Origin of the sequence: Streptomyces antibioticus (assembly GCF_002019855.1) — a bacterium.
In the GTDB taxonomy this organism is placed as follows: domain Bacteria; phylum Actinomycetota; class Actinomycetes; order Streptomycetales; family Streptomycetaceae; genus Streptomyces; species Streptomyces antibioticus_B.
In genome coordinates this window covers 6208852-6266522 of record NZ_CM007717.1, presented here as the reverse complement: position 1 = coordinate 6266522, position 57671 = coordinate 6208852, and the positions used below count along the sequence as shown (strand labels likewise).

51 protein-coding genes (2 of these 51 only partly in view) are annotated in these 57671 nt (G+C 71.6%); 14 read left to right on the top strand and 37 right to left on the bottom strand.

Features of this window, described 5'->3' with window-relative positions; all coding sequences use genetic code 11:
- The 3 genes from AFM16_RS28505 to thyX all read right to left on the bottom strand — a co-directional run.
- Positions 1–903 carry the 5' portion of a ribonuclease J gene (locus AFM16_RS28505; protein WP_030797143.1) on the bottom strand. The gene continues 783 nt to the left of window position 1, outside the view, so only the first 903 of its 1686 coding nucleotides appear in the window; its start codon is at positions 901–903; the stop codon falls past the left edge of the window.
- 126 nt (positions 904–1029) lie between these two features.
- Positions 1030–1929: a 4-hydroxy-tetrahydrodipicolinate synthase gene (gene dapA, locus AFM16_RS28500; RefSeq protein ID WP_030797140.1), complete on the bottom strand. Its 900-nt coding sequence runs from the start codon at positions 1927–1929 to the stop codon at positions 1030–1032.
- A gap of 212 nt (positions 1930–2141) precedes the next feature.
- A complete protein-coding gene (gene thyX, locus AFM16_RS28495; RefSeq protein WP_051781077.1) occupies positions 2142–2846 on the bottom strand; it encodes an FAD-dependent thymidylate synthase in 705 nt (234 codons plus the stop codon).
- A 179-nt stretch (positions 2847–3025) separates the two neighbouring features.
- Between thyX and AFM16_RS28490 the strand changes: the two genes are divergently transcribed.
- Positions 3026–3577, top strand: a complete 552-nt coding sequence (locus tag AFM16_RS28490; RefSeq protein ID WP_030797138.1) for an SCO5741 family PH domain-containing membrane protein — start codon at positions 3026–3028, stop codon at positions 3575–3577.
- 63 nt (positions 3578–3640) lie between these two features.
- Here AFM16_RS28490 and AFM16_RS28485 read toward each other — a convergent pair whose 3' ends face one another.
- The 5 genes from AFM16_RS28485 to rpsO form a co-directional block, all read right to left on the bottom strand.
- Complete coding sequence (locus AFM16_RS28485) at positions 3641–4084, bottom strand: hypothetical protein (RefSeq protein ID WP_030797137.1); 444 nt, start codon at positions 4082–4084, stop codon at positions 3641–3643.
- Between the two features lie 9 nt (positions 4085–4093).
- A complete protein-coding gene (gene dapB, locus AFM16_RS28480) occupies positions 4094–4846 on the bottom strand; it encodes a 4-hydroxy-tetrahydrodipicolinate reductase (RefSeq protein ID WP_078635068.1) in 753 nt (250 codons plus the stop codon).
- 25 nt (positions 4847–4871) lie between these two features.
- Positions 4872–6251, bottom strand: a complete 1380-nt coding sequence (locus AFM16_RS28475) for a M16 family metallopeptidase (RefSeq protein WP_078635066.1) — start codon at positions 6249–6251, stop codon at positions 4872–4874.
- The gene (locus AFM16_RS28470) at positions 6248–8470 is read right to left on the bottom strand and encodes a polyribonucleotide nucleotidyltransferase (RefSeq protein ID WP_030797131.1); all 2223 of its coding nucleotides are present in this window, start codon (positions 8468–8470) and stop codon (positions 6248–6250) included. Before AFM16_RS28470 ends, AFM16_RS28475 begins: the two co-directional genes overlap by 4 nt.
- 383 nt (positions 8471–8853) lie before the next feature.
- Positions 8854–9141 carry a 30S ribosomal protein S15 gene (rpsO, locus tag AFM16_RS28465; protein ID WP_016432306.1) on the bottom strand — a complete coding sequence of 96 codons (288 nt, stop codon included), beginning with the start codon at positions 9139–9141 and terminating at the stop codon, positions 8854–8856.
- Between the two features lie 273 nt (positions 9142–9414).
- On the opposite strand from rpsO, the gene AFM16_RS28460 reads away from it, so the two are divergent.
- Complete coding sequence (locus AFM16_RS28460) at positions 9415–9711, top strand: DUF397 domain-containing protein (RefSeq protein ID WP_030797127.1); 297 nt, start codon at positions 9415–9417, stop codon at positions 9709–9711.
- Between the two features lie 1297 nt (positions 9712–11008).
- Here AFM16_RS28460 and eccD read toward each other — a convergent pair.
- Positions 11009–12538, bottom strand: a complete 1530-nt coding sequence (eccD, locus tag AFM16_RS28455; protein ID WP_030797125.1) for a type VII secretion integral membrane protein EccD — start codon at positions 12536–12538, stop codon at positions 11009–11011.
- Positions 12539–12864: 326 nt separating this feature from the next.
- Between eccD and eccCa the strand changes: the two genes are divergently transcribed.
- The 4 genes from eccCa to AFM16_RS28430 all read left to right on the top strand — a co-directional run bounded on the left by eccCa (position 12865) and on the right by AFM16_RS28430 (position 20454).
- Positions 12865–16845: a type VII secretion protein EccCa gene (gene eccCa / locus AFM16_RS28445; protein ID WP_030797123.1), complete on the top strand. Its 3981-nt coding sequence runs from the start codon at positions 12865–12867 to the stop codon at positions 16843–16845.
- A 190-nt stretch (positions 16846–17035) separates the two neighbouring features.
- Entirely contained in the window at positions 17036–17548 is a 513-nt protein-coding gene (locus AFM16_RS28440) for a hypothetical protein (RefSeq protein WP_078635064.1), read from the top strand.
- The gene (locus tag AFM16_RS28435) at positions 17548–19824 is read left to right on the top strand and encodes a DUF6571 family protein (RefSeq protein WP_078635062.1); all 2277 of its coding nucleotides are present in this window, start codon (positions 17548–17550) and stop codon (positions 19822–19824) included. Before AFM16_RS28440 ends, AFM16_RS28435 begins: the two co-directional genes overlap by 1 nt.
- Before the next feature lie 3 nt (positions 19825–19827).
- Positions 19828–20454 carry a hypothetical protein gene (locus AFM16_RS28430; RefSeq protein ID WP_245177820.1) on the top strand — a complete coding sequence of 209 codons (627 nt, stop codon included), beginning with the start codon at positions 19828–19830 and terminating at the stop codon, positions 20452–20454.
- Positions 20455–20547: 93 nt separating this feature from the next.
- On the opposite strand, the gene AFM16_RS28425 is transcribed toward AFM16_RS28430, so the two are convergent.
- The 15 genes from AFM16_RS28425 to eccB all read right to left on the bottom strand — a co-directional run bounded on the left by AFM16_RS28425 (position 20548) and on the right by eccB (position 33079).
- On the bottom strand, positions 20548–20850 hold the full coding sequence (locus tag AFM16_RS28425; protein WP_030797113.1) for a WXG100 family type VII secretion target: 303 nt from the start codon (positions 20848–20850) through the stop codon (positions 20548–20550).
- Positions 20851–20916: 66 nt separating this feature from the next.
- Positions 20917–21255: a WXG100 family type VII secretion target gene (locus tag AFM16_RS28420; RefSeq protein ID WP_030797111.1), complete on the bottom strand. Its 339-nt coding sequence runs from the start codon at positions 21253–21255 to the stop codon at positions 20917–20919.
- A 45-nt stretch (positions 21256–21300) separates the two neighbouring features.
- On the bottom strand, positions 21301–22395 hold the full coding sequence (locus tag AFM16_RS28415) for a S8 family serine peptidase (RefSeq protein WP_051781084.1): 1095 nt from the start codon (positions 22393–22395) through the stop codon (positions 21301–21303).
- A gap of 199 nt (positions 22396–22594) precedes the next feature.
- Positions 22595–24358 (bottom strand): mediator complex subunit 15 domain-containing protein, encoded by a 1764-nt coding sequence (locus tag AFM16_RS40500; RefSeq protein ID WP_167797270.1) that lies wholly within the window; start codon positions 24356–24358, stop codon positions 22595–22597.
- Entirely contained in the window at positions 24358–24777 is a 420-nt protein-coding gene (locus AFM16_RS28400; protein ID WP_030797105.1) for a DUF2563 family protein, read from the bottom strand. Before AFM16_RS28400 ends, AFM16_RS40500 begins: the two co-directional genes overlap by 1 nt.
- 172 nt (positions 24778–24949) lie before the next feature.
- Positions 24950–25636 (bottom strand): contact-dependent growth inhibition system immunity protein, encoded by a 687-nt coding sequence (locus AFM16_RS28395; RefSeq protein WP_078635047.1) that lies wholly within the window; start codon positions 25634–25636, stop codon positions 24950–24952.
- 16 nt (positions 25637–25652) lie between these two features.
- Positions 25653–25952, bottom strand: coding sequence for an RNase A-like domain-containing protein (locus AFM16_RS28390; RefSeq protein WP_078637117.1), 300 nt, complete (start codon positions 25950–25952; stop codon positions 25653–25655).
- Positions 25953–25992: 40 nt separating this feature from the next.
- Complete coding sequence (locus tag AFM16_RS28385; RefSeq protein WP_143648456.1) at positions 25993–26556, bottom strand: hypothetical protein; 564 nt, start codon at positions 26554–26556, stop codon at positions 25993–25995.
- Positions 26557–26564: 8 nt separating this feature from the next.
- Positions 26565–27128, bottom strand: coding sequence for a hypothetical protein (locus tag AFM16_RS28380; RefSeq protein ID WP_143648454.1), 564 nt, complete (start codon positions 27126–27128; stop codon positions 26565–26567).
- Positions 27129–27142: 14 nt separating this feature from the next.
- Positions 27143–27712: a hypothetical protein gene (locus tag AFM16_RS28375; RefSeq protein WP_078635041.1), complete on the bottom strand. Its 570-nt coding sequence runs from the start codon at positions 27710–27712 to the stop codon at positions 27143–27145.
- A gap of 17 nt (positions 27713–27729) precedes the next feature.
- Positions 27730–29475, bottom strand: a complete 1746-nt coding sequence (locus AFM16_RS28370) for an RNase A-like domain-containing protein (RefSeq protein WP_078635038.1) — start codon at positions 29473–29475, stop codon at positions 27730–27732.
- Positions 29475–29789: a WXG100 family type VII secretion target gene (locus tag AFM16_RS28365; protein WP_078635036.1), complete on the bottom strand. Its 315-nt coding sequence runs from the start codon at positions 29787–29789 to the stop codon at positions 29475–29477. Before AFM16_RS28365 ends, AFM16_RS28370 begins: the two co-directional genes overlap by 1 nt.
- 39 nt (positions 29790–29828) lie before the next feature.
- On the bottom strand, positions 29829–30233 hold the full coding sequence (locus AFM16_RS28360; protein ID WP_256861357.1) for a WXG100 family type VII secretion target: 405 nt from the start codon (positions 30231–30233) through the stop codon (positions 29829–29831).
- A gap of 33 nt (positions 30234–30266) precedes the next feature.
- Positions 30267–31538, bottom strand: coding sequence for a type VII secretion-associated serine protease mycosin (mycP, locus tag AFM16_RS28355; protein ID WP_078635028.1), 1272 nt, complete (start codon positions 31536–31538; stop codon positions 30267–30269).
- Positions 31539–31552: 14 nt separating this feature from the next.
- Positions 31553–33079 (bottom strand): type VII secretion protein EccB, encoded by a 1527-nt coding sequence (gene eccB, locus AFM16_RS28350; RefSeq protein WP_078635026.1) that lies wholly within the window; start codon positions 33077–33079, stop codon positions 31553–31555.
- Positions 33080–33273: 194 nt separating this feature from the next.
- On the opposite strand from eccB, the gene eccE reads away from it, so the two are divergent.
- The 3 genes from eccE (at position 33274) to AFM16_RS28335 (ending at position 38920) form a co-directional block, all read left to right on the top strand.
- Complete coding sequence (eccE, locus tag AFM16_RS28345) at positions 33274–34593, top strand: type VII secretion protein EccE (protein ID WP_078635024.1); 1320 nt, start codon at positions 33274–33276, stop codon at positions 34591–34593.
- The gene (locus AFM16_RS28340; protein WP_030797078.1) at positions 34590–35366 is read left to right on the top strand and encodes a hypothetical protein; all 777 of its coding nucleotides are present in this window, start codon (positions 34590–34592) and stop codon (positions 35364–35366) included. The genes eccE and AFM16_RS28340 overlap by 4 nt, the downstream gene beginning before the upstream one ends.
- Before the next feature lie 278 nt (positions 35367–35644).
- Positions 35645–38920, top strand: coding sequence for an SCO5717 family growth-regulating ATPase (locus AFM16_RS28335; protein WP_431523099.1), 3276 nt, complete (start codon positions 35645–35647; stop codon positions 38918–38920).
- Between the two features lie 85 nt (positions 38921–39005).
- On the opposite strand, the gene AFM16_RS28330 is transcribed toward AFM16_RS28335, so the two are convergent.
- The 9 genes from AFM16_RS28330 to rimP all read right to left on the bottom strand — a co-directional run bounded on the left by AFM16_RS28330 (position 39006) and on the right by rimP (position 50827).
- On the bottom strand, positions 39006–39956 hold the full coding sequence (locus AFM16_RS28330; protein WP_078635020.1) for a bifunctional riboflavin kinase/FAD synthetase: 951 nt from the start codon (positions 39954–39956) through the stop codon (positions 39006–39008).
- Between the two features lie 137 nt (positions 39957–40093).
- Positions 40094–43597 (bottom strand): trypsin-like peptidase domain-containing protein, encoded by a 3504-nt coding sequence (locus AFM16_RS28325; RefSeq protein WP_078635018.1) that lies wholly within the window; start codon positions 43595–43597, stop codon positions 40094–40096.
- 261 nt (positions 43598–43858) lie between these two features.
- Positions 43859–44764 (bottom strand): tRNA pseudouridine(55) synthase TruB, encoded by a 906-nt coding sequence (gene truB, locus AFM16_RS28320; protein WP_030797067.1) that lies wholly within the window; start codon positions 44762–44764, stop codon positions 43859–43861.
- Positions 44761–45210, bottom strand: coding sequence for a 30S ribosome-binding factor RbfA (gene rbfA, locus AFM16_RS28315; protein WP_030797065.1), 450 nt, complete (start codon positions 45208–45210; stop codon positions 44761–44763). Before rbfA ends, truB begins: the two co-directional genes overlap by 4 nt.
- Before the next feature lie 32 nt (positions 45211–45242).
- Positions 45243–45536, bottom strand: a complete 294-nt coding sequence (locus tag AFM16_RS28310; protein WP_030797063.1) for a DUF503 domain-containing protein — start codon at positions 45534–45536, stop codon at positions 45243–45245.
- 145 nt (positions 45537–45681) lie between these two features.
- Positions 45682–48747: a translation initiation factor IF-2 gene (gene infB / locus AFM16_RS28305; RefSeq protein WP_078635016.1), complete on the bottom strand. Its 3066-nt coding sequence runs from the start codon at positions 48745–48747 to the stop codon at positions 45682–45684.
- 147 nt (positions 48748–48894) lie between these two features.
- Positions 48895–49209 carry a YlxR family protein gene (locus AFM16_RS28300; protein WP_078635013.1) on the bottom strand — a complete coding sequence of 105 codons (315 nt, stop codon included), beginning with the start codon at positions 49207–49209 and terminating at the stop codon, positions 48895–48897.
- A 125-nt stretch (positions 49210–49334) separates the two neighbouring features.
- A complete protein-coding gene (gene nusA, locus AFM16_RS28295; protein ID WP_030797057.1) occupies positions 49335–50321 on the bottom strand; it encodes a transcription termination factor NusA in 987 nt (328 codons plus the stop codon).
- 2 nt (positions 50322–50323) lie between these two features.
- On the bottom strand, positions 50324–50827 hold the full coding sequence (gene rimP / locus AFM16_RS28290) for a ribosome maturation factor RimP (protein WP_078635011.1): 504 nt from the start codon (positions 50825–50827) through the stop codon (positions 50324–50326).
- Between the two features lie 225 nt (positions 50828–51052).
- Between rimP and AFM16_RS28280 the strand changes: the two genes are divergently transcribed.
- The 3 genes from AFM16_RS28280 to AFM16_RS28270 are packed head-to-tail and all read left to right on the top strand — an operon-like array spanning position 51053 to position 53026.
- Positions 51053–51622, top strand: coding sequence for a hypothetical protein (locus AFM16_RS28280; RefSeq protein ID WP_078635009.1), 570 nt, complete (start codon positions 51053–51055; stop codon positions 51620–51622).
- Positions 51619–52095 (top strand): ferritin-like domain-containing protein, encoded by a 477-nt coding sequence (locus AFM16_RS28275; RefSeq protein ID WP_030797051.1) that lies wholly within the window; start codon positions 51619–51621, stop codon positions 52093–52095. Before AFM16_RS28280 ends, AFM16_RS28275 begins: the two co-directional genes overlap by 4 nt.
- Before the next feature lie 28 nt (positions 52096–52123).
- Positions 52124–53026 (top strand): aminoglycoside phosphotransferase family protein, encoded by a 903-nt coding sequence (locus AFM16_RS28270; RefSeq protein ID WP_078635007.1) that lies wholly within the window; start codon positions 52124–52126, stop codon positions 53024–53026.
- Positions 53027–53143: 117 nt separating this feature from the next.
- Here AFM16_RS28270 and AFM16_RS28265 read toward each other — a convergent pair whose 3' ends face one another.
- The 4 genes from AFM16_RS28265 to AFM16_RS28250 all read right to left on the bottom strand — a co-directional run bounded on the left by AFM16_RS28265 (position 53144) and on the right by AFM16_RS28250 (position 56743).
- On the bottom strand, positions 53144–53683 hold the full coding sequence (locus tag AFM16_RS28265) for a hypothetical protein (RefSeq protein ID WP_051781056.1): 540 nt from the start codon (positions 53681–53683) through the stop codon (positions 53144–53146).
- Positions 53683–54237 (bottom strand): WhiB family transcriptional regulator, encoded by a 555-nt coding sequence (locus AFM16_RS40655; protein ID WP_167797269.1) that lies wholly within the window; start codon positions 54235–54237, stop codon positions 53683–53685. Before AFM16_RS40655 ends, AFM16_RS28265 begins: the two co-directional genes overlap by 1 nt.
- A gap of 323 nt (positions 54238–54560) precedes the next feature.
- Positions 54561–56156, bottom strand: a complete 1596-nt coding sequence (locus AFM16_RS40210) for a BN159_2729 family protein (protein ID WP_256861356.1) — start codon at positions 56154–56156, stop codon at positions 54561–54563.
- Positions 56153–56743, bottom strand: coding sequence for a sigma-70 family RNA polymerase sigma factor (locus AFM16_RS28250; protein ID WP_030797040.1), 591 nt, complete (start codon positions 56741–56743; stop codon positions 56153–56155). Before AFM16_RS28250 ends, AFM16_RS40210 begins: the two co-directional genes overlap by 4 nt.
- Positions 56744–57048: 305 nt before the next feature.
- On the opposite strand from AFM16_RS28250, the gene AFM16_RS28245 reads away from it, so the two are divergent.
- A complete protein-coding gene (locus tag AFM16_RS28245; protein WP_030797037.1) occupies positions 57049–57471 on the top strand; it encodes a helix-turn-helix domain-containing protein in 423 nt (140 codons plus the stop codon).
- Between the two features lie 167 nt (positions 57472–57638).
- A protein-coding gene (locus AFM16_RS28240; protein WP_245177819.1) for a hypothetical protein crosses the window boundary here: on the top strand, positions 57639–57671 show its 5' end (the start). It continues 195 nt past the right edge of the window; the window shows 33 of its 228 coding nt (coding positions 1–33); the start codon lies at positions 57639–57641; the stop codon falls past the right edge of the window.

Below are 57671 nucleotides of genomic sequence, written 5' to 3'. Positions count from 1 at the left end.
GTGGTCCGGGAGGTCGTCGAGGGTCTTGACGTCCACGACCAGGCCCGGCGGGACCCGCAGATAGCCCAGGTCGCGTGCGATGCCCATGTTGCGGACCATCGAGCGGCCCACGAAGGCGACCCGGCGGCCGTACTCGTGCGCGGTGTCCAGGATCTGCTGGATGCGGTGGACGTGGCTGGCGAAGCTGGCCACGATGATCCGCTTGCGGGCGTTGGCGAAGACCGTGCGCAGGACGTTGGAGATGTCCCGCTCGGGCGGTACGAAGCCGGGGACCTCGGCGTTGGTCGAGTCGGAGAGGAGGAGGTCGATGCCTTCTTCACTCAGACGGGCGAACGCGTGCAGGTCGGTGAGCCGTCCGTCCAGCGGGAGCTGGTCCATCTTGAAGTCGCCGGTGTGGACGGCCATGCCGGCGGGGGTGCGGATCGCCACGGCGAGCGCGTCCGGGATGGAGTGGTTGACCGCGATGAACTCGCAGTCGAAGGGGCCGATGCGCTCGCGGTTCCCCTCCACCACCTCGAGGGTGTACGGGCGGATGCGGTGCTCCTGGAGCTTCGCCTCGATGAGGGCGAGGGTCAGCTTGGAGCCGATCAGCGGGATGTCCGGCTTCTCGCGCAGCAGGTACGGGACGGCACCGATGTGGTCCTCGTGGCCGTGCGTGAGGACGATGCCCTCGATCTTGTCGAGGCGGTCCCTGATGGACGAGAAGTCCGGCAGGATCAGGTCGATGCCGGGCTGCTCCTCCTCGGGGAACAGCACGCCGCAGTCGACGATGAGCAGACGGCCGTCGTACTCGAAGACCGTCATGTTGCGGCCGATCTCGCCGAGACCGCCGAGCGGGGTGACCCGCAGGCCGCCCTTCGGCAGCGGCGGGGGCGGGCCCAGTTCGGGATGCGGATGACTCAAAAGACTCTCCTCAAACACGCGCGCCACGTACCGGTGGGCACGTGGCGCGCGTGACGTTCGTGCAGAAGCAGTTGTCGTTGTGGTGCAGGCACCGGTGGCCTGCTTATTCAGTTGTGAAGTCCGTTGTCAGAGCTGTACCCCGCCCGCGGCAAGATCGATCTTGAGCTGCTCGATCTCTTCGGCCGAGCACTCGACCATGGGAAGGCGCAGCGGTCCGGCGGGCAGGCCCTGGAGGGCGAGCGCGGCCTTGGTGGTCATGACGCCCTGGGTGCGGAAGACACCCGTGTAGACCGGGAGCAGCTTCTGGTGGATCTCGGTGGCCTTCTGGACGTCCCCGGCGACGAACGCGTCCACGAGGGCGCGCAGGTCGGGGGTGACGAGGTGGCCGACGACGGAGACGAACCCGACCGCGCCCACGGAGAGCAGCGGGAGGTTCAGCATGTCGTCGCCGGAGTACCAGGCGAGTCCGGAGCGGGCGATGGCCCAGCTCGCCCGGCCGAGGTCGCCCTTGGCGTCCTTGTTCGCGACGATCCTCGGGTGCTCGGCGAGGCGGACGAGGGTCTCGGTGCTGATCGGGACGCCGCTGCGGCCGGGGATGTCGTAGAGCATGGCCGGCAGTTCGGTGGCGTCGGCGACGGCCGTGAAGTGGCGGTACAGGCCGTCCTGCGGGGGCTTGTTGTAGTACGGGGTGACGACCAGGAGGCCGTGCGCGCCGGTCTTCTCGGCGGCCTTGGCCAGCTCGATGCTGTGGTGGGTGTCGTTGGTGCCGACGCCGGCCACGATGTGGGCCCGGTCTCCGACGGCCTCCAGGACGGCTCGTACCAGGTCCGTTTTCTCCGCGTCGCTGGTGGTCGGGGACTCACCGGTGGTGCCGTTGATGATCAGGCCGTCGTTGCCTGCGTCCACCAGATGGGTGGCGAGCCGCTGCGCGCCGTCGAGGTCGAGCGCGCCGTCCGCCGTGAAGGGCGTGACCATGGCGGTGAGGACCCGCCCGAAGGGGGTCTGCGGAGTGGAGGTCGGAGCCATGGGTAACACGCTACTCGTTGCTCACCCCGCGGTCTGCCCTCGGGGGGTTGCGGAAAGTCAGGACAAATGTGGAGCCCGGTACTGCCTGCTCGGGGGTTCAAGCAGTACCGGGTCCGTTTGATCAGGCTAGATGAACTTCTCTAAATGCCGCAATACGGACACTTCGCTCGGATGACCCGCACATGTGTACCGGGCGGGAGAACAAGCCTTCGCTACGGGGCGACACGGCCGTTGGCATTGAAGGCGGCGTGCGTCAGGGGCATGAGCTTCATCCACTCGGCCTCCATCTTCTCGCCCACCATCTCGATCTCCCGCTGCGGGAACGACGGCACCTTGGCCAGCTCGTGCTGGGTGCGCAGCCCGAGGAAGTGCATCAGCGAGCGCGCGTTGCAGGTGGCGTACATCGAGGAGAACAGCCCGACCGGAAGCACCGCCCGCGCGACCTCACGGGCGACGCCCGCGGCAAGCATTTCCTGATACGCCTCGTACGCCTGGACGTAGGACTCCTCCATGGTCCGGCCCACCAGCTTCTGCTGGTCCTCGGTGCCCTCCACGAAGACGTACTTTCCGGGGCGTCCCTCCTGGACCAGCTTGCGGGAGTCGTCCGGGACGTAGAAGACCGGCTCCAGCTCCCGGTAGCGGCCGGACTCCTCGTTGTAGGACCAGCCCACCCGGTGCCGCATGAACTCGCGGAAGACGAAGATCGGGGCGCTGATGAAGAAGGTCATCGAGTTGTGCTCGAAGGGGCTGCCGTGGCGGTCGCGCATCAGGTAGTTGATGAGGCCCTTGGAGCGCTCGGGGTCCTTCTGGAGTTCCTCCAGCGACTGCTCGCCGAGAGTGGAGACACGGGCGGCAAACAGGACGTCCGCGTCCGAGGCGCTGGATTTGACCAGCTCAACGGTGACGTCACTGCGCATGGAAATGTTGGGGTCGCCGGCGGGCACGGAAGGTCCTTCCCATCACATCTGTGGTCGGCGCCCACTTTACGGCCCGCCGAACGCGGTCCCGCTCCACCCGGGCCCGATGCTGGTGGGCGGGGACCCGGGCGGATAGCCTCACCGGGCACAGCCCACGCATGGACGAGTGAGGACCAGCCGTGCCCCTGCCCTTCATGACGGCCGACCGCGCCTACGAGACCGCCGACGACGCCCCGTTGCCCTTCGAGGACCGGGAGCGCTGGCGGCGCCCCTACCGGCCCGGGCCCTGGCGGGTGGCGACGGCCGCGCTGGCGCTGCTGCTCGCCTCGTACGTGCTGTTCGCGGCGGTCGTGATCGCGCTGACCGGCTCGGTGACCGAGGCCGGGGTCATCTTCGGGGTGTCGCTGCTGGTGATCGCCGCGGCGCTGCGGCTGCTGCGGATGGGGGTGTGGGTGAGCGCGCGCGGGCTGCGCCATGTGCGCTTCCTCGTCACCCGTACGGTGTCGTGGAACCGCGTCGCGGCCGTACGGACCGTGCAGCAGCCGGTGCGCTATCTGGGGCTGCCGCGGACCGTGCAGGGCCAGGCGCTGATCCTCGTACGGCGGGACCGGGCGGCGGAGCCGGCGACGCTGCTGACGACGCACGGGGCGGACTTCGTGGGGCGGGCCGAGGCGTTCGACCGGGCGGCGGACGCCGTCGAGGCGTGGACCGCGGAGAACCGGCCCGGCTGAGCCCTGGAGCGCAGAGAGGAAGGGGCCCGGTCCGCGTGGGTGCGGGCCGGGCCCCTTCTCGCGTCAGCGGGACGTCTGGTGCAGGCCGATGGCTCGCTGCATCGCCTTGCGGGCGCGCGGGGTGTCCCGGGCGTCGTGGTAGGCGACGGCCAGCCGGAACCAGGTGCGCCAGTCGTCGGGGGCCGCCTCGGTCTCGGCCTTGCGGCGGGCGAAGACCTCGTCGGCCGCGTCGCGGTCGATCCGGCCGGCCGGGGTGCGCTTCAGCTCGTCGACCGGCAGTCCGCCCTCGGCGTCCAGTTCGGCGGCGAGCGCGTTGGCCCGGCGGACGAACTGGGTGTTCTTCCACAGGAACCAGACGCCGATGACCGGCAGGATCAGCACCGCGACACCGAAGGTGACGGTGACGACCGTGCCGGACTCGATGAGCATCACGCCGCGGCTGCCGACCAGGACGAAGTAGAAGACCAGGACGGCTGCCGTGACGGCGTAGGAGAGCTTGGCGCGCATGGGGAATCCTCAGCCCAGGTCCAGGAAGTGCTCCAGGCCGAAGGTGAGGCCCGGAGTCGTCACCACCCGTCGGGCGCCGAGCAGGATGCCCGGCATGAAGCTGCTGTGGTGGAGCGAGTCGTGGCGGACGGTCAGGGTCTCGCCCTCGCCGCCCAGCAGGACCTCCTGGTGGGCCAGCAGGCCCCGCAGGCGGACCGCGTGCACCGGGACGCCGTCCACGTCGGCGCCGCGCGCGCCGTCGAGGGCGGTCGCCGTGGCGTCCGGGGCGGGCGGGCTGCCGGCCGCGCGGCGGGCCTCGGCGATGAGCTGGGCGGTGCGGGTGGCGGTGCCGGACGGGGCGTCCACCTTGTTCGGGTGGTGCAGCTCGATGACCTCGACGGACTCGAAGTACGGGGCCGCGATCTGGGCGAACTTCATGGTGAGGACCGCCCCGATGGAGAAGTTCGGCGCGATGAGCACACCAGTCTCCGGGGAGGCGGCCAGCCAGCCCTTGAGCCGGGTGAGGCGCTCGTCGGTCCAGCCCGTCGTACCGACGACGGCGTGGATGCCGTGCCCGACGCAGTACTCGAGGTTCTCCATCACGGAGTCCGGCGTGGTGAGTTCGACGGCGACCTGGGCGCCGGTCTCGGCCAGCGTCTCCAGTTTGTCGCCGCGGCCCAGGGCCGCCACCAGCTCCAGGTCCTCCGCGGCCTCGACCGCACGGACCGCCTCGGAGCCGATCCGGCCCCGGGCGCCGAGGACCGCCACACGCAGCTTGCTCATCTGTTGTGCTTCCTTACGTCGGGGGTCAGGCGACCGCGTCGTGCAGCCGGGCGGCCTGCTTGTCCTTGAGGGGGCCGATGACCGACAGCGACGGGCGCCGTCCCAGGATGTCGCGGGCGACCGCGCGGACCTCGTCGGGGGTCACGGCCGCTATCCGGCCCAGCATGTCGTCGACGGACATCTGCTCGCCCCAGCACAGTTCGCTCTTGCCGATGCGGTTCATGAGCGCGCCGGTGTCCTCCAGGCCGAGGACCGTGGAGCCCCGGAGCTGGCCGATGGCGCGCTCTATCTCGTCGTCGGACAGGCCGTGTTCGGCGACCTGGTCCAGTTCGTCGCGGCAGATCTTCAGGACGTCGTGGACCTGCGAGGGCCGGCAGCCCGCGTACACGCCGAACAGGCCGCAGTCGGCGAAGCCGGAGGTGTACGAGTACACGCTGTAGGCCAGGCCGCGCTTCTCGCGGACCTCCTGGAAGAGCCGGGAGGACATGCCGCCGCCGAGGGCGGTGTTCAGCACGCCGAGCGCCCAGCGGCGGTCGTCGGTGCGGGCCATCCCGGGCATGCCGAGGACGATGTGCGCCTGTTCGGTCTTGCGGCCGAGGAGTTCGACGCGGCCCGCGGTGCGCAGAATGCGGCGGCCGTCGCGCGGGGCGATCGGGACGGCGTCCGGGTTCTTGAGGGCGCCGGCCTTCTCGAAGGCCGCGCGGACCTGGCGTACGACCTTGTGGTGGTCGATGTTGCCGGCCGCGGCGACCACCAGGTGGGTGGGGTCGTAGTGCTTCTTGTAGAAGCGGCGGATCCGGTCGGCGGTGAGGGCGTTGACGGTGTCCACGGTGCCGAGGACCGGGCGGCCGAGGGCGTTGTCGCCGAACATGGTGTGCGCGAACAGGTCGTGCACGCAGTCGCCGGGGTCGTCCTCGGTCATGGCGATCTCTTCGAGGATCGCGCCGCGTTCGACGTTCACGTCCTCTTCGAGGATCAGGGAGCCGGTCAGCATGTCGCAGACGACGTCGATGGCGAGCGGCAGGTCGGTGTCGAGCACGCGCGCGTAGTAGCACGTGTACTCCTTGGCGGTGAACGCGTTCATCTCGCCGCCGACCGCGTCGAGGGCGGAGGAGATGTCCAGCGCGGACCTGCGGCCGGTGCCCTTGAAGAGCAGGTGCTCCAGGTAGTGCGTGGCGCCGTTCAGCGAGGGCGTCTCGTCGCGGGAGCCGACGTGGGCCCAGATGCCGAAGGTCGCGGAGCGCACCGACGGCAGGGTCTCGGTGACGATGCGCAGACCGCCCGGGAGGGTGGTCTTGCGGACCGTGCCGATGCCGTTCTCGCCCTTGATCAGGGTTTGGGTACGGGCGACGGCCCGCGCCTCCGAGGAGGTGCGGGCCGTCGCCTGGGAGCTACGGGACGTCACTGCTCGGCGTCGTCCTTCTTCTCGTCCGAGGCGGCTTCCTCGCCCTCGATCACGGGGATGAGGGAGAGCTTGCCGCGGGAGTCGATCTCGGCGATCTCGACCTGGACCTTCTGGCCCACACCGAGGACGTCCTCGACGTTCTCCACGCGCTTGCCGCCGGCGAGCTTGCGGATCTGCGAGATGTGCAGCAGACCGTCCTTGCCCGGGAGCAGCGAGACGAACGCGCCGAAGGTGGTGGTCTTGACGACCGTACCCAGGTAGCGCTCGCCGACCTCCGGCATGGTCGGGTTGGCGATGCCGTTGATCGTGGCGCGGGCGGCCTCGGCGGCCGGGCCGTCGGCGGCACCGATGTAGATGGTGCCGTCGTCCTCGATCGTGATCTCGGCGCCGGTGTCCTCCTGGATCTGGTTGATCATCTTGCCCTTCGGGCCGATGACCTCGCCGATCTTGTCCACGGGGATCTTGACGGTGATGATCCGCGGGGCGTTGGGGGACATCTCGTCCGGCGTGTCGATCGCTTCCATCATCACGTCGAGGATGTGGAGGCGGGCGTCACGGGCCTGCTTGAGGGCGGCGGCCAGGACGGAGGCGGGGATGCCGTCCAGCTTGGTGTCGAGCTGGAGGGCGGTGACGAACTCCTTGGTGCCGGCGACCTTGAAGTCCATGTCGCCGAAGGCGTCCTCCGCACCGAGGATGTCGGTGAGGGCGACGTAGTGCGTCTCGCCGTTGATCTCCTGGGAGATCAGGCCCATGGCGATACCGGCGACGGGGGCCTTGAGCGGCACACCGGCGTTCAGCAGCGACATGGTGGAGGCGCAGACCGAGCCCATGGACGTCGAGCCGTTGGAGCCGAGGGCCTCGGACACCTGGCGGATCGCGTAGGGGAACTCCTCGCGGGTCGGCAGGACCGGCACGATGGCGCGCTCGGCGAGGGCGCCGTGGCCGATCTCGCGGCGCTTGGGGGAGCCCACGCGGCCGGTCTCGCCGACGGAGTACGGCGGGAAGTTGTAGTTGTGCATGTAGCGCTTGCGCGTCACCGGGGAGAGGGTGTCGAGCTGCTGCTCCATGCGGAGCATGTTGAGGGTGGTGACGCCCAGGATCTGGGTCTCGCCACGCTCGAACAGCGCCGAGCCGTGCACGCGCGGGATGGCCTCGACCTCGGCGGCGAGCGTACGGATGTCCGTGACACCGCGGCCGTCGATGCGCTTCTTCTCCTTGATCACGCGCTCGCGGACGAGCTGCTTGGTCAGGGAGCGGTACGCGGCGGAGATCTCCTTCTCGCGGCCCTCGAACTCCGGCAGGAGCTTCTCGGCGGCGAGCGCCTTGACGCGGTCCAGCTCGGCCTCGCGGTCCTGCTTGCCGGCGATGGTCAGCGCGGCGGACAGCTCCGGGCGGACGGCGGCGGACAGCGCCTCCAGGACGTCGTCCTGGTAGTCGAGGAAGACGGGGAACTCACCGGTCGGCTTGGCGGCCTTGGCGGCGAGGTCGGCCTGCGCCTTGCAGAGCACCTTGATGAAGGGCTTCGCGGCGTCCAGACCGGCGGCGACGACCTCTTCGGTCGGGGCCTCGGCGCCGTCCTTGACGAGCTGGATGGTCTTCTCGGTGGCCTCGGCCTCGACCATCATGATCGCGACGTCGCCGTCCTCCAGGACGCGGCCCGCGACGACCATGTCGAAGACGGCGTCCTCGAGCTCGGTGTGCGTCGGGAAGGCCACCCACTGGCCGCGGATCAGCGCGACGCGGACGCCGCCGATCGGGCCGGAGAAGGGCAGACCGGCGAGCTGCGTGGACGCGGAGGCGGCGTTGATCGCCACGACGTCGTACAGGTGGTCGGGGTTGAGCGCCATGATCGTGGCGACGACCTGGATCTCGTTGCGCAGGCCCTTCTTGAAGGACGGGCGCAGCGGGCGGTCGATCAGGCGGCAGGTGAGGATGGCGTCCTCGGAGGGACGGCCCTCACGGCGGAAGAAGCTGCCGGGGATCTTGCCGGCGGCGTACATCCGCTCCTCGACGTCCACCGTGAGGGGGAAGAAGTCGAGCTGGTCCTTGGGGTTCTTGGAGGCGGTGGTGGCCGACAGCACCATGGTGTCGTCGTCCAGGTACGCCACGGCGGAGCCGGCGGCCTGCTTGGCCAGGCGGCCCGTCTCGAAGCGGATGGTGCGGGTGCCGAAGGCGCCGTTGTCGATGACGGCCTCGGCGTAGTGGGTCTCGTTCTCCACTAGCGTTTTCTCCTCGTCTTCGTCCCTGATCCGCCCGTGTGGCGGGGGGACGGTGGCGGAGAGGCGCTCCGTGCCGTGCGGGCCGGTCTTCGATCGAAGCACCCGGGGCTCTTTCGCCCGGGGGCCACTACCGAGGACCGGCGGCGGTGGGGTGCGCTTCTCCTCGTTCGGTGTGCGTGTGGTGCGCGTGGTGCGTGTCGTGCGGGGTGCGTGCTGGCGGGGCACTCGGTGCGAGTGCGTGTCATCACGCTGTGTCGTGCGTATTGCGTTGTGCTACCACACTACAAAGGGGTGGTGACAGTCCGCACGTTTCGGTACGTACGCAGGGTGCGTACAGCAAAGGGAGCGGCTCCCAGAACGGGAACCGCTCCCTGTACGGCGTCTTACTTGGCGCCGGCCGCACCGCGGCGGATGCCGAGGCGGTCGACCAGCGTACGGAAGCGCTGGATGTCCTTCTTGGCCAGGTACTGAAGCAGGCGGCGACGCTGGCCGACCAGGATCAGCAGACCACGGCGGGAGTGGTGGTCGTGCTTGTGGGTCTTGAGGTGCTCGGTCAGGTCGGAGATCCGACGCGAGAGCATGGCGACCTGGACCTCGGGAGAGCCGGTGTCGCCCTCCTTCTGGCCGAACTCGGCGATGATCTGCTTCTTCGTAGCGGCGTCGAGCGACACGCGTACTCCTCGTAGTCTGTGAGTGGCCACCGAGTGCCCCCGGTCTCTGTCTCGGGGGAGCTTCCACAACTCGGAAGGCGGGGATCCGCTGGGCGCGGCCTCCAGGGCTTCCCTCTCGGGGCTCCGGGGGTGCGTACACAAACGGCCGACAGCCAGGGTACCAGCAGGTGGGTACCGCTCTCGCCCGGGTTTCCGAAGGCCGTGGCCGGCGGGGGCTCTGCCACTAGGGTGAACGGTCGGATCATCCGTACGTCGGGAAGGGGTCGCTTCGCCATGGCGGAGGAAGTGAACGAGGACGTCAAGGCACGCAAGGAGCGGGAGCGGGACGAGCTGTACGCGCTCGACATCTCCGGCGTGACCTGGGAGTGCGCGCCGGGTACGGAGCAGCACGAGGAGCGCGTGGAGATCGCCCACCTGCCCGGCGGCGCGGTGGCGATGCGGTCGTCCCTCGACCCGGCCACGGTCCTGCGCTATACGGAGGCGGAGTGGCGGGCCTTTGTGCTGGGCGCGCGGGACGGGGAGTTCGATCTGGAGCCTACGGTGCGTAACGGAGGGGTTTCGGGGGCGTAGAGGGTCGCCGGGGCGGTTTGGCTGGTGCCGGGCTGCGTGTCGGGGGGCGATACGTCGTCGCCCCCGATGCGCAGCCCGATGACGAGGAGCCGGTGCCTCCGCCGCGGCGGCGGCCGTGTCACCCGGCCCGGCCGGGCCGGGCCGGGCCGGGCCGGGCCGGGTGACACGATCGTGCGGCGGGTGAGGTTGACGCCCGGGTGTCCTGGAGCAGAACCGGAGCCCCGAGCCACTGGCGCCGCGTGGGGCCGCCGGGGCGCGCGTCGGCCGCCCAGCGGGTCGTACCGGGTCTCCGCACAGGCCGTCCCCGCGACTGCGGAAGGGACCACAAGGCGAAGCCACACCCCCTGTGCGGGGGGGGGGGCCGCCGCCTGTCAGGCCACGCCGCCGGATCACACCCGGTTGCCGTACGGCTCTTCCCGCGGCCGTGAGGGCACCTCGCGCCACTGCTCCCCGGCCACAACCTGAGCCTCATGGGGCCGCCACCGAGCTTCCGCCAGTCCTCAGGCCGCGGTCGCGCGCCCGCCGCCGAGTCCCCGCGGCTGGGGAGAGGACTTCACACCGAAGCTGTGGGAATCGCCCGGGCACCCTGCGCGCGCCCGCCGACCGGTTCGCACGCGGCCGCCGCACAGGCCTTCCCCACGGCCACCGTGCTCCCGTCGGGTCGCCGGTCGCCCACCTCGCGCGGGGCGCTGTCGGCCACCTACCACGCCAAGGGCCGGCCACCGACGGGATCGCACCCTGGTTGCCGCGCAGGCCGTCCACTCAGCCCCGCGTGCCGCCTCGGATCGCGGCACCCCCTGGCCCGCAACACCCGCGAGCCCTCACCGCGACGGCACCTCGCACGCCAGCCACTGCGCGGGCCCTCCCCGCCACTGCACCTCACACCACTGCACCCGGGCACTTGCAGAGGTCACACCACCTGAACCCCACCAGACCGCCACCTGCCAGGCCACACCCCGATCACCGCACAAGCGGCCCCCGCGACGGCACCTCGACGGCCACGCCACCCGTGCCCACGGGCCGCCGTCGGCCACAGACCCGATCACACGCCGACCATTGCACCGGCCCTCCCCGCGCCCCACAGCGCAGTTCCCCCGGCACCCGAGCCCCACCGGGCTGCGGCCGGCCACCGAGCCGATCACGCCCCAGCCACCGCCCAGATCGCCCCCGCAGCCACGGGCGCCGCCCCGCATCACGGCGCCCCGGGCTCACGCCGGTCGAACCCCAACGCGCCGCCGTCGGCCACACGCCGGGGCACCGCACAAGTCCTCCCCGCCGACGGGAGGGTGCCCCGCACTCAGCTGGTCATCGCCCGGGCCGCCGCGTACACGTCGAAGACCGCCAGGGACAGGGGGACCAGGGTCAGCAGGACGAAGCCCTCGGCGATTTCCATGAAGCGGCCCCAGAACGGGGTGACGCCGCCGCGGGAGGCGATGAGGCCGATCGCGGTGACGATCGCCGACGTGGCCGCGATCGCGGCGGTCAGCCAGATGGTGCGGAGGTCGAGGTCGGCGCGGTCGCCGGTGAGGGCGTCGCGGATCGCCGGCAGGGGCGGGTTGAGGGCGAGGCCGAGGCCGAGCAGGACGAGGGAGGCCAGGCCCGCGGCCAGGACGGGCGCGACCTGGGCGGTGTAGCGGAAGAGCTGGGCGCGCATCAGCAGGGCGACGCCCACCGCGAGGGCGAGGAGCTGGGCCCAGAGGCCGTCGGCGAAGCCGAGGACCGCGCAGGAGCCGACGGCGATCAGCGCGCAGCCGCCGACCAGGCCGACGAGGAGTTCGTGGCCGCGGCGCGCCTGGGCGGTGATGCGGTCGACGTCGACCGGTTCCTGGGGCGCGGGGTCGGCGCCGTAGCGGCTGCGCGGGGTGGTGTCGGGGGCGTCGAAGCCGATCGGGAGCCGGGCGAAGCGCATGGACAGGCCGGGCAGGAACGCCAGGGCGCCGATGGCGACCGGGGCGCACAGGGCGGCGATCTCGGACGGCGTCCAGTGCGCGAGGATCCCGGAGAACACGGCGACGAGCGCCAGCCCGGAGGCGACCGTGAAGGCGACGAACGGGCCGTCGCCGCCGGGCGAGCACAGGGTGAGCAGCACCGCGGCGAGCAGGACGGCCGCGCAGGCCAGCAGGAACTGGAGCTTGCCGATGCCCTGGCCGTCGGCGAGCGGGAGAAGTCCGGAGCCCGCGACGCCGACGTTCGGCAGGGCGCCGAGGCCCAGGGCGACGGCGGAGGCGCGGTCGTCGTAGACCCGGGCCCGGACGCAGGCGAGGGTGACGAGCAGGACGCCGGCGACCGCGGCGAGGACGCCGGGCAGCGAGTGCATGTCGTGGCGGGGGTCGCCGGTCCACGCGACGAAGGCGAGCAGGGCGGGCAGGACGGCGCCGCCGACGAGGCCCGCCGCACGGGTGAGGTCGCCGCCCCACAGGGTGTGTTCGCGGGTCACGGCCGAGGCGACGGCCTCGGACACGTCGTCGTAGACGGCCGGCGGCAGCGACTCGGAGAACGGGCGCAGGGTGAGGAGTTCGCCGTCGAGGATGTGCTGGGCGGCGAAGGAGCGCGAGCCGTCGAGGACGCGGCCGTCGCGGCGGACCAGGTGGTAGCCCACCGGGGCGCCCTCGGCGGGGCTCTGCCGGGAGAGCCGCAGGATCTCGGGGTAGATGTCGACGACGGGGACGTCGTCGGGCAGGGCCACGTCGATCCTGCTGTCGGGCGCGACGATGGTGACCCGGCAGAAGCCGAGCCCGGTCCCGGAGACGGTTCCCGACCCGGAGCCGGTCGCGGAGCCGGCTCCGTGCCCTCCTCCGGTGGCTGCCGCGGACGCCGTGATGCTCACCTGACTGCTCCCCCTCAGTGATGGTTCCGCGTGGGCGGTGTGAAAGTCCTGCGCCGGTTCGCGCCCCGGAGGACCGAGAGGTCCGGCCGGGCGGCACGGCACCTGCCGTCGGGCGTCCGCCGGGCGCCGATCCATCCCGAATCCCGCGGAATGTCCGGGCCTTCGTGGCCCCCGTCGCATGTGCTCACGCGAACATCCGGCACCCTACCGCCCCCTCGTCGCACAAGAAGTCAGTAGGATCACGCGGCGGCCTGCGTCCGCCTGACACGGGGTGGCGGACGGTTTTACCCGGAACTGCCCGGGGCCGCTGAGGGAATTGGTGAGCAGTGAGCCACATCGTCGTGAAGCGGCCGCCGCGGTCGCTGCCGTCCGAAGTGCCCACGGGCGAGATCGCCGTACAGCCTCCGCCCGAACTGCCGCGGGGGCACCAGGAGAGCGTGCTGATGCAACTCCTGCCGACGCTCGGCATGGGTGGCTCGGTGGTCTTCTTCTTCACGAGCGGTCAGCCGTTCATGAGGATCATGGGCATGATCATGATCGCCTCGACGATCGCCATGTCGGTGGCGATGGTGGTGCGCTTCCGGCGCGGCTCCCAGGGGCAGTTGGCGGATCTCCGCCGCGACTACCTGAGTTATCTGCGGCAGACCCGCCGCGGCACGCTGGACACCGCGCGGGCGCAGCGCGACGCCCAGTACTTCCTGCACCCGTCCCCCGAACAGCTCTGGGCGCTGGTCGCCGAGGGCAGCCGGGTGTGGGAACGGCGGCCGGGCGACGAGGACTTCGCGCAGGTCCGGATCGGGCTCGGCGCGCAGGCGCTGGCCACCCCGCTCGTCGCCCCCGAGACCGGCCCCGTCGAGCAGTTGGAGCCGCTGACGGCGGGCGCGCTCCAGCGGTTCCTGGCCGTCCACGGCACCCTGGAGGACCTGCCGATGGCGGTCTCCCTGCGGGCCTTCTACCACGTGACGATCAGCGGCGAGCCGCAGTCCGTTCGGTCCTCCGCGCGCGCGATGGCGGGTTCGCTGGCCGCGCTGCACTCCCCCGAGGACCTGGTCCTGGTGGTCGCGGCGGGCCGGGAGGAGCTGGCGCACTGGGAGTGGGCCAAGTGGCTGCCGCACGTGCAGACGTCGGACGCGGTGGACGGGGCGGGCAGCCGCCGGCTGATCGGCGCCGACGCCCGCGCGCTGGAGGACCTGCTCGCGTCCCGGCTCACCGGCCGGCCCCGGTTCCACCCCAACGCGACCCCGCTGCCGGACGAGCCGCACATCGTCGTCGTCCTCGACGGCCTGTCGCTGGCGGCCGACTCACTGCTCGCCAACCCCGAGGGCCTTCAGGGCGTGACGCTCCTGGAGGTCGCCCCCGGCGAGCAGAGCTCGGCCGGCGGCGACCTGAACATCGTCGTCGAACCGGGCGCGCTGCACCTGGAGTCGGGGCACGGGGTCGTGTACGAGGGGACGCCCGACGTCCTGTCGTACGAGTCCGCCGAGGTGCTCGCACGCCAACTGGCGCCGCTGCGCATGGCGTCCGGCGGTGACGACGACGAACCGCTGCTGGCCAACCTGGAGTTCACCGATCTGCTGAGCCTCGGCGACGCGGCGTCCGTCGATCCCCGGCGCACCTGGCGGCCGCGGTCGCTGGCGGAGCGGCTGCGGGTGCCGATCGGTGTCGGCGAGGACGGCCGGCCCGTGATGCTGGACCTCAAGGAGGCGGCGCAGGAGGGCATGGGCCCGCACGGTCTGTGCGTGGGCGCGACCGGTTCCGGCAAGTCGGAGCTGCTGCGCACGCTGGTGCTCGGCCTCGCGGTCACGCACTCCTCGGAGACCCTGAACTTCGTCCTCGCCGACTTCAAGGGCGGCGCCACCTTCGCCGGTATGGCGCAGATGCCCCACGTGGCGGCCGTCATCACCAACCTGGCGGACGATCTGACCCTCGTCGACCGCATGGGCGACTCCATCCGCGGCGAGCTCAACCGCCGTCAGGAGATGCTGCGGGACGCGGGCAACTACGCCAACATCCACGACTACGAGAAGGCGCGCGCGGCGGGCGCCCCGCTCCAGCCGATCCCCTCGCTCGTCCTGGTCATCGACGAGTTCAGCGAACTCCTCACCGCCAAGCCGGACTTCATCGAGATGTTCGTGCAGATCGGCCGGATCGGCCGTTCGCTCGGCGTGCATCTGCTGCTGGCCTCACAGCGACTGGAGGAGGGCCGGCTGCGCGGTCTGGAGACCTATCTGTCGTACCGGATCGGTCTGCGGACCTTCTCGGCGGCGGAGTCCCGTGCGGCGCTGGGTGTGCCGGACGCCTATGAGCTGCCGAACGTGCCGGGTTCGGGCTTCCTGAAGTTCGGCACGGACGAAATGGTGCGGTTCAAGGCGGCGTACGTCTCCGGCGTCTACCGTTCGGGCGCCCAGCGCGCCTCCCTGGGCGGCGGTCCGCTGCCGGTGGACCGGCGGCCGGTGCTGTTCACGGCGGCCGAGGTGCCGGTGCGGTACGTGCCGCTGCCCGAGCCGCGGTCCGGCGCGTCCGGCGCGGACGAGCCGGAGGTCGACGAGGCGCTCGCCGACACCGTGCTCGACGTGATCGTGCGCCGGCTGGAGGCGCAGGGCCCGGCGGCGCACCAGGTGTGGCTGCCGCCGCTGGACAGCCCGCCCTCGCTCGACGCCCTGCTGCCCGGCCTCGCCGCCGTGCAGGACCGCGGCCTCACCCAGCCCGGGTACGAGGGCGCGGGCCGGCTGGTGGTGCCGGTCGGCCTGGTGGACAAGCCGTACGAGCAGCGCCGCGACGCGCTGTGGGTGGACTTCTCCGGCGCGGCCGGCCATATGCAGATCCTCGGCGGGCCGCAGTCCGGCAAGTCGACCCTGCTGCGCTCCCTGATCTGTGCCTTCGCACTCACCCACACCGCGCACGAAGTGCAGTTCTACGGCCTCGACTTCGGCGGTGGCGCGATGGCGTCCGTGGCCGGGCTCCCGCACGTCGGCGGGGTGGCCTCGCGGCTCGACCCCGAGCGGGTGCGGCGCACGGTGGCCGAGGTGTACGGCGTGATGACCCGCCGTGAGGAGTACTTCCGTTCGGCGGGCATCTCCTCCATCGCCGACTTCCGTGCCAAGCGGGCCCGCGGTGAGATCTCGGTGACGGACCAGCCCTGGGGCGATGTCTTCCTGGTCATCGACGGCTGGGGCAACTTCCGTGCGGACTACGAGACGTTGGACCCGATCGTCCACGAGATCGCGGCGCGCGGTCTCGGCTACGGCATCCACCTGGTGCTGACGGCGTCCCGCTCGATGGAGGTCCGGGCGGCCCTCAAGGACCACCTGATGAACCGGCTGGAGCTGCGGCTCGGCGACACGATGGACTCCGAACTGGACCGCAAGGTCGCCGCGAACGTCCCCGCGGGCGTCCCCGGCCGGGGCCAGGCACCGCAGAAACTGCACTTCATGGCGGCGGTCCCGCGTATCGACGGGCTCGCCTCGGACACGGAACTCTCCGACGCCACGCAGGCGTTGGCCACCGAGGTCGCCCGCCACTGGCAGGGCGCGTCCGCTCCCGAAGTCCGGCTGCTTCCCCGGGAGTTCCCGGCGACGGACCTCCCCGCGGGCAACCGCCACCCCCGCCAGGGCGTCGCCTTCGCGCTCGACGAGAACAACCTCGAACCGGTCTACGTCGACTTCGAACAGGACCCGTTCTTCCTGGTGTTCGGCGAGAGCGAGTCCGGCAAGTCGAACCTGCTGCGCCTGCTGATCAGGCAGCTCGGCGAGCGGTACTCCGGCGACGAGTGCAAGCTGTTCGTGGTCGACAACCGGCGCTCCCTGCTGGACGTCACGCCGTCCACGCACCTGGCCGAGTACATCCCGATGTCCAACGCCATGGAGCACCACATGTCGGCGCTGGCCAACCTGATGCAGCGCCGCACGCCGACGGCGGACGTCACGGCACAGCAGCTCCGCGACCGCAGTTGGTGGCAGGGCCCGACGGTCTTCGTCGTCATCGACGACTACGACCTCGTGGCCACGTCCAGCGGAAACCCGCTCGCGGGACTGACCGAACTCCTGCCGTTCGCCCGGGACGTGGGCGTGCGGTTCATCATCGCCCGGTCCACGGCCGGTGCGGGGCGGGCTGGTTACGAGGCGTTCATGCAGCGCATCAAGGAACTCGGCGCCCAGGGCGTGGTCCTGGCCGGCGACCCCGGCGAGGGCGACCTCCTCGGCGGCGTCCGCCCCCGCCCGATGCCCCCGGGCCGAGGCATCTTCGTCTCCCGCCGCCGGGGTAAGCCGCTGGTGCAGGTGGGGTGGGCGCCGGAGGGGGCGTTCTGAGGGTCGGAGCGCCACCCGGTGGGGTGGTCCTCGCCGTCACGTCAAGACACACCCCGGCGAACGGGTGAAATACGGCGAGATCCGTGAACGCGCTTGAATCGCGCTCACGGATCTGGCCAGTTGGTACCCCAGGGACCGGCCCGCCCGAGGAGCGGGCGTCACGGAATCCCTGGGAAGGGGTTCGTGGCGCATGGCGTGGGACGAGTGGGAGCGGTTGAAGGCGGAAGCCGCCTCCGGTGATGGCCCCCATCTACGGCTGAACCAACTGGATCCCGGCAGCGGTCCGGTACGGCCCGCGCCGGATCCCGGTCGGTACGGCGAGCTGAAGGTGGGCCAGCAGGATCTGGCGCGGATCGGCACGAACGCGTTCGAGCTGTACAACGACCTCTGGGACAAGGGCCGCAGGGCAGTACCGACAAGCGAGAGCGCCGCCGGCAGACTCACCGCCTCCGGTTTCGCCCTGGGCGGCGCCCTCCAGCATGTGGCGCTGCGCTGGGACGAGCAGTTGGGCTCCCTGCGGGACGCGTGCGCGCACATCTTGAACCACATGACCGTCACGAAGAAGCTGCACGCCGGTGACGACCACTACATCCGCCGTCAGATGAGCAGCATCGACCTGCTGGACGCGGGCTTCGACGAGCGCGTCGGAGAACCGGGCCGGCCGAACCCGGTGTACGGCGGGAGCAAGGGCGGTCGGAGCTGATGGACCTCGACGCTCTGCGCACCGCCGACTTCAGCCTGCTGGACGACGCCGTCGAGGACTGGTCGGCCATGGTCGGAGACCTGGAGACGCTGATGGACGCCGCCGAGAAGGGGCTGCGCGACGCGGCCAACGCGGCCAACTGGGCGGGCTACAACGCCACCGTCTCGAAGGAGTTCATCGGCAAGACCTCCGGGGAGTTCACCGACGCGCACAACCAGGCCGCGTCGATCCACAAGATCCTCAGGGACACGAGGGACGAGCTGAAGAGGTACAAGGGGCAGCTCGGCGATGCCATCGAACGGGGCCGTCAGCAGCACCTGACGGTGACCGGCCACGAGGGCGGCTTCACGGTTCGGGCGGAGCGGGAGCAGGAAAGGCAGGCCGAGATCACGGCCCTGCGCGACGAGTTGCAGAAGATCCTCGACCAGGCCACGGAGAGCGACTCGTCGGCCGACACGGTCCTCAGAGCGATCGCGAACCAGAGCAAGCTGGGGTTCTCGGATGTGGACTATGCGGACCGGGACGAAGCCGCCAAGGCCCTGAAGCAGGCCGAGGAACTGGCAGCTCTGGCGCGGCAGAAACCCGAGGATCTGTCGGTGGCGGAGTTCGACCGGCTCAACCGGGGCCTGAAGGAGTACTCCGACGACCCGCTCTTCGCGGAGCGCTTCGCCACGCGCCTGGGCCCTCAGGGCACCCTGGACTTCTGGACCGGCCTCAACGACCCGTACAACGCGTCGAGGATCGGCCGTGAGCGGCTGGACCAGTTCGACGACCTCCAGAAACACCTCTCCCTCACCCTGGCCACGGCGTCGCAGAGCGACAACGCCGACATGACCCGGTGGAAGTCGACGATGATCGACCTGGTCGACCAGCCGACCGGCCCTCACGGCCGCTTCCCGCTGGGTGGGCAGGTCATGTCCAACCTGATGCGCTGGGGCGACTACGACGACCGTTTCCTGGTCGGCTACGGCAGGAAGCTGATCGATACGGAGAAGAACCTCACGGACAACGGCAGGTTCGGCGCCTGGCAGCGCACCGGAACGAACCCGCAGCTCAACCGCACCGGCAGTGACTCGGGCCGGGACCCCATGACCGGCTACCTCAAGGCCCTCTCCAACAGCCCGGACGCGGCGACGGACTTCTTCAACGACACCTTCGTCACCAAGGACGAGGACCACGGCTTCACCCACGACACGGACGGGGACGGCAAACAGGGCAAGCGGACCCTCAGCAACTTCGACTATCTCTTCGAAGAACGCGACTGGCCCAGGGACTACAACGACAAGGGCGAGGACAGCATCGCCGGGCGCAACAACCTGGCCCTGGCCCTGGAGGCGGCCACGACGGGACATCCGGCGGGAGAACTGCCTACGGCGGACACACCGCCGCACAACGCCGAGCAGGCCAGGCTCACGCAGAGACTCGTCGAGTCGATCTCGGAGAAGCCGTCGCGTCTCACCGGTCACAGTTACATGTCCGACAGCATGGGCCAGATCGCGGCCGAGTACATGCCGGACATCCACCGGGGACTGCACCCCGGAACCACGGGCGAGAGCGAACTGTTCCCCATCGCGGGCTCGGCAGCGGCCCTCTCCGAACGGGACACCACGCGCTTCCTCTACACCCTCGGCCGCAACCCGGAGAGCTACACGGCCGTGAACCTGGGGCAGACCAGCTACACCACCCAGCTCATGCAGCACCACTTCCAGCACCCCGGCCTGTACGCGCCCGACCCCGCCTTCGGGCAGGAAGAGAGCCTCAAGCAGGGCATCGGCGACATCGCCCGGACCGCGGGCCAGATCGAGGGCATGATCGGAGCGGGTCGCGCCTACGAGAGCGAACTCGAGGGCGGTGCCAAGGACGCCGACTACAACGCCACGATCGAGAGCGTGGGCACCTGGGGCGGAACGGCCGTCGGTATCGGCGTCGGCATGGCCACGACGCCGCTCACCGGCCCGGGCGGTGTCGTCATCGGCGGGCTGGCGGGCACGGCGGCGGACGAGATCATCGGCGCTGTCACCGAGGGTTCCCTGAAAGACAGTTCGGATGACGTCGTCTACCGCAACGGCGAGGAGATCGAAGGCACCAGGTCCTCGACCTACGCGGCGGTCGAGGCGGCCGCCCAGAAGGCGGGAAGGAACTCCGGCCGCAGCCATCCGCTCATCGAGGCTTCCGTGGGCAGTTCGGCGGAGAGTGGGTTCGACAGTGCCCGCACGAAGATCCACGACTACCTCGACGGCGAGGGAGTCCCCAGGCAACTCGACACGGAGGAATGAGCGTTGAAAATCGCTCACCGTACGATCCTTCTCGCCTCCGGGGCCCTGGGCGCGCTGGCGCTCCTGGGCGGAGCCGCGTTTCTCCTCAGGGTGCCGCCCTTCGGGCAGAAGGGCGGGATCGAGGCGTCCGAGGTCTGCGCGTCCCTGGGCACGTCCTCCAGTGCCGCCGAGGCTCTGCGCGAGGTGCTGCCGGCGGAGTCCTCGTACTCCTTCGACGACGATGTGACGTCCCGCGTCGACGCCACGGACACCGGATACGAGTCCGCCTGCTTCGTCTCAGGCGGAGGCGAGCAACTCCTGGTGGCGGACGTACGTTTGATGGCGGACGAGGAGGAGGGAAGCTGGACGGAGTGGGTCCGGGGAACCGCCGCGAGCGACGCGTCGGTCACGGCGCTCACGCCCTTCCCCGCCGGGAAGAAGGCCGTCGCCTCAGGCAGGTTCGCCGCCGTGTTCGTACCCTGCACTTCTGCGGGTCATATCCCTGGCGGCCAGTACAACCTCAGCGTCTCCGTCGAACTCAAGAAGCCGGGAGGAGCGGGCGCGGCCGCGAACCGGGCCGAGCTGATCAAGCTGGCGACGAACGCCGCTTCCTTCGCGCACACCGAGGCGAAGTGCGATCTGGCGCGCTGATGAACGCCCTGGGCCGCACCGTCGCAGGAACGGCGAAGGGTGGGCACCTCCCGTGCGTGCCCACCCTGGTTCCGCTGGTCTTGCCTACCGGCTCTACTGGAAGTAGCTGGCGCCCTTCAGGTCGCCGCCGCGGTAGTCACCGCCGGCCGTGTGGACCTTCTGGGAGATCTGGACCAGCGCCGCGTGGATGGCGCGGGCGTGCCGGTCCCACTCCGCGGACTTGCCCTGGAACGCCGAGTACGCCTCGCCGCCCCAGCCCTGGGACACGTTGAGGACGGCCTGCTTCAGCGCCTCGAGGTCCTCCTCGAGCTTCTTGGCCTGGTCGCCCAGCTCGGTCGCGAGCGCGTCCATCGTGCCGTACGTGACGGCCAGCTCGTCGTAGTGGACTCCGGACATGGTTCCCTCGTTTCGTCGAAGATGTCAGCCGGGCCGCGCGGCCCGGAGAAGCGTCGGTGACCGTCGTCAGTAGCTGTTGAGCGCCGAGGTCTTGCCGCCGAGGTCCTCGACCGAGATCTTGGTGAGGTCGGCCTCGATCTGGTCCTCGAGGTTGCGCTTGTCGGTCTTGTTGAGGTTGATGCCCTCGAGGAAGTCGTCGAGCATCTTCCCGATCGACACCATGTGGGTGTTGATCTCCGTCTGCTTCGTGTTGAACGCGTTGGCGCCCTGGCCCGTCCACGCCTTCTCGATCATGTCGATCGTGCCCTGGAGCTTCGCCAGCGAGCCGCGGATGTTGTCGTACCGGTCGATGACCTCGGTCTGAAGCTTCTGTACGTCGCCGTCATTGAGCTTGCGGTCGACCATGTCGGCACTCCTTTTCGTGAGAGCTGTGGGTACTTGTGTAAGGACTCAGGTCCGGCGCCGGGAACGGATCACCGCGAAGGCGCCGCCCCCGACCACCAGTACGGCGGCCGCGGCCCCGAGTGTCACCCACATCGTGGTGTCGTCGGACGACTCCGAGCTTGATCCTGCCGCCGAAGTTGCCCCGCCTGAAGTGTCCTTGGGGGCTTGTGACGAGGTTGATGCGGAGGGGGAAGCCGCCGAGGGGTCCTCCTCGACGCCCTCGGCGTTCTCCGTGGCCAGCGGGTCGGTGTCGGCGGCCACGGGCTTGTATCCGCTGTCCTCCAGCACCTTGCGGGGCCGGATCAGTCCGTATCCGAGGTACGTGCTGGGGTCGTCCCTCGCCCAGTCCCGTCCCGCGGTGTCAATCAGGCTGGCCAGGACCTGGTTCGCCGTCCAGTCCGGGTGCGCGGACCAGACGAGGGCGGCGGAGGCGGAGGCGATGGCTGTGGCTTGGCTGGTGCCCTGGCTGAGGCAATACGCCTTGAGCTTTTCGTCGCACCAAACGGGGACGCTGAGCCCCGGGGAGGCGAGGTCCACGTAGTTTCCGTGTTCGGAGAACTTGCCGACCGAGCCGTCCTCGTCGGAAGCCGCGATGCCGACCACGTACGGGTAGGCGGCGGGGTAGCCGATGAGGTTCTTCTTCTGAGCTTCATTTCCGGCGGCGGCAAACATCAACTTGCCCTTGGAGTGCGCGTACTTGAAAGCTGCCAGGTCTTCGGAGTTTTCCGCGTCCGCACCGAAGGACATGCTGATGATCTTGACGTCGCTATCGGCAATCGCTCGAATCACGTCTGCCAGTTTGGGGGCGTTCTCCTGGTCAACCTTGTCCTTGAGCGAATCTGCGTTGATCCTGTAGGGAACAATCTTCGCCTCTGGCGCCAAGCCCTTCAGACCACCGCCAGCTCCTGTGCCGGCGATCAGTTCGGCCATGGTCGTCCCGTGGCCGGTGTAGTCCTTGGTCGCCTTGTAGCCGACAGCATGGGGTGTCTCATCGAGTACCTGCCCCTTGAGGGATGGGGTATCGGGGCTGACCCCGGAGTCGACGACCGCGACCTTCACGCCCTTGCCGGTACTGACCTTCCACATCTCGTCAGCCTTCATCGCCGACAAGTACCACTGGTCGGACTGCCCAGTGGCTGCCGCGTTCGGCGCCAGGCCAACTGACAGGACGGCCAAGGCACCAAGCGCTGAGCAGACGGCTGAGACACGTCTCCCGTTTCGTCCCGCGAAAGGCGCGCTCCACCCGCCGCGTCGGCTGATCCCTGACACCATTGCTCTGTCTGTCCTCGCTCTTGTCCGGTCAGTCGTTCGCCGACGTCCCGTCACGCCGCTCCTCGCGACGCTGACGGGTCTCACCGGAACGCTGCTTGCCTCCACGCCCACGGGGCGCACCGGCACCGCCCTTCGGCGCTCCGACCACGCCGTCGGAGTTGCCAGCCGTACGACGGGACGTCTGTGCCGGGTTCGTCTTCGGGGTGTTCGCCCCGATGACTCCACGCTGGCCGGGCCGCTCGCCCGTGTTACGCGAGGGCTGTGCCCCCTCACGGCCGATGACCGTGCCGCGCGGCACCCTGGGTCCGTTGGCGCCCGGGGTGGTACCGCCGGTCACCGGCTTCCCGCCGACGACACCGGGGCGTCCGGCGCCGTTGCGGCCGGGGTTCATGGCGTTCATGCCGTTGACGGGTCCGCGCGGGACACCGCCCGCCTGCTTGCCCGTCGATCCTGCGGGCTTCGGTGTTCCGCCTACGACGCCTCGCCCCATAGGACCACTGGTACGGCCCGCCGCCTGGCCTGGCATCGCGCCACGGCCCATCGGACCACCGGTACGACCGGCAGCCTGGCCGGGCATGGCACCACGCCCCATGGGCGTTTGCCCCGGCATGGCGCCACGGCCCATCGGACCGCCCGTGCGGCCGGTGGCCTGACCGGGCATGCCGCCGCGGCCCATGGGGCCGGTGCCTGTACGTCCTGCCGTGGGGCCGCCTTGCGTGCCGCCGACTCGTCCCTGCGTCGAGATGGGGCCCTTGGCGCCGCCGAAGCCGGTCGTACGACCGGACTGGCCTCGTGCCACGGGTGGCGTCACCACCGGTCCAATCGGGGGGTTCGGACCCACAGGCGGCCCGCCGGTGGTCGTAGTCGGCGGTGCTACTGGTGCCGGCTTGACAGTGTCCTGCGGCGGCAGGGTGCCGACGCTGTCGATCTCCGTGCCTACCTGCTCCTTGGGGGGCAAGGTAGTGCTGTCCTCGCTCGTGTGGGACGAAGACAAGTCCTGAGTGTGCGGTCGCAGCACCGCCGAGCCCGTCGTGTCGTGGCTCGTGGTTGCTGAAGCATGTGTCGAGGAGAGCGAGGTTTGCCCCCGTGCGGGATCCTCTGGCTCCTTGAAACCCGGCGGAGGCGGCGGCACCCCCACATCCGGCATCTTCGGAAACACCGGCTCCTCGGCGTTCTGCATCATGCCGCCGGAGACCGTGTAGAAGGACGCCAGACGGTACATCTGGTTAATGGCCTCTTGGCGGTGACTCTCCGCCTTGACCGCCGCCGCGTACTCGTCGTTGGTGTCGACGCGCTTCGGTGTCGGGATCTCGTCGACCGTCTTGGGGTCGGTGCGGTTGTCGCGGGGTGGCATGGAATTGCGGACGGAGGCGAGGCCGGCGCCGGCGGCGATGACCTGGGTGCCCACGGTGTCGGCGTACGTGGCGAGCGAGTAGGCCGTGCTGACGAGGTCCGTGCCCCACGTGGTGAACGCGGTGTGCGCCTCGCCCTTCCAGTCGATGTCGCCCAGGTTGGTGCTGAGTTCCTCGGCGGCCTTCGTGATGGCGTCGCGGGCGGCGACGAGGGCGTTGCCCGCGTCCTCCAGGAGTTCCGGGTTCGCGGACTCCACGATGTCGATCATCGCGTTGAGGTCGTAGCCCTCGAAGCTGGTCGAGCCGAAGTGGAAGCCGCGCCCACCCATGCCGAACGGGAGGATCTTGGTCACGTTCATGACCGCGTCCAGGGTGCCGTTCTGCTGGGCGGCGTCCTGGTGTTCCGCCGCGTACTCGGGCTGCTTGTCGTCGCCGCTCATCAGTACCCCGCGTCCGTGTGGTCGGCCTTGTTGTCGCGCTTCTTCTCCTCGTTGAGCATCTCTTCGCGATCCCGGTTGACCTCGGTCCGGATCTCGTGGAACCGGTAGCGGAGGTCGTCCTCGAGGTTGTTGAAGTTGACGTCCACGCCGTGCACGGCGATCTGCATGGCCTCGAGCTGGAGGCCGAGCGACTTGGACAGTGACGTGATGCGCTCGTGGACGCGCTCATACTCCAGGTGGAGCGACTTCGCTTCCGGGAAGTTCCCCATCCCGAAAGCGTCCGCGGTCAGGCTGTGCGCACCGACCTTCGACGAGCCGCCCGCCGAGTCCTCGAAGGCGGTGAGCAGGTCGTCCACACGCTTCTTGAACGCTGAAAGGGCCATCAGGCCACGCCGTACGTCGGCGGCTCCTCCACCCATGTCTGCAGGAAGCACGAAGCTTTCCCTCCCCGTTGTCCGTTGCCTGTCCTGAGCAGCCCACGCCCCTCAAGTGTTCATGACCGCAACATGACCACTCTAATGACTTCCACCGACAGTCCCAACTGCCATATGCAACAGGTGTGCTACCACTGCTCGAAACTTCACTGATCCTTCACGGCGTGCGGTCTGGGCCGTAGTCCGCTCTCGGAGCTGCGAGCCGTGCCGCCGTCAGGGTGAGCCAGCCGCTCGGAGTGAGGGGTGCGGGCGGGTCGACCTCCATGCCGAGGTCGGCGACGGCCAACGCGTAGTCCACCTCCTCCAGTTGGAGGGCGAGCAGCTCGTGCATCTCGCCGACCAGGCGGGCCACCAGGTGCGGGTCGGTGGTCGCGCGGTAGTCGTCCACGGCCGCGTCATGGTGTTCGAACTCGTCCGGCATGTCCTGCGAGAACCATCCGCCGAGGAACTGGCCCAGTTCCGGGAAGCGGGCGTTCCACTCCCAGTGGGTGGCGGGGGTGGCCGGGGGCGGGACGAGGCCCTCGTCCACGCTGCGCCGGATGTGGTCGGCGAGGAGCGTCAGCCAGTCAAGGATCTCGCCGTCGGGGAGGCCGACGTCCGGCAGTGCGTAGAACTCGCCGAGCCGGACCTTCAGCCGTCCCGGCGGGTTGCGGGCGTACTCGCGTAGCTGGGTCTCGGCGGTGGCGAGCGCCCAGGGGCGGGTGTGCCAGGTGTGCCGCAGGTAAGCGGTGAGGGCCGCGCTCGGCGCGTCCTCGGTGTCGTCGGCCGGCTGACCGGCGTACGCACGGAGGACCTGGTCCAACTCGCCGTAGCGGCGGTCGTGTTCAAGAGGTGTCAGCGCCACGGTGACTGCACTGCCTTCACAGGTAGACGGGGAAACTGGCGTGCACGGCGAACCCGTGCGCTGCGGACGGCTCGCGGCGCAGGACGACCCGGGCGGCACGGACGTCGACCGCGCCCCGGCCGGCCAGCGCCATCGCCTGGAGCAGCACCCTGCCGACAGGGTCCTCCCGGGACGGCCACGCCGCCTCGATCGTGAGCCGTCGCCGGGTGGACTCCGCCAGCCAGCGGTGGACGACCTGTTCGTTGCGGGTGACCACGTGCTGCGTCGCCCACTGCGCGGTCGCGCGGTCGGGGTAGGTGGCGGTGCGGGTGCGCAAGGGATTCTCCAGAGTGGGCGGTGCGGCGGACAGCATCACATCAGCGGAACGACCAGACCATCCCGACCTCCGTCTCCGACACGAGCACCAAGCCGAAGTCGAAGGTGCGTGTGGAAAAGGAGTGCCAACTGGAAACCGGCTGGTAGTAGTCCTTGGTGGCGCTGCGCCCCCCAGTGTTCGCATAGAAGTGCGAAGCCTCGGGGAAACGCGACAGGATGACACCGGCGTCAGCTTCGAGGACCTCCCTACGCTCCTCGAAATCCGGTTCCTTTGTCACATCGATCCACGGCGTGGCAAGGGCCACGAGGAACCGCAGAGCCTGAGAACGAGAAATCTCATAGAGATACGGCTTCCAGCCATCCGGCGCAGCAAGGGCCCCCGGAGGGATGACGAACGGGTAGGACGGCTCGTCGATCCTGTCGAGTTCCCCCTCCCACATGTCCACGGTGCGCCAACCCCGGACGTCGCGCGTCTCACCGTGCATCAGGGTGACCACGTCGAGCAGCCAGTTCTCGTGCTCCCTGCCCGTCACCTTGGCGATGGTCACCCGCTGCTCGTACATCTCCATCGCCTCGGCCCACGAACGCTCGTCGAGTTCCGTCATCGTTCTCATCAGCGGAACGACCAGACCATTCCGACCTCCGCCTGCGACACGAGCACCAAGCCGAAGTCGTAGGTGCGCGTGGAGAAGGGGAACCAGCCCGAAACCCGCTGGTAGTAGTCACGGGTAGCGCTGTCTTGCCCGGTGTTCGCATAGAAGTGCGAACCCTCCGGGAAGCGCGACAGGATGACGCGGGCGTCAGCTTCGAGGGCCATCCTGCGCTCCTCGAAATCAGGTTCCATGGTGACGTCGATCCAAGGGGTGGAAAGGGCCACGAGGAACCGCAGGGCCTGGGAACGCGGGATCTCGTGCAGGTACGGCTTCCAGGCGTCCGGCGTCGCGAGGGCCTCCGGAGGGATGGCGAAGGGGTAGGACGGCTCGTCAATCCTGTCGAGTTCCCCCTCCCACTTGTCCACGGTGCGCCAACCTCGGACGTCGCGCGTCTCACCGTGCATCAGGGTGACCACATCGAGCAGCCAGTTCTCGTGCTCCCTGCCCGTCACCTTGGCGACGGTCGCCCGCATCTCGTACATCCCGATCGCCTTGGCCCACGAACGCTCGTCGAGTTCCGTCATCGTCTTTTCCCCTCTCACCACGCGATGAACGACCAGACCATTCCGACCTCCGTATCGGAGACGAGGAACAGGCCGAGGTCCCAGACGTGTGTGGAAATCGTGCTACATCCAGAGATGTGTTGGTAGTAGTCCTTCTCCGCGCTATCGCGTCCCGTGTTGGCATAAAAGTGGGACCCCTCGGGGAAACGGGACAGGACGGTGTCGGCCTTCGCTTCCAGCCCTGCTCTGCGCTCCTCGAAGTCCTCCGTTCTCGCGACACTGAGCCAGGTCGTCGACAGTGCTGCGAGAAACTTCTTGGCGGACGAACGGGGAATCTCATGCACCCGAGATCTGAGGATCTCCGCCTTCTCGGGGTCCGTCGGTAGATCGATGAAGGGGTAGTACGGGTCGTCGAGTCTTTCGAACTCACCCACGAGAGGGTCGTTCACACGCCAGCCACGGGCGTCCAGGGTGTCGCCATGCATCAGGGTGTGCACGTCGTACACCCATTCCTCGTGCTCCCTGCGCGTCACCTTTGCGATGGTGTACCTACGCTCGTACATGCCGATCGCCTCGGCCCACGCGCGTTCGTCGGGATCGATCATCTTCGACTCCTGACTCGTCACTTGGGCATGGACGTGTAGACGACGAAAGGCGGGTCCAGGTTCGGTTCATATTTGAGTACGGTGGAGACTCCGTAAGCGGCCTGTGGTGGCGTCGGGTGACCGTTCACTACTCGTGCCGTGCTCCCGGTGATGACGGGAGCCGTCAAATTACCCCCGGCAACGGCAGGAACCGAGAATTCTTCCATCTTCCCGACCGGCGGAGGACCTTGTAGCCATTTGTCGATTTCCGCCGTATTGCTCCGCAGATTGTACTGCGTATATTCCTGCGCCGATTCAAGATCAGTGAAAGTCGAGGCCGCCGGGATGTCCGGCCCGGTCGACCCACTTGCCTGGTCCCGCAACCGCTGCGTCAACTGCTCATCCGTCAGCCCGACATGCTTGTCGATGCTGTGTCCGCCGTACAGCTCCTCCTCGGTCGCGAGGTCGAGGCTGTATTTGTAGGGGACCTGGCTTTCCGGGCGCTGCCAGCTGTGTTCCTTCTTGAAGTCGTTCAGGGTGCGCGCGCCGTAGCCCGCGGCGCGGGCCGCCTCCGCTCGGAAGGTGGGGACGCTGAGGATCGCCTCGTCCAGTTCCGGGACGAGTCCCTTCACCTTGGTGGCGGCCTCGCTGAACGCCTGGTGGTACGCCTCGACGGCCCTGTCGGCGGCGCCCTTGTCCATGTGTGTGCGGAACGTGAGGACGATCTCGCCGAACGCCATGGTCGCCCCGAGCCGGGTCAGTTCGAAGAGGTCGAGGCCGGTCGTCAAGTCCTTGACCGTCGCCTTCGTGGCGTCGATGGCGAGCTGGGTCGTCGTGTCCGCCGTCTTGTTGCGCACGTCGGCCAGGTGGTTGAGCGTGTCCTTGAGGGTGGTGGCCGTGTTGCGGAGGATCTCGATGATGGGGCGCTGTTTCGCGGGGACGACATTGCGGTTCGTCTTCCAACTGCGGCCCATGGAGACCCGGTTGCCCTGCGGGTCGTAGGTCCGGCCCCATTCCGTGGTGCCCCAGATGGTCTGGCAGAACGCCTTCATCGCGCCCTGCCACTCGTCGTTGCCCTTGTTGTTGGTGATGAACTTGATGGCGCCGTTGAAGTTGTCCGAGGCGGCCTTCGCCGCCTTCTCGGCCGCTTCCCAGCCGGTGGCCATGGTCTTCAGTTCTTCGTCCCTGGCACCGGGCGTGATCTCGTGCATCTTGCCGAGCCTGAGGCCGTGTTCGATCGCCGGGCGGATGACGTCGGCGAGGAAGTCGGGGATCTCGCCGAGGACTCCCGAGATGGCCCAGGAGTCCGCGTCCTCACCCGTGCCGACCCACTTGACGTCGTTGACCGGACCGTACTTGGGCACGTTCTCGATGACGGCGGGCGGCTGCCTGTCGACAGGCGGCGGGCCGTACATACGGCGGGCCTGCCAGTCCGCCTGGACGTACTTGTTCGTCGTGTCCGTCAGACCGACCGCGACACCGCCCACGCTGACGACGCTCTTCGCCCACAGTTCCAGGAACTTCTCGTTGACCGTCCGGTACGCCTCGGAGAACTGGTCCGCGCCCCAGCCGGCCCCCGCCGACTGGCTGTACTCGTTCAGGACGCCGACCAGGGACCGGGCGCCCTTGTCGTAGTCGAACTGCCCGTCCCGTACGACGAGCGCGGTGTAGTACACGTGCTGGGGCTGTACGTCGAAGCCGCCGCCGCTCGTCTTGGGCGAGCGGGTGCGGGCGGCCGCGGCCTCCTTGGCGCGCTCCTCGTCCGAGGGCAGCTTCTCCCCCATCAGGCACCGCCCCAGCCGCGCAGCACCGCCAGGTGCGCGGCGGCGTAGTTGGTGTGGCCCGTGGTCACGTACTCGTGGAGCCACTTCTGGGCCGCCTGGAGGTCCTGCGCGGAGCGGTCCCACTCGTCGAGCTTGTCCACGAACACGTCGCGGGTCTCGCCCTGCCAGGACAGCACGACGGGCACGACCCGGTCGTAGAGGCCGTCGAGCTTGGTGTTGAGCTGCTTGAGGATGTCCTCCAGGTCTGCGGCCAGTTCGTGCAGCGTCGTGAAGGACACGGATATGTATTCGTCGGGTTCGTTGCCGGTCGACATGTTTCCCCCTGTTCGTCGGCGACTCCGGTGCTGGACGGGCTACAGGTCGTCGAGGCTGCTCCGCGGCGCCGTCGGGACCTCGGTGTTCGGGGTCGACAACCGGTCGACCTCGCTGTCGACGTCCACCTCGATCCGGCGCATCTGCGCCAGCACGTCCAGGTCGTCCTGGGAGAAGCCGTCGCGGCTGAGCCGTACCGCCTCCTCCAGGAGTTTCATCACCTCGCGGATGCGTACGGCGTCCTCGGCGGCGGCGCGGTGGAAGTCCCGGTACGCGGACGCGGCCGGGCCGCTCCAGCCGGCCTCGATCCGGTCGACCAGCGCGTCCATGCGGCGGACCTGCTTGTCCAGGTGGCTCTGCATGCCGTCGAGGTCGTCGGCGAGTTTGGTGAGGTTCTCGCTCGACACCTTCAGGTTCGGCCGGGTGCCTGCTCCTGGGTGTGTCAATGTGCTGTCCTTTCCCCCGTTGTGTTCTTCGGTCTAGTCGACCCCCGCCACCCTCCGAGCCCGACGCCGCGCGTCCCTGATGGCCACCGCCGTGCCGCTCGTGCCGGCGACGAGGACGGCCGCTGCCACCGCTACGTACGTGGCGAGGCGGGTGTTGCGTTCGTCGGGGGTTTCGCCGGTCTGGAACTTGGCCGCGGTGGGGGCCTCGGCGCGGGAGAGGCCGTTCTGGGGGTCGGGGGACTCGATGGGGCGGTCGTCCTCCGTCAGGGCGCGGACCGGGTCGACCACGCCCCAGCCGACCAGGCGGTCGTGGCCGGCGATGGTGCGCTCGGCGGTCTGTTCGATCTGGGCGACGATCTGGCGGGCGGTCCAGTCCGGGTGCCGCGCCTTGAGGAGTGCGGCGACGCCCGCGACGTACGGCGCGGAGAAGCTCGTGCCGTTGTCGGAGCAGTGGCCGCCCGAGGGGACCGTGGAGATCATGTCGACGCCGGGTGCGGCGACGCCGACGAAGTCGCCGGACTGGGAGAAGGCGGCGCGTTCGTTGTTGCGGTCGGAGGCGGCGACGGCGAGGACGCCGTCGTAGGAGGCGGGGTAGGTCTCCTTCACGTTGCCGTCCAGACCGTCGTTGCCGGCCGACGCCACGACGACGATCTTCTGGGCCAGGGCCTCGTCGATCGCCTTCTCCAGGTCGTCGGAGGGCTTCATGGCGTTCGAGGTGTCCTGGGAGATGTTGATGACGCCGGCCTTGGCCTGGACGGCGTAGCGGATCGCCGCGGCCAGGGTGTCGGTGGTGCCGTGGCCCTCCGCGTCGTTCTGCTGGATCGGGATGATCGTCGCCTCGGGGGCGAGGCCCACGAATCCGGTGCCGGCGGCCGGGCGGGCGGCGATGATGCCGGCGACCTTGGTGCCGTGGCCGACGGTGTCCGTGGTGCCGTTCTCCTTGCCCCGCTCGATCGGGTCGCCGTCCTCGTCCTTGAGGCCCTTCGGCAGCAGATTGCGGCCGCTCTTGGCGTCGACGGCCGCGGTGAGCTGCGGGTTCTTCACGTCCACGCCGGTGTCGATGACGGCCACCCGGACGCCGGCCCCCTTGGAGCGGCTCCACAGTTCGTCCAGCAGCACCCGCTGAAGGGACCAGGGGCGGCCCGGGTAGAGGCCGTTGGGGAACTGGCACTGGTCCGAGTACGGCAGCTTGTCCGCGGCGGCCGCGGGCGGTGCGAGGAGCGGGGCCGTGGCCAGGAGCGCCGCGGCCGCGGCCGTCAGCGTCGGGCGCAGGAGAGAGGCACGCAGGAGAGAAGCACGCGGCATCGTCGTCCTCCCCCTCACGAGCCCTGCGGCTGGCGCGCCGCCGCGGTCGACAGGCGGGGGCCCGTGGGCAGGAACTCCGACCAGGCGGCCGGGACCGGTGCCGGGTCGACGTCCTTGTAGCCGAGCAGGGTCTGTGCCTGCTGGGCCTCCCGCTGCTGCTGCGCGCGCTGTTCGGCGGTCATGCCGATGCCCGCGTCGTCGGTCGCGCTGTCGCCGTTGGACTGGAGGACGTACCGCAGGCCGGTGTCGGTGACCAGGAAGACCGGGCCCGCCTTGGTCGCCTTGCCCTGGAACTGGCGGTAGAGCTGGCCGGATCCGGGCGTGACGTAGGCGCTGGAGGAGCCGGCGGGAAGCTTCTCGGGGAAGTCGGTGCCCGCCCAGGTGCTCAGGGTGGTCGCGCCCGAGTCGCCGTCGACGCCGCGCAGGACGTTGCAGACGGTGCTGCGGCTCCCGGCGGCGGGCGACGGGTCGTTGACGGGCGTGGGGTCGCCGGTCGGCCAGCGGTGGTCGGTGCCGAAGGGCTTGCCCGGCACGATCGCGCCGGGGCTGACCTCGGCGGCGTGGCCCGCCTGGCCGAGCGGCGCCAACTCCTCGCTGAAGAGGAGGAGTTGGGCGATGAAGGCGGAGACGGGGGCGACCCGGCCGGGCAGCACGACGTAGTACTGCTCCGCGTTGTTGTCGAACGCCTTGAGGACGGTGCCGACCTTGTCGGTCGCGTCGTCCAACTGGCCCGGCGTGTTCGCCGGTTCACCGGGGCGACCCTCGATCTGCGGGAACGTGACCGCGTCGCCCTGGTGCAGGGTCGCCAGCCACTCCGCGGAGACCCGCTGCGGCTGCCGGTTGGAGCCGACGACGGCCCGCAGCAGCAGTTCGTCGCTCTTGTCGATCGGGTACGCCCGGCCCGTCGCGTCCACGACGAACTGGTCGCCGTCCGGGTCGGCGACGTACAGCAACTCGCCGTCGCCCAGGCGCCCCTTGCCGTCGGTCGCCTTCATCTCGTCACCGGAGAGCACGAGCGCGGCCTTCTGGACGGAGTCGCCGCCGCCCGCGCTCGGACGCTCGCAGACCGCCCAGCGCTTGGCCTTGCCGGCCTCGTCCGCGGAGGGCAGCCGGTCGGGGGCGTACGGGATGCCGATGGTGACGCCGTGCGGGATCTTGCCGTTGTCGAGAACGGACTCGGCGACCGTGACGACGTCACCGCCGCCCGCCTCCAACAGGAGTTTCGCGGACGCCATGTTGAGGACCGGGTGGAGCTGGACCTCGCCGTCGGTCTTCAGGATCACGTACCGGGTGGTCGACTTGCTGGCGATGATCACCTTGGCGTTGGGCTGGTCCCAGCCCTTCGGCGCGGTCGGCTTGAACATGCCCCACGCCCCGAAGACGGCCATGACGACGACGCCGATGATGACGCCGGGCAGAATCGCGCGCAGCGGCCGCGGCGCCCCCTCCTCCGAGCCGTCGGGCGACGACTGGAGGAAGGCCGCGAGCATACGGCGCTTCGCGAAGGTGTAGGCATTGAGCTGATCGCGCCGGGATGCCATCTGTCTGTGTCTCTCCCCGTTGTCCGTCCTGGCCCCATCCGCGGGGTCACGGTCCCGCGCCCCCGATGTCAGAGCGGCCCCCTACTATGCCTGGTATCCGCCGTGGCTCGGCGAGCGGGTAGGGTTCCCGGGCCGTCAAGTGCCCTGTGCGGTGCTGAAATGCGGGCGAGTCGTGAGCGATACGGGGGGATGGAGTGAGGGCTTCGGGAACGCGCGAACGCTCCGGCGGCCGGGCGCGGACACAGGGCTCCTCGGCCCCGCGGCCGCCCGCGGCGCGGCGCGCACCGGGATCGGGGGCGCTTCAGCTCAAGGCGCGTTCGGGGCAGGGTGGGGCATTCCGGCTGCAACGCCTCGTCCTGTGGGAGATCGCGGCCGCGGTCCTGCTGGTCGGCTGGGCGATCGGCCCGGTCGGGATGGCGGTGGCGGCCGCCGTCGCCGTCGTGCTGGTCGTGGTGTCGGTGGCCCGCCGCCGGGGCCGCTCGCTGCCCGAATGGCTGGCCACCGCGCGCGGGTTGAAGGCCCGGCGGCGGCTCGCGGAGAAGCTGGAGATACCGGCCGGCACCGAACCGGGCTTCGGACCGGCCCTGGAGTGCGACCCCAGCCTGCGCACCTACACCTACAACGGCCGTGACCGGCGCCCCGTCGGCATCGTCGGGGACGGCACGTTCGTGACGGCCGTCCTCCAGATCGAGGCCGACGCGACCGCGCTGCGTGCCGAGCGGGACCGCCAGCCGCTGCCGCTCGCCCTGGTGCACGACGCGCTCGACGTGGACGGCATCCGCCTGGAGTCCGCCCAGATCGTGCTGCACACCCAGCCCGCGCCCGCGCTGCACCTGCCCCCGCAGTCCGTCGCCGTCTCCAACTACGCGCCGCTCCAGGAGCAGACCGGCGCCCCGGCCGTGCGCATCACCTGGATCGCGCTGAAGCTCGACCCGGAGCTGTGCCCGGAGGCCGTGGCGGTGCGCGGCGGCGGTCTCCTCGGCGCGCAGAAGTGCGTGGTGCGGGCCGCCGACCATCTCGCGAGCCGGCTCACCGGCGCCGGGTTCCGGGCGACCGTCCTCGACGAGGAGCAGCTCACGGCCGCCGTCGCCACCTCGGCCTGTGCCAACCCGCTGGTGACGGCGGAGGCCGGGCGCACCGGCACGCTGGAGCGGCGGACCGAGGAGTCCGGCCGGAGCTGGCGCTGCGACAACCGCCGGCACACCACGTACTGGCTGCGCCGCTGGCCGGCCCTGGGCGGCGGCAACGGCCCTTCGCTCCCCCAGTTCATCGCCCTGGTCACCGCGGTGCCCGCGCTCGCCACCACCTTCAGCGTCACCCTCGCGCGCGGTGAGCGCCAGGAGGTCTCCCTGAGCGGGCACGTGCGCGTGACGGGCCGCAGCGACGACGAACTCGTGGCGGCCCGGCGGGCGGTGCAGGGCGCGGCCCGGCACACCGGCGCGGGTCTCGCCCGGCTCGACCGGGAACAGGTGCCCGGCATCCTGGCCACTCTGCCCCTCGGAGGTGTTCGGTGACGGCTACGACGAGACGGGCGGCCACCGCTCCCGGCGGTCCCGAGCCCACCACGGGCCGGCGCGGGGAGCGCTCGCTGCGCAGCGGCTTCGGCCTCCTGGGCCCCCGGCACGGCCGCCACTCGGTGACCGTCGAGCAACTCGCCTCGCTGGCCCTGCCCATCGGGGACGACGGCGTCGTCATCGGCGTGGACGCCGAGAACCGGCCCGCCGTCCTGGGCCTCAACCGGCCCACGCCGTACGACGTCGTCCTCATCGGCGGTCTGTGGACGGCCCAGGTCCTCGCGCTCAGAGCGGCGGCGACCGGCGCCCGGGTCGCCGTGGAGACCGGACGTCCGCAGGCCTGGGTGCAGATGGTGCACGCCATGGGCGGCGGGCAGAACGGCCTCGCGGTGTACGAGGTCGGACGCGTCCCCCCGCAGGGCGCCTCGGCGGGCACGCCGGTGCTCGTGGTGCGGGACTGCGGCATGCGGCCCCCGCGCGGGCGCGTCGCCTCGGGACCGTGGCAGGCGGTGCTGACGCTGCTGCCGTATCTCAGCCCGGTCGCCCCCCGGCTGCTGCGGCAGGCACGGCTGGTCGGCGTCCAGCGGATCTCGCCGGACGAGGCCACGGAGCTGGGCCGCGCGCTGACCCTGCCGGCGGCCGACGTGACGGCGCTGCCCACCCTCGCCGACGGTCTGACCCTGTGGTGCGCCGACCGCGACCGGCAGTATGTGATGACCCAGCCGACGGACGCGGAGATCGGGCTGCTGGGCACGCCCCGGCGGATGGACTGACCCGGTTTCCCTCAGTCGTCGTGCGGTACGCGGTACTTCGGTGGCTATGACCGTTTCCCGGAGCGGCGGGTTCACGTGACGGACCTGTGCCGAGGGGTGGGCGGGCCTGCCGGGGCGGGGCATCTGATGATTAGGCTGGTGCGGGGCGCGGCACCGGAAACCCGTGGGGCGGGTGCCGGCGTCCTCGGGGAGGGCCGGCACCTCGGACGACCTCCGACGAACGACCCCGAAGCCCCTTCGCACGACGAGAAGACGAGAACTGGTCGACCCGGCACGGCATGAGGTGCTCGACCACACCAGGAGGAACTGTGAGCAGCGATCGGGACGGGATGCGCGGGGGCTGGGCCACGCCCGGCGATGACCAGCCCGACGCGGAGTCCGCCATCGAGACGACGGGCGAGTTCACCATCGACTACGCGCCGCCGGCCTGGTACACGCAGAACGCGGGCGGGAGTTCGGGCGCGGGTGCGGGTACCGGTGGTGGTGCGCCCGCGCCTGTTCCGGCGCCTGCGCCTGCGCCTGCGCCTGCGCCGCAGGGTGTGACGGGGACGCCTCCGGGGGGTTTTCCGGCGCCGGTCGGTGAGCCGGTGCCGGGGCTGACGCCGCCCGCGCCTGTTCCGGCCCCTGCCCCTGCGCCGACTCCGGTTCCGGCTCCCGCTCCCGCTCCCGCTCCGGCGGCGGACGTGGCGCCCGCAGCGCCGTACGCTCCGCCCGTGGCCCAGGTTCCCGCGCAGCCCGCGCCGGGGATTCCGGCGGGCGCCGGATTCGAACCCCAGCAGCAGCCGCAGCCCGTCGCCGAGGAGGACGGCACCGGGAACGGCGACCTGGAGAGCGGCGCGACCATGCGTATCTCCGCGGTGGCCCTGAAGCGGCAGATCGCGGAGCGGGCGGAATCCGAGGCCCCGGACACGGACTCGGCGACCTCGGCGGACTCGGCCGAGGAGCCGGGTGACACCGGCGAGGCCGCGGCCGACGACAACGCCGTTCCCGCGCAGGCGGAGGACGACTCGGAGGCCGAGGCGGCGGACGTCTCCGAGGACACCGAGGACACCGACGCCGTCGAGGGCGCGGAGACGCAGGGCGAACCGTCCGCCGAAGCGTCGTCGGAGGAGCAGGCGGAGGAGCCGGCCGAGGCATCGGCGGAGGAGGACTCGCCCGCCCCGGCGGACGACGCCCCGCAGGCCGACGCGGCCGAGGACCCCGCGCCGCCCGCCTGGACTCCCCCGCCGCCCGCGCAGGGCGAACTGCCGCCGCTGCCGCCGTCGTACCAGCCCGCGGCGCCCGCCCCGGCAGCCGAATGGCCCGCGCAGCCGCAGCCCGAGCCCCAGCAGGCGGACGCCCCCGCGCCGCCGACACCGGCACCGCCCGCCCCGCAGCAGCCCGGCTACGGCTTCCCGCAGCCCCCGGCGCCCGACGCCCAGCCCGGTTACGGCTTCCCGCACACGGCCCCGGCCGCCGCCCAGTCCAACCCGCAGGCACCGCACACCCCCCAGCCGCCCGCGCCCAACGCCCAGGCGGGCTACGGCTTCCCGCAACCCGGCGGCTACGGCTTCCCACAGCCCGACCCGGCGAACCCGCACGCCCCGCAGGCGGACGCCCCCGCGCCGTCGGCACCGGCACCGCCCGCCCCGCAGCAGCAGCAGCCGGGTTACGGCTTCCCGCAGCCCCCGGCTCCCGACGCCCAGCCCGGTTACGGTTTTCCGCGGCCCGTCGGCGTCCCCGAACCCACGCCCCCGGCGACTCCCGGCGGCTACGGCTTCCCGCAGACCGACCCGGCCGCCCAGCCCAACCCGCAGGCGCAGCAGGCCCCGCAGCAGCCGCAGGCGGCCCAGCCGTCCCAGGCGCCTCAAGCCCCCCAGCCGTACCCCCAGTTCCCCCAGCAGGCCGACGGTCCGCGCCCGGCCCCCGCCGGGCCGCAGCCTCCGCATGCTGCACCGGCACCTCAGCAGGACGCACCCCAAGCCCCTCAGGCCCCCCAGGCCCCTCAGCCCCACCCCGTCGACCCCCGCATCGGTGCCGCCTGGCCGCAGCCGATCCAGCACGACCAGCGGCAGCCGGTCAACCCCGGTGCCGCGCCGCTGGGTTACACCGCGGCCGTGGAGCTGTCCTCGGACCGTCTGCTCAACGACAAGCGCCAGAAGGCGAAGAGCAGCCGTCCGACCGGAGGCTCCTCCCGCTTCAAGATCGGCGGAAAGAAGGAAGAGGCCGAGCGGCAGCGCAAGTTGGAGCTGATCCGCACGCCGGTGCTGTCCTGCTACCGCATCGCGGTCATCAGCCTCAAGGGCGGTGTGGGCAAGACGACCACGACCACCGCGCTCGGCTCCACCCTCGCCACCGAACGCCAGGACAAGATCCTCGCGATCGACGCCAACCCGGACGCCGGCACCCTCGGCCGACGCGTGCGGCGCGAGACCGGGGCAACCATCCGGGACCTCGTCCAGGCGATCCCGTACCTCAACTCCTACATGGACATCCGCCGGTTCACCTCGCAGGCGTCCTCCGGGCTCGAGATCATCGCCAACGACGTCGACCCGGCCGTGTCCACGACGTTCAACGACGAGGACTACCGGCGCGCGATAGACGTGCTCGGCAAGCAGTACCCGATCATCCTCACCGACTCCGGCACGGGTCTGCTCTACAGCGCCATGCGCGGGGTGCTCGACCTGGCCGACCAGCTCATCATCATCTCGACCCCGTCGGTGGACGGCGCGAGCAGCGCCAGTACGACGCTGGACTGGCTGTCCGCGCACGGGTACGCGGAGCTGGTCTCCCGTTCCCTCACCGTCATCTCGGGAGTGCGCGAGACCGGCAAGATGATCAAGGTGGACGACATCGTCAGCCACTTCGAGACGCGCTGCCGGGGTGTCGTCGTCGTGCCGTTCGACGAGCATCTGGCCGCCGGTGCCGAGGTCGACCTCGACATGATGCGGCCGAAGGTGCGGGAGGCGTACTTCCACCTCGCGGCGCTGGTCGCCGAGGACTTCGTCCGCCACCAGCAGATGCACGGCCTGTGGACGAACGACGGCAACCCGCCCCCGGTGGCCGCCCCGCCGATGCCGGGCCAGCAGTACCCGGGCCAGCCGTATCCGGGACAGCCGTTCCCTGGGCAGCAGGCCCCCGGCCAGCAGATCCCGGCCCAGCCGTACGGCGGCGGCCCGACGCCGGGTCAGCCGCCCGTCCCCGGCCAGCCGTACCCGCCCCAGGCCCAGCCCCCGGCGGCCCAACCTCAGCCCCACGCCCAGCCCCAGCCCCACGCCCCCGCGGCCCACCCGGGACAGCCGTACCCGCCCCAGCCCTACGCCCAGCAGCCGCCCGCGCCACAGCCCCCGCACGGGCAGCCGCAGCCGGGTCAGCCGTACGCCCCGCAGGCCCAGCAGCCGTACCCGCCGCAGCCCGGCCCCGGCCAGCCCTACCCCCAGCCGCCCCAGCCCCCGCCGGGCTACGGCTACCCCCAAGCGCCCCAGGCCCCGGCTCCGCAGCAGCCGCAGCAACCGCAGCAACCGCAGGAAGGGCAGGCCCAGACACCTCCCCCGCCTCCGCCGCCCCAGCAGTAACAGCACGCGAACCCAGCAAGACAAAAAAAGGGGGGCGGCCGGTGTCCGAAGACACCGGCCGCCCCCCTTCGCTGAACGCCGCCGGTTACGCCGACGCCTCCGCCACCAGCTCCCGGCAGCGCTGCACATCCACCGCCATCTGCTCCAGCAGCCCGTCGAGGGAGTCGAACTTCGCCTGGCCGCGCACGAAGGCGAGGAAGTCCACGGCGACATGGAGCCCGTACAGGTCGAGGCCGACGCGGTCGATGGCGTACGCCTCGACCGTGCGCTCGGTGCCGTCGAACTGCGGGTTCGTGCCGACCGAGATCGCGGCCGGCATCGCCTCGCCGCCCGCGTGCAGCCAGCCGGCGTACACGCCGTCGGCGGGGATCGCGGTGTGCGGGAGGGTCTCGACGTTGGCGGTGGGGAAGCCCAGCTCCCGGCCGCGCTGGGCGCCGCGCACGACGACGCCCTCGACGCGGTGCGGCCGGCCCAGGATCTCCGCCGCGCCCGTGAGATCGCCCTCGGCGACCAGGCGACGGGTCAGCGTCGAGGAGAACGGCTCGCCGCCACCCGCCTCACCGCGCACGAACAGGTCGACGACCTCGACCTCGAAGTCGTACACCTTGCCCTGCTCGGTGAGGAACTCGACGTTCCCGGCGGCCTTGTGGCCGAAGCGGAAGTTCGGTCCCTCGACGACGGCCCGGGCGTGCAGCTTGTCCACGAGGACCTTCACCACGAAGTCGGCGGGCGACAGCTTCGAGAACTCCGTGGTGAACGGAAGGATGAGCACGGCGTCGACGCCCAGCTCCGCCATCAGCTCGGCGCGCCGGTGGTGCGGGGCGAGCAGCGGCGGGTGGCTGCCGGGGCGGACGACCTCGCTGGGGTGCGGGTCGAAGGTGACGACGACAGCCGGGACGCCCAGGTCACGGGCGCGGTCGACCGCGTGCCGGATGATGAGCTGGTGTCCGCGGTGGACTCCGTCGTAGGACCCGATGGTGACGACGCTGCGTCCCCAGTCCTCGGGGATGTCCTCCAAGCCACGCCAGCGCTGCACTGTGACCGCTCCTCGAACCCGTGTCCGTATCCATCGTTTGCCGGTAACGCAGGTCTAAGGGTGCCATGCCGGGTGCCCCCGGCCCGCATCGGCATGGTGGCTGTGACCCGGCGCACGCGCCGGAGGCCCCACCCCGCTCACACGGGCACCCGCGCCCCCGCCAGGTTCTCCAGCATCCGCCGTGCGCTGGGCCCGACCACGGCCGCCCAGTCCGCCGGTTGCCCGGTGAGCCAGCCCGTGACCCGGGCGGCGAAACCGGGGACGTGCCGCCCCAGGTCGACAAGGCCCCGGTCGAAGCGCGCGGCGCCCTCCGGGGTGCGGACGAGGAGCAGCCCGGTGCGGTGGACCAGGGCGCGCAACTCCTCCCCGTGCCACTGGGCGGCGGCGTGCAGGACCGCGTCCAGGACGGCCGGGGCCCGCTCGCGGCCGAGCAGGAAGTCCAGCAGTTCACGGCGCGGCGGCCGGGAGGCGGGTGCCCCGGGCGAGGCCAGCACGGCGGCCAGGGCGGCGCGCAGCGGTTCGGGGGCCCGCTCGTCCAGCAGGCTCGTGACCAGCGGGAACAGCACGGCGTCGGCGGCCGGTCCGGCGTCCAGGCGCCGGTCGACATGGGCGGCCACGTCCCCGGCGGCCTCCGGATGCCGTTCCACGCCCTCCGCGACGAGTGCGGCGACCCGGCCGGCCAGCGCGGGCGTGGCGGCCTCCACGAGCGCCCGCAGCACGCGCCCCGCACCGGCGTCGGGGCGGCGCAGCCGGGTTCTGACGGCGGTCAGGACGGGCTCGGGATCGGGGTCGGTGGCGAGCGCGGCCAGCAGCGCGTACGCGGGCAGCCCGGGGTCGCCGTCCGCGAACCGCCGCAGTGCCTGCGGCAGATACCCGGCCCGGGTCTCCAGGTCCCGGACGAGGAGGCCGAGGGCGCCGGTGTGCAGGGTGCGGTCCGCGGGGCGGGCGAGCAGGGCGAGGGCGGCGTGGCGCAGCAGCCGGCGGTCGGTGTCCGTCGTCACGTGGGGTGCGGCGCGCAGTCCGTGGGCGACAGCGGCGGCCCGGCGGGCGGGGCGGTCGTCGTGGGCCCAGCGTTCGACGGCCCGGCACAGCGCGGAGGGCTCCTCCTCGGCGAGGACGGCGAGCAGTTCGTCGGCCCGCCGGTGCGCACGGCCGGCCAGGGCCTCGGTGAGGTCGTCCAGGGCGCGGTGCCGGTGGGTGTGCAGCAGCGCCTGCGCGGCGGTCGCCACGGTCGCGTGCGGGGCGGCGGGCAGCGGACGCTCGTCGTCGAACCAGCGGGTCAGACAGAGCTGTACGTCGGTGGGGCGGGCGGCGAGGAGCCGGGCCACGGTGTCGAGGTAGCGGGGGCCGCGGAGCGCGTCCGCGTCGGGCGGGGCGGCCGGGTCGGCGAGCACCAGCCGGCGCAGGAGATCGAGACGGAGGTCGAGCGGCACCCGGATCGCCGTCCAGAAGCCGGGCCCGAACTCCGGCAACGGCAGCCCCGCTCCCCCGCGCCCCTCCCCCGCGACCACGCCGCCGCCCCCGCTCGCCGCGATCCCGTCCGCGATCCGGCCCAGGACCGTGGCGTACGGCGTCGCGTCCGGGACGCGCAGCAGGGTCTCGGCGAGCAGCCGGGCGGCCCACCAGGAGGCCGGGTCGGCGTCCAGGGCGTCGGCCAGCTCGTCCAGCCGCCGGGCGAGCCGTGGGGCGCCCTGGTGGCGGCCGAGGAGCAGCAGGGCCTGGACGACGGGGCCGATGCGGTGGTGCGGGACGGGGAGCGGACGCCCGCCGGGCTCCTCGCCCTCCTCGCCCTCCCCGCCCTCCTCGCCGTGGCGGTGGACCAGGGCCCGCAACGCCTCGTCCAGGTCGAGGTGGAGGCCCTGGATCCAGTCGGCCAGTTCCTCGTGGGCGAAGCGATAGCCGCCCCCCGCGGGCACCAGCAGCCCTTCGGCGAGCACGGCGGAGGCCCAGCCGGTGCCGCCGCCGAGCCGGGCGGGGGCCTGGCCCCACGGGAACACCGCCTCGAACGACGCCCGGTCCAGCTCCCCCTGCCCGGGACCGAGGCTGCGGCGGGCGGCCTCGTGCACCTGTCCGGCCACCTTCGCCGCGAGCCGCCGTACGGCGGTGCCGCGCAGTCCGTTCCCGGCGGCGAGGCGGACGGCGATCCGCAGACACATCAGGTCGAGATGGGCGCCGAGGACGTCATGGCGGTCGACGGGTCCGGCGGGCGCGTCGGCCGGGAGGGCGGCGCGGATCTCGCCGAGGAGCCGCAGGGTGAGCGGGTGGCGGGCGTCTGGCGTGGTGAGCGCGGTCTCGGGGACGTCGTACCGGGCCCGTGCCTCGCACGCCTCCTCGGGGGTGAGGTCCCCGAGCCGCACACACGCGGGAAGCTCCCCGGCGCTCCCCGCCGCGCCGTGCAGCGCCTCGGCCGGGAAGTGCGCGCCCGCGCGCTCCCAGTACTCGGGGCGGCAGGCCACCAGCAGCCGTGCCCCGGTCTCCCGCAGCCAGCGGTCCGTGCCCCGCGTCCACTCGGCGAGCCGGTGGACGAGGGCGGGCGGCATCTCCTCCGGGCCGTCGAGAAGCAGTAGCAGGGGGCGCCCGGCCGTGTGGGCGAGCCGGGCGAGCCGGCCGGGGCAGAGGTCTTCGAAGGCGGTGTCGGACAGCCCTGCCGACGCGCCGACGATCCGGGCCGCGCGGTGCAGCGCCCGGTGCGCGGCGTCGGCGATCGAGTCGTCCTCGGCCCGCAGATCGGCGCCGCGCAGCCACAGCGTGGGCGCGGGCGCCCCACCCCGGCCGCGGCGGGCCGCGAGCGCCGCGAGTTCCGTCGTACGGCCGCTGCCGGGGGCGCCGACGAGGCCGAGGACGGTGGCGGGGCTCGCCTCGAAGGCGGCGAACTCCCGTGCGGGCGCCGGGCGTTCGACCGGGGGCGGCACGGTGGGGGAACCGGGGTCCGGGGGGCCGTCCGAGCCCACCGAGGTGGCGGCGAGTTCGAGGATGCCGGCGAGGTTGAGGTCGGCGCCGTAGGCCGGGACCGTCGCCGCGTTGCGGGCGAGCAGGTCGGCGAGGGGGCCGGTGGCGGGGCGCAGCGGGACGGCGAAGCCCGCGTCGCGGCCGCCGCACTGGAGGGCCGTGCCCACGACGGCGACGACGGCGCCGGTCGTGGCGTCGAGCACCGGTCCGCCGGCCGCGCCGCCGCCGAGCCGCAGCGCGTCGCGGCCCGCCGTGCCGATCGCCAGTTCCAGCGCGCCGTCGAGCAGGCGGGGGCGGTCCGTGGCGGTGTAGGTCACCGGGGTCTCGCCCAGGACGCGTGCCTCACGCCAGCAGCCGGCGGGGAGCCGGACGTATCGGCCCGCCTCCACCGTGTCCCGGACGGTCAGCGGCAGCGGTCGCGCGTCCAGGCCCTCGGTGCGTACGAGGGCGAGGTCCAGCTCGGGGAATGCCGTGACGGCGTCTGCGGTCACCGCGCGGTCGCGGTCGTCGGCCGTGTGCAGGACGAGGCGGAGCAGGCCGTCGACGGCCTCGTGGCTGGTGATCACCGTGCCGTGGTGGTCGGCGACGAAGCCGGTGCCGCGCGGGCGCCCTGCGAGGTCGCGGATGCGGACCAGGGAGGCTTCCGCGGGGTGCGCGAGGCCGGATGCCGCCTCGTGGCCCCCTGCCGCCATCGCCGTACCTCCCCGCCGCCCGTCTGCCCTGGGGTCGACGGTAGGCGCGCGATGATCAGCGGAACAGATCCCCTGGCGAACGCGCCCCCTCGCGCTCCCTCGGTTCACTCCGAGCGCCTGCCCGGACGGGTGAATGAACGGGGGACGCTGGATACACCCTAGGGGTGGGGGAACCGAGGGGGGACCGTGGAGCGGCGGCATTGAACACCCCGTGTTCGCCGCTCCACGGACACCTGGCCCGGCACGGAACCGGCCCTCGGATCAGCTCAGCACGGCAAGGCTCTTGGCCTTGCCCTTCTGCTCCTCCACCAGCGCCAGGAACCGGCCCTCGGGGTCGAAGACCGCGACGGCACCGACACCCGTGTACTCCTCGGGCATCTCCAGGCGGACGCCGTTGGTGAGCAGCCGGGCCCGCTTGGCGTCGACGTCCCAGCGCGGGAAGGCCGCCGAGGCCGCCTCCGCGATCGGCATCACGCTCAGCTCCTGCTGGAGCTGGTCGAGCGTCTTCGCGGAGTCCAGCTTGTACGGCCCGACGCGGGTCCGGCGCAGGGCGGTGAGATGGCCCCCGACGCCGAGGTCCGCGCCCAGATCGCGGGCGAGGGCGCGGATGTAGGTGCCGGAGGAGCAGACCACCGACACGACCAGGTCCAGGACGGGCGTGCCGTCCTCGGCGACGGCGTCCCGGACGTCGTACACCGCGAAGGAGGAGATGGTCACCGGGCGGGCCGGGATCTCGAAGTCCTCGCCGTCCCTGGCCCGCTTGTAGGAGCGGACGCCGTCGATCTTGATGGCGCTGACCTTGGACGGCACCTGCATGATGTCGCCGGTGAGCTTGGCGATACCGGCGTCGACGGCCTCCCGGGTCACCTTCGAGGCGTCCACGGAGGCGGTGATCTCGCCCTCGGCGTCGTCCGTCAGGGTCGTCTGGCCGAGGCGGATGGTGCCGAGGTACTCCTTCTCGGTGAGGGCGAGGTGACCGAGGAGCTTGGTCGCCTTCTCCACACCGAGGACGAGCACGCCGGTCGCCATGGGGTCGAGCGTGCCGGCGTGGCCGACGCGGCGGGTCCTGGCGATCCCCCGCATCTTGGCCACGACGTCGTGGGAGGTGAAACCCGACGGCTTGTCGACGATGACCAGGCCGTCGGGCGGGGTGTGCTTCTGCTTCATTCGGCGGTGTCGTCCGTCTCGTCGTCACCGGGCTTGCGGTACGGGTCGGCCCCGCCGGCGTACCCGGCGCCCGCGGACGCCTCGCGGACCTTCTCGTCGGCGGCACGCGCCTTGTCGAGCAGGTCGTCGATGGTGCGGGCGTTGTCCGGGAGGGCGTCGGCGACGAAGGCCAGCGTCGGGGTGAACTTCACCCCGGCGGCGCGGCCGACCTCGGAGCGCAGGATGCCCTTGGCGCTCTCCAGGCCCGCGGCCGCGGCCGCGCGCTCCTCCTCGTCCCCGTACACGGTGTAGAAGACGGTCGCCTCCCTGAGGTCTCCCGTGACCCTGGTGTCCGTGATGGTGACGTGGGAGCCGAGCCGCGGGTCCTTGATCCCGCGCTGGAGCTTCTGGGCCACCACCTCTCGGATGAGGTCCGCCAGCCTCTTGGCGCGCGCGTTGTCGGCCACTGGTCCGTCTCCTTAAGTGCTTACTTCTTGCTTCAGTCTTCGTCGCTGTGGAGCCTGCGTCGAACCGAGAGCAGTTCCACCTCGGGCCGTCCGGCGACCAGCCGCTCGCAGCGGTCCAGTACGTCGGTGAGGTGTCCCATGTCCCCGGAGACCATCGCGAGCCCGATCCCGGCCCTGCGGTGGAGGTCCTGATGGTCCGTCTCCGCCGCGCTCACCGCGTACTTGCGCTGGAGCTCGGCCACGATCGGACGGACGAGGGAGCGTTTCTCCTTGAGCGAGTGGACGTCGCCGAGGAGCAGGTCGAAGGACAGAGTCCCCACATACATATGTGTATCCGGATGTCCCGCCGGTTCGGGGTACGGGCGCCACGCTTCGACGCCGATACGGGAACCGTACACGCAACGGCCGGGGCCGATCGACGGAGTTTCCCTTCCGGGAATCCCCGCCGACCGGCCCCGATCGCGTGCTGGATCAGACGCGCGGCTTCTCGCGCATCTCGTACGTCGCGATGACGTCGTCGATCTTGATGTCGTTGAAGTTGCCGAGGTTGATACCGCCCTCGAACCCTTCGCGGATCTCGGTGACGTCGTCCTTGAAGCGACGCAGGCCCTCGATGTTGAGGTTCTCCGCGATGACCTTGCCGTCGCGGATGAGCCGGGCCTTGGTGTTGCGCTTGACCTCGCCCGAGCGGATGAGGACACCGGCGATGTTGCCCAGCTTGGACGACTTGAAGATCTCGCGGATCTCCGCCGTACCGAGCTCGACCTCTTCGTACTCCGGCTTGAGGAGACCCTTCAGGGCCGCCTCGATCTCCTCGATCGCCTGGTAGATGACCGAGTAGTACCGGACGTCGACGCCTTCGCGCTCCGCCATCTGCTGGGCACGGCCCGCGGCGCGGACGTTGAAGCCGATGACGATGGCGTCCGAGCCCATGGCCAGGTCGATGTCCGACTCCGTGACCGCACCGACGCCGCGGTGCAGGACGCGGATGTCGACCTCTTCGCCGACGTCGAGCTGGAGCAGCGAGGACTCGAGGGCCTCGACGGATCCGGAAGCGTCACCCTTGATGATCAGGTTGAGCTGCTGGACCTCGCCGGCCTTCAGCGCCGCGTCCAGGTTCTCCAGGGAGAACCTGCGGGTGCGCTTGGCGAAGGCCGCGTTGCGCTCGCGGGCCGCACGCTTCTCGGCGATCTGGCGGGCCGTACGGTCCTCCTCGACCACGAGGAAGTTGTCGCCGGCGCCCGGGACGTTGGTCAGGCCGAGGACCTGGACCGGCGTCGACGGACCGGCCTCGGCCACGTTGTTGCCGTTGTCGTCGAGCATGGCGCGCACTCGGCCGTAGGCGTCGCCCACGACCATCGTGTCGCCGACCCGCAGCGTGCCTCGCTGGACGAGGACCGTCGCCACGGCACCGCGGCCGCGGTCGAGACGGGACTCGATCGAGATGCCCTGCGCGTCCTGGTTCGGGTTGGCCCGCAGGTCGAGCGAGGCGTCGGCCGTGAGGATCACGGCCTCCAGCAGCGAGTCGATGTGCAGACCCTGCTTGGCGGAGATGTCGACGAACATGGTGTCGCCGCCGTACTCCTCGGCCACCAGCCCGTACTCGGTGAGCTGGCCGCGCACCTTGGTCGGGTCGGCGCCCTCGACGTCGATCTTGTTGACCGCGACGACGATCGGGACGTCGGCCGCCTTGGCGTGGTTGAGCGCCTCGACCGTCTGCGGCATGACGCCGTCGTTGGCCGCGACGACCAGGATCGCGATGTCCGTCGACCGGGCACCACGGGCACGCATGGCGGTGAACGCCTCGTGACCCGGGGTGTCGATGAAGGTGATCGCGCGGTCCTCGTCGTTGACCTGGGTCGAGACCTGGTAGGCACCGATGTGCTGGGTGATGCCGCCGGCCTCGCCCGCGATGACGTTCGTCTTGCGGATGGCGTCGAGCAGTCGGGTCTTGCCGTGGTCGACGTGACCCATGACGGTGACGACCGGGGGACGGACCACCAGGTCGTCCTCGTCGCCCTCGTCCTCGCCGAACTCGATGTCGAAGGACTCGAGCAGCTCGCGGTCCTCCTCCTCCGGGCTGACGATCTGAACTTCGTAGTTCATCTCGCCCGCGAGGAGCTGGAGGGTCTCGTCGGAGACGGACTGGGTCGCGGTGACCATCTCGCCGAGGTTCATCATGACCGCGACGAGCGACGCCGGGTTGGCGTTGATCTTCTCCGCGAAGTCGGTGAGGGACGCACCGCGCGACAGGCGAATGGTCTCGCCGTTGCCGCGAGGCAGCATCACGCCGCCGACCGACGGGGCCTGCATGGCCTCGTACTCCTGGCGCCTCTGACGCTTGGACTTGCGACCGCGACGCGCGGGACCGCCGGGACGGCCGAAGGCGCCCTGCGTGCCACCACGGCCACCGGGACCGCCGGGACGGCCGCCGAAGCCGGGACGGCCACCGCCGCCACCGCCGAAGCCGCCACCGCCGCCGGGGCCACCGCCACCGGGACGGCCGGCGAAGCCGCCGCCACCCGGACGGGCACCGCCGCCGGGACCGGCCGGACGACCGGCGAAGCCGCCGCCGGGACGACCGCCGCCGCCACCCGGACGACCGCCGCCACCCGGACCGCGGCCGCCGGGGCCACCGCCGGGACGCGGGCCGGCAGCCGGACGCTGCGGCATCATGCCGGGGTTCGGACGCGGGCCGCCGGGACGCGGACCACCGGGTCCGGCACCCTGCGGACGGGGCATGCCCGACGGCGAGGGACGCGAACCGCCCGGAGCCTGCGGACGGGGACCGCCGCCCTGGCCACCGGGGGCCTGCGGACGGGGACCGGCGCCGGGGGCACCGGGACCGCCGGGACGCGGAGCGCCCTGCGGACGGGGGGCCTGCGGACGGGCCATGCCGGCGTTGCCACCGGACGTGAAGGGGTTGTTGCCCGGACGCGGACCGGCCGGACGGGCGCCCGGACGGGGCGCACCGGCGCCACCGGGACGCTGGCCCTGCGCGGCGGCGGGACGCTGTCCCTGACCGCGGTCCTGCTGACCCTGGCCGGGACCACCGGGACGGGCACCCGGACGGGGCGCGCCGGGGCGCGGTCCCTGGGCGGCCGGACGGGGCGCGGACGGGGCGGCCGGGGGCGCCGGCGGAGCGGTGAACTCCGGGGCGGCCGGGGCCGGACGCGGCGCGGGCTTGGGACCCGGGACCGGACGCGGACCCGAGGCCGGCGCGGCGGGCGACGCCGGGGCGGCCGGAGCCGTCGGCGGCTGGGCCGCTGCGGGCTTCGGGGCCGGCGGACGCGGGGCGGCCGGACGGGCCGACTGCGCCGGTGAGGGCGCTCCGGGCTTGGGGGCGGCCTTGCGCGGGGCGGGCTTGGCGGACTTGCCGCCGCCCTGGAAGGCGTCAGTCAATTTACGGACTACGGGCGCTTCGATGGTCGAAGACGCCGAACGGACGAATTCACCGAGTTCTTGGAGCTTGGCCATGACGACCTTGCTCTCCACGCCGAACTCCTTGGCGAGTTCGTATACCCGGACCTTAGCCACTTCGCTCCTTTTAGGTCCGGGTTGCGTCCGGACCGTCGCTACTTCATGGGCGTACTCATCGCGTGCTCATCGAGTGCTCATCGCAATCTCGACCTACTTCCAACTCGCGGAATACCTGGGCCGCGCGGAGGCTCCGCGCGACGCTTCTTACGGTGTCACCTGATCGGCAACTGCTGCCTGGTCGGCAACTGTCGTCTGCTCGACGTAGTGGCGCAACGCCTTTGTGTCGAGCGCTCCCGGGGCGCGCAACGCCCTCGTGAACACCCGGCGGCGTACCGCCTGGTCGAGACAGACCAGGGCGGGGTGTACATACGCACCCCGGCCGGGCAGCGTACCGCGATGATCGGGGACGCATGCGCCCTCGACCGCCACGATGCGCAGCAGGTCCGTCTTGGCCGCCCGCTTCCGGCACCCCACACAGGTGCGCTCAGGGCATGCTCCGGTGTGCGTCCGGCCAGACACAGCTAAGTCTACCTCCCCGCGGCCACCTCACCCCTTTGGGGCAGGATTCGAACACTTGCCGCGATACATCTGACGTGATCTGAACGGGCCGCGGACCGGATCTGTTCCCCGGCCCGCGACCTGGGTCACTCCGCCGGCTGCTCGGTGTCCGGGCGGATGTCGATCCGCCAGCCGGTCAGCCGGGCGGCGAGGCGGGCGTTCTGCCCCTCCTTGCCGATCGCCAGGGAGAGCTGGTAGTCCGGCACGGTCACGCGCGCGGAGCGGGCCGCGAGGTCCACCACCTCGACCTTGGAGACCCGGGCCGGGGACAGCGCGTTGGCCACCATCTCGGCCGGGTCGTCCGACCAGTCGACGATGTCGATCTTCTCGCCGTTCAGCTCGCCCATCACATTGCGCACCCGGCCGCCCATGGGGCCGATGCAGGCGCCCTTGGCGTTCAGGCCCGAACGGGTGGACCGTACGGCGATCTTGGTGCGGTGGCCGGCCTCGCGGGCGATGGCGGCGATCTCGACGGAACCGTCGGCGATCTCCGGCACCTCCAGCGCGAACAGCTTCTTCACCAGATTGGGGTGGGTACGCGAAAGCGTGACCGAGGGACCCCGGACGCCCTTCGCCACCCGGACGACGTACGACCGCAGCCGCAGGCCGTGCGGGTACGTCTCGCCCGGGACCTGTTCCTGCACCGGCAGGATGGCCTCCAGCTTGCCGATGTCCACGAGCACGTTCTTCGGGTCGCGGCCCTGCTGGACCACTCCGGTGACGATGTCGCCCTCACGGCCGGCGTACTCGCCGAGCGTGGCGTCGTCCTCGGCGTCGCGCAGCCGCTGGAGGATCACCTGCTTGGCGGTGGTCGCGGCGATGCGGCCGAAGCCGGACGGGGTGTCGTCGAACTCGCGGGGCTGCTGGCCCTCCTCGAGGTCCTCCGCGTCCTCCTTCGCCCACACGGTCACATGCCCGGTCTCCCGGTTGAGCTCCACGCGCGCGTGACGGCGGCTTCCCTCGGTGCGGTGGTAGGCGATGAGGAGGGCCGACTCGATCGCCTCGACCAGCAGGGGGAAGGAGATCTCCTTCTCCCGAACCAAGCCCCGCAGGGCACTCATGTCGATGTCCACGGCTACGCCTCCTCTTCCTTCTCGTCCTTGTCCTTGCGGTTGAACTCGACCTGCACGCGCGCCTTCTCGACGTCCGCGAGGGCGACTCTGCGGGTCGTGGCCTTACGGCCCTTCACGCCGGGGACCTCGAGGTCGAGGCCGTCGTCGTCGGCGTGCAGGATCCGGGCGACCAGTTCGCCGGTCCCGGCGAGCTGGAATCTGACCAGCCGTCCGGTGGCGCGCACGAAGTGCCGGTGTTCGGTGAGGGCGCGCTCCGCGCCCGGGGTGCCGACCTCGAGGGTGTACTCGCCCTCGCCCATCGCGTCGGTCTCGTCGAGCTTCGCCGAGAGCGCGCGGCTCACATCGGCGATCCGGTCCAGGTCGGCACCGGTGTCGGAGTCGACGACGACACGCAGCACACGCTTGCGTCCCACGGAGTCCACGGCGATCTCTTCGAGGTCCAGGCCCTGGGAGGCGATGAGCGGCTCCAGGAGCTCTCGCAGCCTCTCGCTCTGGGTGGTGCTCATCCGGGTGACTCCTCGGCCGCGTGTGCTGTTGTGGGATGGGTCGCGTGTCTGGTCAAAGGGTATCCGGTCGCGGGGTGTGTTGCCGTCCACCTGTGCACGGAGGGTGGCCGCCCCTCTGCGTGCGGTGCCGCTGAGTGGTGCCGGACCGGTGCGCGGGTACGGTGATCACGGGCCTGCCGCCCTTCTTGGTGTTTTCTTCGTACGAGTTCCCCGAGGACGTCTGCCGTGCCGTTCCCCCTCCCGCCGCGCGCCCCCTCGGGGCTGCCGCGCCGAAGAACCCTGCTCGCGTCGGCCGCCGGCGCCGCCCTGCTCGCGGGCTGCTCGTCCGGTCCCCGGGACTCCGGGGGCTCCGGGAAGGAAGAGGAGAGCGCGGGCGGCAGTCCGTCGGTCACCGAACGGGCCCGCGCGCGTGCGGCCCGGGAGAGCCACGCGCTGGTCGAGCGGTACGACGCCGTCCTGGCCGCCCATCCGGCGCTCACGGAGCGGCTGACGCCGCTGCGGGCGGAGGTGGTACGGCACATGGAGGCGTTCGGGGGCACGCCAACGGCTTCTCCGACGCCCTCGTCGGCGGCGCCTTCATCGGCGATGCCTTCCTCGTCGGCCCCTTCCCCGTCGTCCTCCGCACCTGTGTCGGCGAAGGAGGCCATCGCCGCGCTGGCCGCCGCCGAGCGGACGCTGGCGGACAGCAGGGCGGCGGCGCTGCTGGACGTACCGGGCGAACTGGCCCGGCTGCTGGCCTCGGTGGCGGCGGCCGGTGCGGCACACGCGTATCTGCTGACGGAGGGGGCCCGATGAGCGACACGACCACCGCGGAACTGACGGCGCTCCAGGCGGCGCTGGCGGCCGAGCACGCCGCCGTCTACGGGTACGGCGTCGTCGGCGGACGGATCGGCGAGGCCCGGCGCACGGAGGCCAGGGCGGCGTACGACGCGCACCGCGCGCGCCGGGACGCGCTGGCGCGCGAGGTGCGTGACCTGGGCGCCGATCCGGTCGCCGCGAGCGCCGCGTACGGGCTGCCGTTCCCGGTGCCGGACGCCCCTGCGGCGGTGCGGCTCGCGGCCGAGCTGGAGGACCGGGTGGCCGGGGTGTACTCGGACCTGGTGCGGGCGACGTCGGGCGTGCGGCGCGGCGAGGCCGCCGGTGCGCTGCGCGAGGCGGCGGTGCGGGCGGTGCGCTGGCGGGGCGGAAGCGTAGCCTTCCCTGGTCTCGCCGAGCGGGCCGGCACCGGGTCGGCCGCCTCCGGGCCCTCGGCGACCCCGACGGCGTGACCGGTTGACGGAAGGGAACGACTCGCGCATGGCTTTCGAACCGCCGCAGCGTCTGGTGCGGGCACTCGGGGAGACCGCGCCGGACGGTGACGAGTGGTTGGAGAAGCTGCCCGAGTCGGCCCGACAGGCCGTCTCCCTGGGCGGGTTGAGCGTCGAGCGGACCCAGATGCCGGGGGGCCGCAGCAGTCTGGTCGTGCTGGTGCGGCGGGCCGACGGGACGCCCGCGGTGCTGAAGCTGGCCCCGCCCCGGTTCCGGCCGGAGGCGGAGCGGGCCGCGCTGGCGCACTGGGGCGGTCTGGGCGCCGTCGCGCTGCTGGACGGGCCGGTGACGGAGGGGGTGCTGCTGCTGGAGCGGCTGCACCCGGACGTGTCGGTGCGGTCGTTGCCGGAGGCCAAGGCGCTGCTGGAGGCGGCGGGGACGCTGCGGCGGCTGTGGGTGGAGCCGCCGGACGGCGCCGGTGCGGACGTCTTCGAGAGTGTGGCCGAGCGGACCGGGCGGCAGGCGGAGGCGATGCGGGCGAGCGCGGACGCGCCGGTGCGGGCGCTGGTGGACGCGGCGCTGTCGGCCCGGGAGGAGTTGCTGGCCGCGCCGCCCGAACGGCGGTTGCTGCACGGGACGTTCCGGCAGAGCAAGGTGCTGGCGGGTGAGCGGACGCCGTGGCTGGCGGTGGGGCCGGATCCGGTGGTCGGGGAGTGCGCGTTCGATCTGGCGCGACTGGTGCGCGACCGGGTGGAGGACCTGATCGCCTCCCCCTCGGGGGCGGCCATCACCCGGCGGCGGGTGCGGAAACTGGCGGACTCGCTGGAGCTGGACCAGGAGCGGGTGCGGGGCTGGACGCTGTTCCGGGCCGTGGAGTCCGGAGTGCGGGCGCGGCGGGTCGGGCGGGCCCGGGACGCGGAACTGCTGCTGGAGTTCGCGGGCTGGCTGTAGGCGAAGGGCGCGGACCGGACCGGTCCTGACGGCGTCCCCCTGCCCGGAGGAACCTGGGCAGGGGGACGCCGCTCGTCCGGTCGACGTGCCTCCCGAGCCTGCCGGCCGGAGCTTCCGTCAGCGGTCGCCGGGCCGTACCGGGGGCGGCCGCCGTTCGACGGGGGCGGTGAACAGGCTGCCTTCGAGGGCCAGCAGACGGGTGTGCCTGCGGATGTGGGCGGCCTGGTCCGGGCTGCGCCGGCCGTCACCCGGGGACGGTGTCCCGGTGGGCTCCACGTACGGGACGTGCGCGAACAGCGGGAGATCGGCGGGCGGCAGCCGCCAGGAGAGCTGGCGCTCGCCGGCCACGAGCCTCAGCAGATGCGTGCCGTCCGTACCGCCGTCGGGGGCCGGGGTGATGACGGCGCTCGCCGGGTGCAGTGCGGCCAACCAGGCGAGCAGGTGGGCGCGTTCACGGGCGACGAGGCTCAACTCCCTTTCGTAGGAGTCGGCGTGCCGCTGCCAGCGCTCGCGTTCCTGCCGGCAGTCGTCCAGATCGAGGGCGAGACGCGGCCGGGGCACGGCTGCCTGCTGCTCCTGCGCACCGCGCGGCCGGAGCCTGCGGAGCAGCGCGGCGGCGGTCCTGCCGACAGGACCGGATGTCGGGCGTGAGGGCATCAGTGCTCCGGTGACGATGAGCGTGGATCAGGTCCGCAACGGGGGGACGGGGGCCGGGGCGTGGTGGATCCGGTACGGCGATAGCGGCCGGCGCCACGGGCGTTGGCGCTGCGGCACGCCTCGTCGACGGGTTCCCTGCGGCGCAGGTGCCTCTGATAGGCGGCCCGGGTGCCGCAGGGCGCGGGGCACGCCGGACGCGGGGCCGCGGGCGACCGGGCCTGGGGCTCCCGGCCCCCGCCCGCCTCCCTCTCGGCCCGCCGGTCCAGGGCGTGCCGCTGGGGCCCGGTCAGCCCGGCGACGACACCGTTGCGATGACACCGCGGAAGCCCCTTCTCCCGCCGCAGGACGGCGGCGCGGCAGTGTTCGAGCACGGGACAGGCGGCACAGATGGCCATGGCCCGGGCCCAGGTCCGCCGAGAGAACCACAACTCGGCATCCTGAAACCGACAAGCAGCCCTGGCCTCCCAGGCCCGGGATCCCCGGTCATCGACGGGCGGCGAATCGGTGCGGCACGCGTCCCGCGGGGTCGTGCCGTATGCGTCCCGCGGGGCCATACCTTCCGACGGCGACGACCCTGAGCCGACCGTCACCCGCCGATCCGTGACGTCGGTCGTCCGCGGGCCTGGGTCTCCGAGCGGCGGCGACCCTGTGCCGTACGTGGCCCGCGAGGCCGTGCCGTCCGACGGCGGCAAGTCCTTGCCGCCGTCGGCCCGCGCCCCCGTGCTGCCGGCCCTCCGCGGGCCTGGGCCGGCCGTGGCCCGCGCGCCCGTGCCCTCCGGCGCCGGCGAGCGTGCGTCGCCCGCCGCCCGCAGGCCCGTGCCGTCGGCCTCACGCAAGCCTGCGCCGACCCCGGCCCGCGCGTCCCGCCCCCCGGCGCTCATCGGTCCGCTCCGGCGGGGTTGGGCGCCATCACCGGGGCGGGCTCCCGCACCGGGCCGTGGTGCGGTTCCGGGCTGTGGTCCCGTAACCGGTCGCGCTCCTGCGCCAGGCCGCGTCCCGGTGCCGGGCTGTGCTCCTGCGCCAGGCCGTGCCCCCGCGCCGGCCCTTGCTCCGCAGCCGGGCCGTGGTGCAGCGCCGAGTTGTGGTCCCGCGCCTGGCCGTTCTCCAGCACAGGGACGGGCTTCCATACCGGACCTTGAAGCGAGGCCGGGCTATGGTTCCCCGCTCGGTCGCGCTCCTGCGTCGGGCTGTGGTCCCGAGCCTGCCCATGTTCCAGCACCGGGGCGGGCTCCCGCGCCGGCCCCTGTCCCGAGGCCGGGCTGTGGTCCTGTGCCGACTCGTAGGCCCGTGACCGATCGGGATCCTGAGTCTGACCGCCCTCCGGCTCCGGGCCACCACCCCACCCCGGGTCGTGGTCCAGCACCGGACCGTGCTCCCGTGCCGGGCCGCGCTCCGGGGGTGCCAGGTCGTGTTCCGGTGCGGGGTCGTGGGGTGTCGGCAGGTCGTACGGCGGGGTCAGGTCGTACGGCACCGCCGGGTCGTGGGACCGTGCCAGACCCTGGAGCGCCGCCAAGTCAGCGAGCGAGGCCGAGTCTTCGGGCGAGGCCAGTCCTTCGGGCGAGGCCAAGTCCCAGTGCGGGAGCAGGTCTTCGGGCGGTGTCAGGCCCTGCGGCAGGGCCAAGTCCTGGGGCGAGGCCAGCCCTTCCAGCGGGGCCAAGTCCCTGAGCCGGGAGGTTTCTTCAGGTGCTGTCGGATCCTGAGGCGGCGCCGAGCCCTCGCGTGGGGCCAAGTCGTACGGCAGTTCAAAAGCCTCGGCGGGGCTGTCGGTCGGGCGGGGTGTGCTCGGGGGTACCGGGGTCAACGGGCCCAGGTGGGCTGCCACGTTGGCCAGGGTGCAGCGTTCGGGGCGGCCGTCCAGGGACATCAGGGGCATGCCGTCCTTGGTGCGGTGGCCGTGGAAGTACCAGGTGTCTCCGAAGGTGTCGCGGTACGGGAGGGCCAGGTCGTACGTCGTTCCGGCGAGGTGGAACGGGCGGGACGGGGGCGGGGGTTCGGGGGCCGGGGTCAGGGCGACCACCGTCACCCGGACTCCGCCTCGCTCTCCCTCGCCCGTCACCGTGTGCGGGTGGAGCCGCTCGCCGGTCGAGGCGATGCCGAAGTACGCGCGCCAGCGCACCCATTGGGCCGGGCCGTCGACGCGGAGCACGACCCGGACCCGGTCGCCGTCGACCCGGATGCGGTGCGGGCCGGCGTGGCCGGCCAGGTGGCGTTCGATGGCGCGCGCGACGCACTTGGCCCGTTCGCAGGAGGCGTCCCAGGCCAGTGCCTGGCGCTCCAGGTCGGTGACCGGGCGCGGGGCGCGGGTCCAGCCGCCGCCCGGCGCCCGGTGCAGCACCGTGCCGAAGGACCGCTCGGGGTCGACGAGGAGCCGGGCGGAGTCCAGCGCGAACGCGACGGCGTTCGCCTGCGCGGGCCGGACGGATCCGAGGACCGCGCGGATCACGCCGGCCGCGTGCGGAAGGTTGCTGTTCACACGCACACCGCCTCGGCCGTCCAGCGCATCTTCCGCAGCGCGCGATAGGTGAGCGTCTTGACCGCGCCGACGCTGCGGCCCATCGCCCGGGCCGTCTCCTCCGCCGACAGCTCGTCCAGGAAACGGAGTTCGACGCAGTGCCGCTGGTGGTCGTTGAGGGCGTGCAGGGCGGCGCGGACCGCCTCGTGCGCCTCGACGGCCTCCAGTTCGCGCAGCGCGAGCGACTCGGTGTCCCGGCCGGGCGCCTGCGGGTCCTGGAACTCGGCGACCGGCGTCTCCAGCCGGGTGCGGCCGCGGCCGATCTCGTCGAGGTAGAGGTTCTTGGCGATGGTGGTGAGCCAGGCCGCGAACGCCGTGCCCTGCCAGGTGAACGCGTCGATACGGCGCAGGGCGCGGGTGAACACCTCCTGGGTCAGGTCCTCCGCCAGGTGCCGGTCGCGGGTGCGGACGAGCAGATAGGCGTACACCGGGCGGTAGTGCTCGTGGTACAGGGCGGCGAAGGCGTCCCGGTCGCCCGTGCGGGCCCGGGCGACCAGCTCGGGTTCCGGACCGGGCGGAGCGGCCGTGGCGTTGTTCGGTAAGGACACGATGATCTCCGCATCTTCAGTCTGAGTCTCAGCCTCAGTCTTCAGTCTTCATGTAGATGTAGATTTCTGGCGTGGAATACCACCCGGACGGATGAGGTTCGGGGATATCTACAGTCTTCACGCGGATGCATATAGTGTCAAGCGGCTTACGGGGCGTGAGGGAAGGGTGTGACGACCGGGCGGGGAGCACGGGGGCGCGTGGCCGCACCCCGGCCCCCACAACGCTCCGGCGTGCTTCCGAAGCCCCCGTCGGCAGTCTGCGATCTACTTGCGCTTGTAGATATTGATGGCCGATCCTCTGATGCGTGACGAACCAGCAGAGCCACCCAGGAGATCCAGACCCCGGCCACGATCCGTCCCGCCGGGACGAGGACCTGGCGGCTCTGCTCGAACGACTCCTGGCCCAGGCCCCCGGACGCACCCAGAAGGACCTGGCGGCGGGCGCCGGCATCTCCTATCCGACGCTCAACGCGTGGATGAACCGGACCCGCGGCACCTCCCGCATCGACCCGGAGAAACTGCGGGCCATGGTGGAGGTGTTCCGCCGCTGGGGCGTGAGTACGACGCCGAGGGAGTTCTTCGAGGCCGTCGGCCGGCCCGTACCCGGTCCCAGCGGCGACGAGCGCGAGGCGCGGCTGCTGAAGCTGTACCGGCAACTGCCCGAGTCACGGCAGCGTGCACTGCTGAAGGACGCGGAGGCGATGCTCCAGGTCAGCCGCATCATGTGAGGTCGGCGGCGCCGCGCGCGACACGGGAAGGCTACGGATGAATGTGACGAAAGTCCTCACGAACCGGACATTCACCGGTACCATCAGTCAGCCGCTGACCTCCCGGAGCGGATCACTTCGTGCCGTAGTGCATCCCTGGGGAGACAGTTGTGTGCATCCACATTTCCATGGCGGACGATCTGCCGAGAATCGCGGTCTGG

Excerpts from the sequence above, each read along its gene's own strand:
- dapA (WP_030797140.1), bottom strand. The coding sequence starts at position 1,929 with ATGGCTCCGACCTCCACTCCGCAGACCCCCTTCGGGCGGGTCCTCACC.
- truB (WP_030797067.1), bottom strand. The coding sequence starts at position 44,764 with ATGAAGCAGAAGCACACCCCGCCCGACGGCCTGGTCATCGTCGACAAG.
- AFM16_RS28370 (WP_078635038.1), bottom strand. The coding sequence starts at position 29,475 with ATGGGGGAGAAGCTGCCCTCGGACGAGGAGCGCGCCAAGGAGGCCGCG.
- AFM16_RS40655 (WP_167797269.1), bottom strand. The coding sequence starts at position 54,237 with ATGGCCCCGCGGGACGCATACGGCACGACCCCGCGGGACGCGTGCCGC.
- AFM16_RS28415 (WP_051781084.1), bottom strand. The coding sequence starts at position 22,395 with ATGAAGGCTGACGAGATGTGGAAGGTCAGTACCGGCAAGGGCGTGAAG.
- AFM16_RS28365 (WP_078635036.1), bottom strand. The coding sequence starts at position 29,789 with ATGTCGACCGGCAACGAACCCGACGAATACATATCCGTGTCCTTCACG.
- AFM16_RS28325 (WP_078635018.1), bottom strand. The coding sequence starts at position 43,597 with ATGGCGGCAGGGGGCCACGAGGCGGCATCCGGCCTCGCGCACCCCGCG.
- rimP (WP_078635011.1), bottom strand. The coding sequence starts at position 50,827 with ATGAGCACCACCCAGAGCGAGAGGCTGCGAGAGCTCCTGGAGCCGCTC.
- AFM16_RS28310 (WP_030797063.1), bottom strand. The coding sequence starts at position 45,536 with ATGTATGTGGGGACTCTGTCCTTCGACCTGCTCCTCGGCGACGTCCAC.
- AFM16_RS28275 (WP_030797051.1), top strand. The coding sequence starts at position 51,619 with ATGAGCGACACGACCACCGCGGAACTGACGGCGCTCCAGGCGGCGCTG.
- AFM16_RS28385 (WP_143648456.1), bottom strand. The coding sequence starts at position 26,556 with ATGACGGAACTCGACGAGCGTTCGTGGGCCGAGGCGATGGAGATGTAC.
- AFM16_RS28485 (WP_030797137.1), bottom strand. The coding sequence starts at position 4,084 with ATGCGCGCCAAGCTCTCCTACGCCGTCACGGCAGCCGTCCTGGTCTTC.
- AFM16_RS28425 (WP_030797113.1), bottom strand. The coding sequence starts at position 20,850 with ATGTCCGGAGTCCACTACGACGAGCTGGCCGTCACGTACGGCACGATG.
- AFM16_RS28335 (WP_431523099.1), top strand. The coding sequence starts at position 35,645 with ATGAGGTGCTCGACCACACCAGGAGGAACTGTGAGCAGCGATCGGGAC.
- dapB (WP_078635068.1), bottom strand. The coding sequence starts at position 4,846 with ATGAGCAAGCTGCGTGTGGCGGTCCTCGGCGCCCGGGGCCGGATCGGC.
- AFM16_RS28400 (WP_030797105.1), bottom strand. The coding sequence starts at position 24,777 with ATGGGTGGAGGAGCCGCCGACGTACGGCGTGGCCTGATGGCCCTTTCA.
- AFM16_RS28435 (WP_078635062.1), top strand. The coding sequence starts at position 17,548 with ATGGACCTCGACGCTCTGCGCACCGCCGACTTCAGCCTGCTGGACGAC.
- thyX (WP_051781077.1), bottom strand. The coding sequence starts at position 2,846 with ATGCGCAGTGACGTCACCGTTGAGCTGGTCAAATCCAGCGCCTCGGAC.
- AFM16_RS28270 (WP_078635007.1), top strand. The coding sequence starts at position 52,124 with ATGGCTTTCGAACCGCCGCAGCGTCTGGTGCGGGCACTCGGGGAGACC.
- AFM16_RS28265 (WP_051781056.1), bottom strand. The coding sequence starts at position 53,683 with ATGCCCTCACGCCCGACATCCGGTCCTGTCGGCAGGACCGCCGCCGCG.
- mycP (WP_078635028.1), bottom strand. The coding sequence starts at position 31,538 with ATGCCGCGTGCTTCTCTCCTGCGTGCCTCTCTCCTGCGCCCGACGCTG.
- AFM16_RS28440 (WP_078635064.1), top strand. The coding sequence starts at position 17,036 with ATGGCGTGGGACGAGTGGGAGCGGTTGAAGGCGGAAGCCGCCTCCGGT.
- AFM16_RS28380 (WP_143648454.1), bottom strand. The coding sequence starts at position 27,128 with ATGACGGAACTCGACGAGCGTTCGTGGGCCAAGGCGATCGGGATGTAC.
- AFM16_RS28375 (WP_078635041.1), bottom strand. The coding sequence starts at position 27,712 with ATGATCGATCCCGACGAACGCGCGTGGGCCGAGGCGATCGGCATGTAC.
- AFM16_RS28420 (WP_030797111.1), bottom strand. The coding sequence starts at position 21,255 with ATGGTCGACCGCAAGCTCAATGACGGCGACGTACAGAAGCTTCAGACC.
- AFM16_RS40500 (WP_167797270.1), bottom strand. The coding sequence starts at position 24,358 with ATGAGCGGCGACGACAAGCAGCCCGAGTACGCGGCGGAACACCAGGAC.
- AFM16_RS28460 (WP_030797127.1), top strand. The coding sequence starts at position 9,415 with ATGGCGGAGGAAGTGAACGAGGACGTCAAGGCACGCAAGGAGCGGGAG.
- eccB (WP_078635026.1), bottom strand. The coding sequence starts at position 33,079 with ATGGCATCCCGGCGCGATCAGCTCAATGCCTACACCTTCGCGAAGCGC.